Source organism: Psychrobacter sp. UBA2514 (genome assembly GCF_002341255.1).
GTDB classification, from domain to species: domain Bacteria; phylum Pseudomonadota; class Gammaproteobacteria; order Pseudomonadales; family Moraxellaceae; genus Psychrobacter; species Psychrobacter pacificensis.
Map to the genome: position 1 here is coordinate 55,774 of NZ_DDNS01000018.1, position 44,153 is coordinate 99,926.

Annotated in this window: 33 protein-coding genes and 1 pseudogene; 20 read left to right on the plus strand and 14 right to left on the minus strand. The window is 45.2% G+C overall.

Annotation, left to right across the window (positions count from 1 at the left end; genetic code table 11):
- The 5 genes from B3V51_RS06460 to B3V51_RS06480 all read left to right on the plus strand — a co-directional run.
- Positions 1-1,407, plus strand: a 1,407-nt coding sequence (locus B3V51_RS06460; protein WP_349676138.1) for a peroxidase family protein, incomplete at its 5' end; no start/stop codon positions are given.
- A 330-nt stretch (positions 1,408-1,737) separates the two neighbouring features.
- The gene (locus B3V51_RS06465) at positions 1,738-2,667 is read left to right on the plus strand and encodes a LysR substrate-binding domain-containing protein (protein WP_286708135.1); all 930 of its coding nucleotides are present in this window, start codon (positions 1,738-1,740) and stop codon (positions 2,665-2,667) included.
- A 202-nt stretch (positions 2,668-2,869) separates the two neighbouring features.
- Positions 2,870-5,428, plus strand: coding sequence for a membrane-bound PQQ-dependent dehydrogenase, glucose/quinate/shikimate family (locus tag B3V51_RS06470; protein WP_286708136.1), 2,559 nt, complete (start codon positions 2,870-2,872; stop codon positions 5,426-5,428).
- A gap of 287 nt (positions 5,429-5,715) precedes the next feature.
- Positions 5,716-6,735: an LLM class flavin-dependent oxidoreductase gene (locus B3V51_RS06475; RefSeq protein ID WP_186474657.1), complete on the plus strand. Its 1,020-nt coding sequence runs from the start codon at positions 5,716-5,718 to the stop codon at positions 6,733-6,735.
- 30 nt (positions 6,736-6,765) lie between these two features.
- The gene (locus tag B3V51_RS06480; protein WP_186474658.1) at positions 6,766-6,936 is read left to right on the plus strand and encodes a hypothetical protein; all 171 of its coding nucleotides are present in this window, start codon (positions 6,766-6,768) and stop codon (positions 6,934-6,936) included.
- 100 nt (positions 6,937-7,036) lie between these two features.
- On the opposite strand, the gene B3V51_RS06485 is transcribed toward B3V51_RS06480, so the two are convergent.
- From B3V51_RS06485 to ispF, 5 genes are all read right to left on the minus strand, one after another.
- Positions 7,037-7,996, minus strand: coding sequence for an AEC family transporter (locus B3V51_RS06485; protein ID WP_186474659.1), 960 nt, complete (start codon positions 7,994-7,996; stop codon positions 7,037-7,039).
- Positions 7,997-8,236: 240 nt separating this feature from the next.
- Positions 8,237-10,132, minus strand: coding sequence for a tRNA uridine-5-carboxymethylaminomethyl(34) synthesis enzyme MnmG (gene mnmG / locus B3V51_RS06490; RefSeq protein WP_186474660.1), 1,896 nt, complete (start codon positions 10,130-10,132; stop codon positions 8,237-8,239).
- Between the two features lie 260 nt (positions 10,133-10,392).
- Positions 10,393-10,932: a hypothetical protein gene (locus tag B3V51_RS06495; RefSeq protein WP_186474661.1), complete on the minus strand. Its 540-nt coding sequence runs from the start codon at positions 10,930-10,932 to the stop codon at positions 10,393-10,395.
- 266 nt (positions 10,933-11,198) lie between these two features.
- Complete coding sequence (gene grxD / locus B3V51_RS06500; RefSeq protein ID WP_057759647.1) at positions 11,199-11,549, minus strand: Grx4 family monothiol glutaredoxin; 351 nt, start codon at positions 11,547-11,549, stop codon at positions 11,199-11,201.
- 117 nt (positions 11,550-11,666) lie between these two features.
- On the minus strand, positions 11,667-12,170 hold the full coding sequence (gene ispF / locus B3V51_RS06505; protein ID WP_186474662.1) for a 2-C-methyl-D-erythritol 2,4-cyclodiphosphate synthase: 504 nt from the start codon (positions 12,168-12,170) through the stop codon (positions 11,667-11,669).
- Between the two features lie 374 nt (positions 12,171-12,544).
- Between ispF and mnmA the strand changes: the two genes are divergently transcribed.
- The 3 genes from mnmA to B3V51_RS06520 all read left to right on the plus strand — a co-directional run bounded on the left by mnmA (position 12,545) and on the right by B3V51_RS06520 (position 15,932).
- A complete protein-coding gene (gene mnmA / locus B3V51_RS06510) occupies positions 12,545-13,657 on the plus strand; it encodes a tRNA 2-thiouridine(34) synthase MnmA (protein ID WP_414706370.1) in 1,113 nt (370 codons plus the stop codon).
- 212 nt (positions 13,658-13,869) lie between these two features.
- A complete protein-coding gene (purB, locus tag B3V51_RS06515; RefSeq protein ID WP_286708137.1) occupies positions 13,870-15,261 on the plus strand; it encodes an adenylosuccinate lyase in 1,392 nt (463 codons plus the stop codon).
- Positions 15,262-15,314: 53 nt separating this feature from the next.
- The gene (locus tag B3V51_RS06520) at positions 15,315-15,932 is read left to right on the plus strand and encodes a DUF2238 domain-containing protein (protein ID WP_286708138.1); all 618 of its coding nucleotides are present in this window, start codon (positions 15,315-15,317) and stop codon (positions 15,930-15,932) included.
- A 4-nt stretch (positions 15,933-15,936) separates the two neighbouring features.
- Here the strand turns inward: B3V51_RS06520 and B3V51_RS06525 are convergent, their stop codons facing one another.
- Positions 15,937-16,122 carry an NF038104 family lipoprotein gene (locus B3V51_RS06525; RefSeq protein ID WP_284719307.1) on the minus strand — a complete coding sequence of 62 codons (186 nt, stop codon included), beginning with the start codon at positions 16,120-16,122 and terminating at the stop codon, positions 15,937-15,939.
- Between the two features lie 130 nt (positions 16,123-16,252).
- On the opposite strand from B3V51_RS06525, the gene B3V51_RS06530 reads away from it, so the two are divergent.
- Entirely contained in the window at positions 16,253-17,425 is a 1,173-nt protein-coding gene (locus B3V51_RS06530; RefSeq protein ID WP_286708139.1) for a cupin domain-containing protein, read from the plus strand.
- A gap of 189 nt (positions 17,426-17,614) precedes the next feature.
- Here the strand turns inward: B3V51_RS06530 and B3V51_RS06535 are convergent, their stop codons facing one another.
- From B3V51_RS06535 to B3V51_RS06545, 3 genes are all read right to left on the minus strand, one after another.
- Entirely contained in the window at positions 17,615-18,307 is a 693-nt protein-coding gene (locus B3V51_RS06535; protein WP_286708140.1) for a 1-pyrroline-5-carboxylate dehydrogenase, read from the minus strand.
- Positions 18,308-18,318: 11 nt separating this feature from the next.
- The gene (gene putA, locus B3V51_RS06540) at positions 18,319-21,564 is read right to left on the minus strand and encodes a bifunctional proline dehydrogenase/L-glutamate gamma-semialdehyde dehydrogenase PutA (RefSeq protein ID WP_286708141.1); all 3,246 of its coding nucleotides are present in this window, start codon (positions 21,562-21,564) and stop codon (positions 18,319-18,321) included.
- A 709-nt stretch (positions 21,565-22,273) separates the two neighbouring features.
- Entirely contained in the window at positions 22,274-23,569 is a 1,296-nt protein-coding gene (locus B3V51_RS06545; RefSeq protein WP_286708142.1) for an NCS2 family permease, read from the minus strand.
- A 548-nt stretch (positions 23,570-24,117) separates the two neighbouring features.
- On the opposite strand from B3V51_RS06545, the gene tolQ reads away from it, so the two are divergent.
- The 5 genes and pseudogenes from tolQ to B3V51_RS06570 all read left to right on the plus strand — a co-directional run bounded on the left by tolQ (position 24,118) and on the right by B3V51_RS06570 (position 29,839).
- A complete protein-coding gene (tolQ, locus tag B3V51_RS06550; RefSeq protein WP_058025342.1) occupies positions 24,118-24,840 on the plus strand; it encodes a protein TolQ in 723 nt (240 codons plus the stop codon).
- A complete protein-coding gene (gene tolR, locus B3V51_RS06555; RefSeq protein WP_058025343.1) occupies positions 24,837-25,298 on the plus strand; it encodes a protein TolR in 462 nt (153 codons plus the stop codon). Before tolQ ends, tolR begins: the two co-directional genes overlap by 4 nt.
- A 57-nt stretch (positions 25,299-25,355) precedes the next feature.
- The gene (locus tag B3V51_RS06560) at positions 25,356-26,381 is read left to right on the plus strand and encodes a cell envelope integrity protein TolA (protein WP_284719303.1); all 1,026 of its coding nucleotides are present in this window, start codon (positions 25,356-25,358) and stop codon (positions 26,379-26,381) included.
- A 278-nt stretch (positions 26,382-26,659) separates the two neighbouring features.
- Positions 26,660-27,952, plus strand: coding sequence for a PD40 domain-containing protein (locus B3V51_RS06565; protein ID WP_071001418.1), 1,293 nt, complete (start codon positions 26,660-26,662; stop codon positions 27,950-27,952).
- A 480-nt stretch (positions 27,953-28,432) separates the two neighbouring features.
- Positions 28,433-29,839 (plus strand): annotated as a pseudogene (locus tag B3V51_RS06570) (nucleobase:cation symporter-2 family protein).
- A gap of 106 nt (positions 29,840-29,945) precedes the next feature.
- Here the strand turns inward: B3V51_RS06570 and B3V51_RS06575 are convergent.
- On the minus strand, positions 29,946-30,611 hold the full coding sequence (locus tag B3V51_RS06575; protein ID WP_093069025.1) for a TetR/AcrR family transcriptional regulator: 666 nt from the start codon (positions 30,609-30,611) through the stop codon (positions 29,946-29,948).
- A gap of 468 nt (positions 30,612-31,079) precedes the next feature.
- On the opposite strand from B3V51_RS06575, the gene uraD reads away from it, so the two are divergent.
- The 6 genes from uraD to B3V51_RS06605 all read left to right on the plus strand — a co-directional run bounded on the left by uraD (position 31,080) and on the right by B3V51_RS06605 (position 36,306).
- Complete coding sequence (gene uraD, locus B3V51_RS06580; RefSeq protein WP_093069023.1) at positions 31,080-31,601, plus strand: 2-oxo-4-hydroxy-4-carboxy-5-ureidoimidazoline decarboxylase; 522 nt, start codon at positions 31,080-31,082, stop codon at positions 31,599-31,601.
- Positions 31,602-31,718: 117 nt separating this feature from the next.
- Entirely contained in the window at positions 31,719-32,087 is a 369-nt protein-coding gene (gene uraH / locus B3V51_RS06585; protein ID WP_093069021.1) for a hydroxyisourate hydrolase, read from the plus strand.
- A gap of 93 nt (positions 32,088-32,180) precedes the next feature.
- Positions 32,181-33,503 carry a urate hydroxylase PuuD gene (locus B3V51_RS06590; RefSeq protein WP_212563621.1) on the plus strand — a complete coding sequence of 441 codons (1,323 nt, stop codon included), beginning with the start codon at positions 32,181-32,183 and terminating at the stop codon, positions 33,501-33,503.
- An 82-nt stretch (positions 33,504-33,585) separates the two neighbouring features.
- Entirely contained in the window at positions 33,586-34,566 is a 981-nt protein-coding gene (gene puuE, locus B3V51_RS06595; protein WP_284719299.1) for an allantoinase PuuE, read from the plus strand.
- Between the two features lie 112 nt (positions 34,567-34,678).
- The gene (gene alc / locus B3V51_RS06600; protein WP_186474678.1) at positions 34,679-35,779 is read left to right on the plus strand and encodes an allantoicase; all 1,101 of its coding nucleotides are present in this window, start codon (positions 34,679-34,681) and stop codon (positions 35,777-35,779) included.
- Positions 35,779-36,306 carry an ureidoglycolate lyase gene (locus tag B3V51_RS06605; protein WP_186474679.1) on the plus strand — a complete coding sequence of 176 codons (528 nt, stop codon included), beginning with the start codon at positions 35,779-35,781 and terminating at the stop codon, positions 36,304-36,306. Before alc ends, B3V51_RS06605 begins: the two co-directional genes overlap by 1 nt.
- 143 nt (positions 36,307-36,449) lie before the next feature.
- Here B3V51_RS06605 and guaD read toward each other — a convergent pair whose 3' ends face one another.
- The 4 genes from guaD to B3V51_RS06625 all read right to left on the minus strand — a co-directional run bounded on the left by guaD (position 36,450) and on the right by B3V51_RS06625 (position 43,368).
- Positions 36,450-37,847 (minus strand): guanine deaminase, encoded by a 1,398-nt coding sequence (gene guaD / locus B3V51_RS06610; RefSeq protein WP_186474680.1) that lies wholly within the window; start codon positions 37,845-37,847, stop codon positions 36,450-36,452.
- An 86-nt stretch (positions 37,848-37,933) separates the two neighbouring features.
- The gene (locus B3V51_RS06615) at positions 37,934-38,998 is read right to left on the minus strand and encodes an XdhC family protein (protein ID WP_186474681.1); all 1,065 of its coding nucleotides are present in this window, start codon (positions 38,996-38,998) and stop codon (positions 37,934-37,936) included.
- Positions 38,991-41,564 (minus strand): xanthine dehydrogenase molybdopterin binding subunit, encoded by a 2,574-nt coding sequence (xdhB, locus tag B3V51_RS06620; protein ID WP_186474682.1) that lies wholly within the window; start codon positions 41,562-41,564, stop codon positions 38,991-38,993. Before xdhB ends, B3V51_RS06615 begins: the two co-directional genes overlap by 8 nt.
- 97 nt (positions 41,565-41,661) lie before the next feature.
- Positions 41,662-43,368 (minus strand): xanthine dehydrogenase small subunit, encoded by a 1,707-nt coding sequence (locus B3V51_RS06625; protein WP_286708143.1) that lies wholly within the window; start codon positions 43,366-43,368, stop codon positions 41,662-41,664.
- Positions 43,369-44,153: the final 785 nt, after the last annotated feature.

Genomic DNA, 44,153 nt, shown 5'->3' on the forward strand with positions numbered 1-44,153 from the left:
AAGTGTCACGGTAATGGCGATGCGACCACACTAGAAGACGAGCCAGAAGCGGCAGACGTCAAAGAGCAAGGTCTAGGCTGGCGCAATCCTAAAGGTAATGGCAATGCAGGTGATACTGTTTCAAGCGGTATTGAGGGCGCGTGGACAACCAATCCAACCCAGTGGGATCATGGCTATTTTGAATTATTATTGAACCACAATTGGGCATTAACCAAAAGTCCAGCAGGTGCATGGCAGTGGGAGCCGACTGACATAAAAGAAGAAGACCGTCCATTAGACGCTCATGATCCAAGTGTCCGCCGTAATCCGATCATGACTGATGCTGACATGGCACTGATTAAAGATCCTGTTTATCGTGAGATTTCAGAGAAATTCCATAACGACCCAGCGTATTTTGATGAGGTGTTTGCCAAAGCATGGTTCAAGCTAACTCACCGTGACCTAGGGCCTAAATCTCGTTACTTAGGGGCAGATGTACCGAGCGAAGACTTTATCTGGCAGGACCCTATTCCAGCAGGCAATGCAGACTTGAATGCTGATGATATTGCAGCGCTAAAATCACAAATATTGGACAGTGATTTGAGCCGCCGTGAATTAATCATTACCGCATGGGACAGCGCACGTACATTCCGCGCATCAGACTATCGCGGCGGCGCAAATGGCGCACGTATCCGCTTAGCCCCTCAAAAGGACTGGGCAGGAAATGAGCCAGAACAGCTGCAACGTGTGCTTGAGGCGTTAACCCGCATTCAGTCTGATTTTGATAAAGACGTGAGCTTGGCCGATTTGATTGTGCTTGCTGGTAATACTGCTATTGAGCAGGCAGCGAATGATGCAGGCATAGAGGTTACGGTACCATTTACCGCAGGTCGCGGTGATGCAGAAGCGGCAATGACCGATACCGAATCTTTTGCAGACTTGGAGCCTTTGCATGACGGCTATCGCAACTGGGTCAAAGAAGACTATGCAGTCTCTCCTGAAGAGATGCTGCTCGATCGCACGCAGCTAATGGGATTGACCGCGCCTGAGATGGTGGTATTGATTGGCGGTATGCGCGTCCTTGATACCAACCATGGTCAAAGCCAACAAGGCGTCTTCACTGACCGTGCTGGGGTCTTGACCAATGACTTCTTTGTCAACTTGACCGACATGAACTACACGTGGCATCCCGTGAAAACAGGTGACGAGTCAAGCAACACGGTCAATAGTTACGAAATACGTGAGCGTAGTACCGGTAATACCAAATGGCAAGCCAGCCGTGTGGATTTGGTATTTGGCTCAAACTCTATCTTGCGTGCTTATGCTGAGCTATATGCGCAGGATGATAACTTAGAGAAATTCGTTCGTGACTTTGTCAGTGCTTGGAGTAAAGTCATGAATGCGGATCGTTACGATATCGCCAAATAAGTCTGGTTCGCCAAACTGATTGGTCATAGATGAGTATATAGATGATGAACAGCTGTCTTTTAGAAGGCAGCTGTTTTTATGTTTGTGTCTAATACAATAGCTAGTACTATTTTGGTTGTTTTGCCTTGATAAAATAGAGACTTATAACTAATATTAAAAATCCTACTCATATATTCATAATTATTATAAATTGATAGCTATTTATTATATACAAGAATAAAACCTTTGTTTTACACTAGCCCTTTACGGCATACTTATACGTTTTTACTTTCATATACAGACCTTTTTAATACAGATAAGGTTGGTATCGTCATACAATAGGATTCAGTAATGGCAATTGATGTAGTGGTCAACCAGCGACATTTACAAATTCAGCTCAAGCAGCTGGAAACAGTATGGCATACCGTCATCAATGGCTATAATTTAAGCCAAGCGGCAACTGTACTGCATACCAGTCAATCGAGCTTATCCAAGCACATTGCTGCGCTTGAGAGTCAACTAAAAACAGATGTGTTTATCCGTCAAGGCAAGCGCTTAACCGGCCTTACCGACATGGGCACTGCACTACTGCCACATATCGAAGCTATCTTTGCTGAAATACGTACGATTGAGAACTTAAGCCTCGATTATAATAATCCTAATACAGGTACGCTCACCATTGCCACCACGCATACGCAGGCGCGTTATGTCTTGCCACATGTGGTAAAAGACTTTAAAGAGCGCTTCCCTAAGGTGAATTTGATTCTGCAGCAAGCTGATCCTGAAACTATCGCGCAGATGGTCATTCGCGGACAGGCGGACATCGGTATCGCTACCGAATCGCTACTTCATAATAACTATCTACGCTGCCACCGCTACTATGATTGGAACCATCGCATTATCGTCCCTAAAGATCATGAGCTTGCCGGTCTAGAAACTATCGATCTGCCCACGCTTGCCAGCTATCCTATTATCACTTATCACGGCGGCTATACGGGTCGCAGCGCTATTGATAAAACTTTTAGCGATGCAGGGCTAGAGCCTGATATTGTTTTAGCGGCTCTCGACGCTGACGTGATCAGTACGTATGTCGGGTTAGGTTTAGGGATTGGGATCATCGCGGAGATGGCATTTGAGCCTAGTCATTATCATAACCTTACTGCTATACCGGTCGATCACTTTGGCCGCTTTACCAGTTGGATGGCGGTGCGTGATGATGCTGAGGTTCGCCAGTATGGCCGCGCCTTTATGGATCTGTGTCAGAAACAATTTGACAACTAAACAAAGCGGCTAGAGCGTCTGTCCTACCTTACGCCACCTTTACCGAGCTTATGCATAAGTGATAAAATACAGTCTCAAACGTTATTCAACGTTTGATTTCTTTTTTATTTCTGCATGTATTGCTGGACGCCTAGACATTGATTTGTACTGGGTGTCGACCACTGCATGTTCATTTGCTTCTATGTAACAGGTGATACCGCTCATGGAAAAACTCGTAGCGATCATTATGGCAGTTTTTGCCGCCCCTTTGCTTATTGGCGGCGCTTATCTGCTCTCTTTAGGCGGTAGTCCTTACTATCTTTTTGCTGGCGCAGCGATGCTTGCGACCGCTTTTTTGTTGTTCAAAAAACATTGGAGTGCTTACGGCCTCTACGCTCTTTTCATCGTCATAACGATGGTTTGGGCACTGTGGGAATCTGGATTTTACTGGTGGGCGCTGGCAACTCGCTTGGGTTTCCCACTAATATTTGGTTTATTAATGCTTTTACCGTGGGTCTCTAAGAAGATGCACGGGAAACACGCTCAAGTAACAACCACAAACAACACTAAGAAAAGTCCTCTTTATTATTGGGGACTAATGGCCAGTGTGGTTGTGGGCGCACTGCTCTCTTTTGGTAGTATGGCCAATAATGCCACCGACAAATTGGGCGAGCTCGATTTAACTACCAAAGATGACGGCGATCAAAATGCCACTTCTACCAACCTTGGCGACCCATTATCCACTGGTGAGCAAACACCAGATGGCGAATGGAGCGCGTATGGCCGTACTGATTATGGACAACGCTACTCTCCTCTGGCTCAGATCAACACTGATAATGTCAAAGATTTAGAACTCGCTTGGCAAATCCAAACCGGTGATGTCAAAGGTCCTAATGACGTTGGTGAAACCACTTATCAAGCAACCCCACTAAAGATCGGCAACGCTCTTTATATGTGTACGCCGCACAACTGGGTGCTAGCATTAGATGCCGACTCTGGTGAGACTCTATGGAAGTTCGATCCTAAGGTTGGCGAAAACCTCCAACGTCAGCATCAAACTTGCCGCGGTGTCTCTTATTACGCTGGTCAAGCTGGTACAAACAGCACTACGCCAGCAGCTAATGCTAATACCGAGACAGCTAGCAATAGCGCCGTCAGTGATACCACTGATAATAACGTAGTAGCGGCTAATAAACCGGCTGCGACTGGCGATACATTGGTGCAAAAAATTGCTGGGAATACCTTTGAAAATCCTTCCAAGCAATGCGATGCCAAGATCTTTATCCCAACTTCTGATGCCAAGCTATATGCCCTCGATCCAAAAACAGGACAACGCTGTCAAGACTTTGGTGAAGATGGTGCATTAGATTTGATGCACAATATGCCGTTCCAGCAAGCAGGCTACTACTACTCAACGTCTGCCCCAGTGGTTGCAGGCGGCGTTATTATTGTCGCTGGTGCTGTTAACGACAACTACGATGTAAACTCACCCTCTGGTGTGATCCGTGCTTATGACGTGAATACTGGCGAGCTTATGTGGAACTGGGATTCAGGCGATCCTGACAACACAGCCCCTTTTGATGTCAATGATCCAACTCAAGTCTATCGCACCAGCTCGCCAAACTCATGGTCGACTGCCAGTGCTGATGAAGAGCTTGGCTTGGCCTACTTCCCAATGGGCAATCGCACGCCCGATCAGCTCGGTAGCTATCGTAATGCTGCTGAAGAAAAGTATGCAACCTCTGTGGTCGCACTAGATCTGAAAACTGGTGAAGCGCGCTGGGTACAGCAGTTTGTCCATCATGACCTTTGGGATATGGACACGCCTGCGCAGCCAACACTGCTTGACTTAGATACCGCTGATGGTGTCCAGCCTGCATTGGTGGTACCGACCAAACAAGGCGATGTTTATGTCTTGAACCGTGCCACAGGCGAGCCTATTGTACCTATCAAAGAACGTGATGCACCGCAAGGCTATCTCATTGCTGGTGAACATGCATCGCCTACACAGCCTTACTCTGGTCTGAGCTTTGCGCCTGAGAAACTGACTGAAAAAGATATGTGGGGCGCAAGTCTCATCGATCAGATGATGTGCCGTATTGAGTTCAACAAACTCAACTACGACGGTCGCTACACGCCACCATCAACCAACGGTACGTTAGTCTATCCTGGTAACTTTGGTACCTTTAACTGGGGCGGAATCGCTGTTGATCCTGAAAATGGCGTGATGTTCGGTATGCCAACTTACCTTGCCTTTACCTCAAAACTCATCCCTAAAGACACACTTGGCGATGTTGAGACCAATAAAGGTGAACAAGGTGTGAATGCCAACGAAGGCGCAGACTATGCGGTAGAAATGGGACCATTCTTATCACCACTTGGTGTACCTTGCCAGCAGCCACCATGGGGCACTATCGCAGGTGCTGATCTGGCCACAGGCGAGATTGCTTATCAGCGCAAAAACGGTACCGTACAGGACTTATCTCCTATTCCAATCAAGTTTGAATTGGGGGTACCTGGTATTGGTGGACCTATCATCACTAAAGGTGGCGTCGCATTCTTGTCAGCAGCAACAGAAAACAACTTCCGTGCTTATGATCTAAAGAATGGCGATGTCCTATGGAATGTACGTATTCCAGCAGGTGGTCAGGCTACACCTATGACCTACTTGAACTCTAAAGGTGAGCAAATGGTCGTGTTGGTTGCTGGTGGACATGGTTCAGTAGGTACGAAGATCGGTGATTATGTGGTCGCTTATAAGCTTGGCAATCAAGCCAAATAAGTGATTTGAATAACTTACCATTTACATAATGTCATTTTAAAAAAGCAGGTAACTTAGGTTGCCTGCTTTTTTTATGTGCGTGTGCGACTGGTTTTGTTATACAAATACTTTTGATATAGATATGTTTGATAGCAAGCTTATCAGCAGCCTTATCTTTTGCTAGCTATACCTACTACCCACTAATGGCGCTTTGTTGTGAATTGTTACTGCTTGGTCACACGGCTTGAAATCGGTAATGGTGACAAGCATATCAAGAGAAAATAATTAGTCACTCTACTGGATAATTTATGAATAACAAAATCCCTTTATCTTTTTTAGATCTCGCACCTGTACCTGAAGGCCATACCATCGCTGAAGGCATCGCCCAAACGGTTGAAACCGCACAGCAAGCAGAAAGATCTGGTCTAAACCGTTATTGGATGGCTGAGCATCACAATATGCCGGGTATCGCCAGTGCAGCAACCTCAGTATTGCTGTCGCACATCGGTAGCCAAACCGAGCGTATCCGTATTGGGGCAGGCGGTGTGATGCTACCTAATCACGCCCCGCTGGTCATCGCTGAACAGTTTGGCACCTTACAAGCGCTTTATGGCGACCGTGTTGACTTGGGTTTAGGACGCGCACCTGGCACTGATGGGGCGACGTTTCAGGCACTGCGCCGCCAAATGCAAGACGCCGAGCGTTTTCCACAAGACGTCCAAGAACTGATGTACTTCTTGGGCAATGATACAGATGGCAGCCCTGTACAAGCGTTCCCTGGCGCCAGATCAGGCGTCCCTATTTGGATATTGGGCTCGTCCCTATTTGGTGCGACCTTAGCCGCGCATTTAGGACTGCCCTATGTGTTTGCCTCACATTTTGCACCGCAAATGCTAGGACAAGCAATTAAAGCCTATCGTGAGCAGTTCAAACCGTCTGCCTATTTAGATAAGCCTTATGTCATGCTGGCTGCAAACTTGTTACTGGCTGACGACGATGAGACTGCTCAGTATCACTTTACCTCAGCACAGCAGAGCTTTGTACGTTTGCGCCGTGGTGAGACAGGTCAAATGCCAAAACCTACGCACGATATGGACAGCATCTGGAGCCAAGCAGAAAAAATGATGGTAGATAATGCGCTGTCAGTTTCATTCATTGGTTCTGTCGAGACAGTCAAACCAAAATTGGCTGCGTTTTTGGCAACCCATCAACCAGATGAATTGATTGTAACCGCTAATGTACATAATCAAGCAGCGCGTATTCGTTCACTTGAACTTACACCGGAGCTAAACTTATTTACTTTACAATCAAATGAGACACTTGCATAATTATTGCCAAACCTTAACTGGATTTTTGACATGGAAGCAACTGCGGTTATCGGTGCATCACTTATGATTGGCTCGTCGATATTTATGTATATCTTGGCATTTCTTGCAGTCATGGCTATCGGTGGATATCTGACCTATCGTACCAGTCCTAAGCGTAAGCAACGTCGAGAAGAAAAACGTAACCGAGACAATATAAATTGACATTCAACCCCCCCCCTTTTTTTCAAAATAGAAAAAAGGGGGGTTTTAGTATTACAACGACCAGTTGACGCTATGTCCAACAAAGCACTGACTATATAAGCTACATCAAACCAAGCGCACGTAAGGCGGCCGCACCAAACGCCATGCCAAACATACCAACCACCGTCGTAAACGCCAAAATATTGGCCGCCAATATGTCATTACCCCCCATCGCTTTTGCCATGACATAACTGGCCGCTGCGGCTGGTGATGCCACCATCAAGAATAACACGCCCATATGGACGCCTGATAAACCAAATGCCAAACCAATCGCAATGGCGACGGTGGGTGCAATCACAATCCGACCAATACTTGCCTGCATAGATAACCCTGAGGCACTCAGCATCGATTTCAAATCAATACTAGCACCAGCGCAAATTAGTGCCAGCGGCAATGCAACCGCTGCTAATAGATCACCCGTTGTATGAATAACGCCTGTAAGCGGTGGCAATGGCAATGCCTTATAAGCGAATGCTGATAGCAATGCCAAAATAAGTGGGTTGGTAAATACCTTTTTGATGATCATAATACTGCGACTGATCAAAGTATCATCCACACTTTTAGAGACACGACTTAACGTAATGACCGCTAAAATATTAAACAATATGGTGACTACGCCCATGTAAACGGCACCAATACTTAAACCACGCTCACCATAAGCATTGGCAACGGTTGCAAGGCCAATAATCGCCATGTTGCTACGGAAAATACCTTGTACGAACACGCCTTGGTCGGCAGGACGTTTGACGAAGCGTTTAGCATACAGCTCCGCCCCAAAGAACAGGACAAATGTCACCAAAATACCAACAAAAATTAGCTTAACTTGCTGACCATAATCAACATCGCTATCGACCACGCTAAAGAATAGCAAGCAAGGCAGGCAGTAGTTAAAAACAAAGCTGGATGCCTGATCAATGAAACTTTGGCTCGCCTCGCCACGTCTTTGCATAAAAAAACCCAACCACATCAAAGCAAGGTTGGGGAATACAATAGTAATAGCAAAAACAATAGCATCAATCATAAATAGGCTCAATTCGGTGACAAGCCCATCATGATATGAGCATCAACAAGAAAATTTAATAAGTAATAATCAGATTTTACGACCTAGTATAGAGACAAAGCAGCAAGTAAGACAAGTTTGAATGAGACTTTATTTCGATAATAGAGTGGTTTTTCAATAAACAAAAGCCCGCAATAAAATATTATTACGGGCTTTTTATATCATGGATGCTTTGTTATAAAAGGCTTTAGCATACTACTGTTACGAGTCAAGCGCAGCCTTTGCTTTTTTATGTTTTTTGACCGTCATCGCCAATAACTGTATGGCCGCAGGTGTGACACCGCTGACACGTCCAGCTTGAGCTAGCGTCGCAGGACGAACTTGCGTGAGTTTTTGTACAATCTCGTTTGATAGCCCTGATACCACACTATAATCAAAATCTAGCGGTAGCGCCGTGTTTTCTAAGCGCTTCATTTGATCAATATCTTCTTGCTGACGATCGATATAGCCGGCATATTTGACAGAAATCTCAATCTGCTCTCCTACTTGCGCATCAACGGTTGAGTCAGTAATAGCCGCGATATCAGCAAAACGTATCTGCGGACGCTTGAGCAAATCAAAGGCAGTCGATTCTTTAGAGAGTACCTCACCTGTCTGCTCAGATAGTTTCTGACCCAAGGTATTTGTCGGCGTGGCCCACATGTCTTTTAGGCGTGACGTCTCTGTCGAGATCGCCTCCATTTTTTCTTGATATGCTTGCCAGCGCACATCATCTACCAGCCCTAGCTTGCGACCCGTCTCTGTCAAGCGCTGATCGGCATTGTCTTCACGTAGCAGCAAACGATACTCTGCACGGCTCGTAAACATACGATAAGGCTCGGTCGTACCATGGGTGATCAAATCATCCACAAGTACGCCAAGATACGCTTCATCACGGCGCGGGGTCCACGTGTCAAACTCGCTATTGTTGGTCGTCACCAATGCGGCATTGGTCCCTGCTAGCAAACCCTGCACGCCCGCTTCTTCGTAGCCAGTCGTACCATTGATCTGACCCGCAAAGTACAGACGATCAATCGATTTGGTCTCAAGCGTGGGCTTGAGGTTTTGTGGATCGAAATAATCATATTCAATTGCATAGCCTGGACGCGTGATATGGGCGTTCTCAAGCCCTTTCATGCTATGAATAAAATCTAACTGCACATCAAACGGCAAACTGGTTGAGATACCATTCGGATACAGCTCATGCGTGGTCAAGCCTTCTGGCTCAATAAAGATCTGATGGCTATCTTTGTCCGCAAAACGATGAATTTTATCTTCGATAGATGGACAATAACGCGGGCCTACGCCTTCGATTTTGCCAGAGAACATCGGCGAGCGATCAAGATTTTCACGGATGATATCGTGAGTACGCGCATTGGTATGCGTGATATAGCAGTTGACTTGCTCAGGATGCATAGAAACATCACCCATATAGCTCATGACAGGCAGCGGCGTATCACCAGGTTGTACCGTCATCACGCTAAAATCAACGCTACGTGCATCGATACGTGCTGGCGTGCCTGTTTTTAGGCGACCTACTGGCAATTTCAGCTCACGCAAGCGATCGGCGAGCTTGATAGAAGGCTGATCGCCTGCACGCCCGCCATTTGAGTTTTCTAGACCAATATGAATGACGCCGCCCAAGAAAGTCCCTGAGGTTAATACGACTGTTTCGGTCTTAAAAATAATACCTGTAGAGGTCACAACAGCTGTCGCACGGCCATTCTCTACTAAGATATCATCAGCGGCTTGCTGAAATATATCTAGGTTTGGTTGATTCTCTAACGTATGACGAATAGCCGCTTTATACAAGATACGGTCTGCTTGCGCACGTGTGGCACGCACAGCAGCGCCTTTACGGCTGTTTAGTACACGAAACTGGATACCTGCTTTGTCCGTTGCTAGCGCCATTGCGCCGCCTAATGCGTCAATCTCACGCACTAAATGCGATTTACCGATACCGCCAATCGCGGGATTACAGCTCATCTGACCAAGCGTCTCGATATTATGGGTCAACAATAAGGTCTGAGCGCCCATACGTGCAGCCGCCAAAGCAGCTTCTGTACCAGCATGACCACCGCCGATTACTATCACGTCGTAATGTTTTGGGTATTGCATGTGTGCCTCACTTGACTCATAACGCTGCTGATTGACGTATCTTGTGTTCAAATAAGAAAACCATCAGCAAATAAACGTCAGTCGTATTTATAAAAAAGATAACGACTCAGATAAATCGTTCATAATTGGTTGAATAACCCATCATTATAACAATTTTTTCACGCTTAAAAAACGCTAGGATAAAAACTATTATAATTAAGCGCAAAGATACTTACGCCAGCATCACTTTGGTTGTTAGCTTTTGAGTTCGTAATGATCTCTTAGTTATTACTGTTTCCACGGCTCAAGGGTACGATCTGATCCGATTGACCGCTAGACAGCATATGATGGCTACCATACCCTTCTGGGTTTATCTGTAGATAGGCATTCATTTGACCAATCGCCTCACCATCCTCACTCGCTAAAATCTGCGCTTTGATAAGCTCAACTGGCGGTAATGGTAAGTTTTTGAGCAAGGCCAAGCGCTGATGGTTATCACCCTTGTTGACTACTAATTCGATAAGTTGACGAGCATCGATTGGCAAATCTGGCGTGTTTTGAGCCAACAATGCCAAGTGATAAGCACCTGCTGGATCTTGGTCCACAACAATGCGCTGTTCAATAGCGATATAGGTCGCTTCAGTTGCACCGCCCGCCACACTAAGCTGATGAATACACTTCAGTGCTGAGTATGACTCATTGTTAGCAATCTCAATGATCCGCGTAGATTCGTTTTTTAAACGCTCACGACGCTTTTCAATCGCCGCCTGCTCAGCCGCTTCTCTCTGCTCATTTAACTGTTCACTGGTTTGGTTATTCATAAAGCTCTCTTAATTATCTGATAATTATTATTTATATCGCTGGTATCTTCGACAATATATGGGGGTAAATCCCCTAAAAACAACGAAGCCTAATGACATAGGCGCGTGGAAATACTAGTAAGGACAAGAATAGATAGAGTATTAGTGACACTAATAGCAATAATAAAAAAACCCAAATAGCCATTAATGACTACTTGGGTTTGCTGTGCTCGTATCTTACAAAGAATAATTGGACATTAAATACATCCAATTCACACTTTTAAGTATTAAGCAGCAGGGCTGTTTGCTTCAACCAATGGCTTTAGCTCGCCTGATTGATACATTTGCAAGATGATGTCTGATCCGCCCATCAACTCACCATCAATCCATAATTGTGGGAAAGTTGGCCAGTTCGCAATTTTTGGCAACGTTGCACGAATTTCTGGGTTTTCTAAAATGTTTACAAACGCAAATGGACGACCAATCTGAGTCAACACTTCGATAGAGCGCGCTGAAAAACCACACTGCGGAAATTGCGGTGTGCCTTTCATGTAGATAATGACTTTATTGTCACGGATTTGATCACGGATCAATTGTTCAACGTCGTTTGCAGCAGTGTTTGGGGTTTGCTCACTCATAAAAGCTCCTATTGATAAAGCGGTTCATTAAAATGATTATTTATATAAAAATAATTGTGTAAAGACGTGGTTGATACATGGGGCGACTGCCGCTGTATTACAAGCACGAATTTCGATCTATGTAGGTTCAACAGTATTAGGGACTAATAATACCACGGCATTGGCCATGATGCCTTCTTGACGACCCGTAAATCCCAATTTTTCAGTCGTGGTGGCTTTTACACTGATATTGCTAATATCCGTTTGTAAGTCGCTCGCGATATTAGCGCGCATCGCTTTGTTGTGCGGTGCCAGCTTTGGACGTTCACACATCACCGTGATATCAGCATTGCCTATACTATAACCAGCCTCTTGCACTTTACTATAAACATAACGCAGCAAAATCCTTGAATCCAATCCAGCATGTGCCGCATCGGTATCAGGAAAATGCTGCCCAATATCGCCAAGTGCAAGTGCGCCCAGTAGCGCATCAGCCAATGCATGCAAGACCACATCCCCATCAGAGTGTGCGAGCAAACTATGAGAATGCTCAATCGGCACGCCCGCTAGAATGACATATTGTTGCTGCTGACCATTATTATGAAAAGCATGAACGTCGATACCTTGACCAATTTTTATCATTATTATTCCAAGATGAGTTAAAGGTGATTAAAATAATTCAAAACCACTATCTGAATTTTCAAAGTGGTTTTACGAGTAGCCAGACACCATCGGTCGCCACCAGTTTCAATTAACTGGTATAATATGACGTTTATTTTATCATAATACCAGATCCAGAAGACAAGCTGACGTTGTTGTGCTGACACTACGTATTGTAGTGATTGCATAACGCTTGGCGTCGGCATGTATTTTGGATAACGTATAAATAGTTGAGCCGTTTTATGTCAGCCATACAATACACTTCAAGCACAACCGTTTCTGAGTCTTTTAATGCTCATCGCCCTTTAACACTTGCTGATGTCGAAAATCCTAGCACCAAGCATGTGATCGTCGGTATGTCAGGTGGGGTCGATTCTTCTGTATCAGCCGTATTACTTCAGCAGGCAGGCTTCAAGGTTGAAGGGCTGTTTATGAAGAACTGGGAAGAAGATGACGGCACCGAATACTGTACAGCAATGGATGACCTCGCGGACGCGCAAGCGGTCTGTGACAAAATTGGCATCAAACTGCACACCGCAAACTTTGCAATGGAATATTGGGATCGCGTATTCGAGCACTTTTTGGCAGAATATAAAGCAGGACGCACCCCAAACCCTGATATTTTGTGCAACAAAGAAATTAAGTTTAAGGCGTTTTTAGACTATGCGTTGACGCTTGGTGCAGATTATATCGCGACCGGTCACTATACGCGCCGCAGTGTCAACTATAGTAACGCTGATGGCACAGAAGTTGCCCAGCTACTGCGCGGCCTTGATAACAATAAAGACCAAAGCTACTTTTTGCATGCGGTCGGCGGTGACAAAATCGCGCAGACCTTGTTCCCTGTGGGTGAGCTAGAAAAACCTGAAGTACGCCGCATCGCAGAAGAGCATGATTTAGTGACCGCGAAGAAAAAAGACTCAACCGGTATTTGCTTCATTGGTGAGCGCCGTTTTAAAGATTTCCTACAACAGTACTTGCCTGCCCAAAAAGGCGAGATACTTACTGATGACAATAAAGTCATCGATACTCATGATGGCCTCATGTATTACACATTGGGTCAGCGCGGCGGCATCGGCATTGGCGGTGTCAAAGACCGTCCCGAGGAGCCGTGGTTTGTATTGGCAAAAGACTTAGAGAAAAATCGTTTAATCGTCGGTCAAGGGCATGAACATCCCATGCTAATGAGCAACGAGCTAAAAGCCTATAAGCTCGATTGGATTGATGGTTTACCACCTGCGGATGTGTTTAGCGACGAAGGCTTAGCCTGTATGGAGAAGTCTCGCTATCGCCAGCCTGATCAAGCGTGCCGCGTGTTTGCGACCAATGCTGATGGCAGTGAGGTTCGAGTGGTATTTGATGAGCCGCAGCGCGCTGTCACTCCTGGACAGTCAGCGGTATTTTATATCGATGAAGTATGTTTAGGCGGCGGCGTGATTGAATCTATCGATGCACCATGTGGATTTTAATTGCTTCCTAACACCCAACTTAAAGCACAGATGTTGATGCAGTAAATAGATTTATTTTGACGAGGGTCAACATCGCTTTATTTGCATAGACCGCTTTTTTAATATCATATTTCTGCTATATTACGCGCAACGATTTCGACGCCGTTTTTTATATGGTAATTTTTTATCTAGACTCTTGCAGTTTTTTATTTCATAACTACTGAGGCACAACCATGACCCCACTTACCGCTCTCTCTCCAATTGATGGTCGTTACGCATCAAAGGCTGACAGCTTACGTCCTTATTTATCTGAATTTGGTCTAATCAAAGCCCGCGTTACGGTAGAGATTCGCTGGTTGCAGTCTTTAGCTGACAACAGCGCAATTGGTGAATTAGCAGCATTTGATGACCAGACCAACGCTTTTTTGAATGCAATCGTTGATGATTTTAGTGAAGCCGATGCCCAAGCGATCAAAGACATCGAAGCGACGACCAATCATGATGTAAAAGCGGTTGAGTACTTTATCAAGGACAAGTTCCGAGGTCAGGATGCCTTGATTGATTCTCTTGAGTTTATTCACTTTGCCTGTACCAGTGAAGATATCAATAACCTATCGTATGCATTGATGCTCAAAGACAGCCGCAAGCTTGTCGTTGCCAAAATGCAGCAAGTGACTGATAGCATCGTTGACTTAGCGATTGCTCATGCTGATCAACCAATGCTATCACGTACACATGGTCAGACAGCCAGTCCAACGACATTGGGTAAAGAGATGGCAAACGTGGCCTACCGCCTTGCTCGTCAAATCAAGCAAATCAATCAAGTAGAGTTATTGGGTAAAATCAACGGCGCCGTTGGCAATTACAATGCGCATTTTTCAGCGTATCCTGACGTCGACTGGCAGAGTCATGCTGAAGCATTTATCACTCAGCGTCTAGAGTTAACCTTTAACCCTTATACGACTCAAATTGAACCACATGACTATATCGCTGAGTTGTTTGATGCTGTTAAGCGTTTCAATACCATCTTGATCGATTTTAACCGTGATATTTGGCAATATATCAGCTTAGGCTATTTTAAACAGCGCCTAAGAGACGGTGAAGTTGGCTCTTCTACCATGCCGCATAAAGTTAATCCAATTGACTTTGAAAACTCTGAAGGCAACTTGGGCGTTGCCAATGCGATGCTGGCCCATTTGGGTGAGAAGTTACCGATTTCACGTATGCAGCGTGATTTGTCAGACTCTACCGTATTACGTAATATCGGTGTTGGCCTAGCACAGAGCATGATTGCTTTTGATGCGTGCCTAAAAGGTGTAGGTAAACTTGAGCTAAATGCACAGCGTTTAAATGACGACTTGAATCAAGCGCAAGAAGTGTTGGCAGAACCGATTCAAACGGTCATGCGTCGCTACCGTGTTGAAAACCCGTATGAAAAACTAAAAGCCTTGACTCGCGGTAATGCCATGACTCGTGAAGCCATGCTAACCTTTGTTGAAAGCGATGAGCTATCGGCTGTTAGCGATGTGGATAAAGAACGCCTACGTGCATTGACGCCTGCTACTTATATCGGTAATGCCGCTGAGCAAGCACGTGCTATTAAAGATTGGATTGCCAAACTATAACTGTCAGGCTTTAATGGCGATCTGCGTCCAATATGCGTCAGGATAATAAGTCTGTGCTTGCTAGTACAATTGCGGTATTCATCGTTATGGTACTGGCAAGCATTGAGCCTCTAGAGTGGTCGAGCTACCTGTTACATCAGCTAGGTACGCTGCTTTTTTTGGCATTAATGCTAGGTGCTTATCGCTATCGCTATGTTAGCTCACGCTCCTATGTGCTCGCGGCGTTATTTTTAATTATTCACATCGTAGGCGCACGCTATTTATACTCATACGTGCCCTACGATGATTGGATAGATCAGCTGTTTGGTTTACGTTTGGATGAATTATTTGACTGGCAGCGTAATATGTACGATCGTCTTGTGCATTTTAGCTACGGGGTTTTACTGTTCAATGCGATGGTAGATATCTCAAAGACTATCTTTAACGTTCAATCTGTCAAACTACTCATCGCACTTGCTCTCATGATTAATATGTCATCAAGTCTGCTCTACGAATTACTCGAATGGAGCATTGCAATGACGTTATCTCCAGAAGCTGCCGAAGCTTATAATGGTCAGCAGGGTGATATATGGGACGCCCACAAAGATATGGCTTTAGCATTACTCGGTGGGCTAATTGCGGCAGTTATTATGCTATTTGAAACTCGTCAAAACCAAGTGGTATCTAATTAAGTGACTAATCGTCCTTTTTATCATCATCACTGTCACCTGGTATGATGGCTTTACCGACCGCGACAGTGCCTTTGACCACACCTTTAGTGGTTTTGTAGGCGATTTTGGCAGGTACGGTGACGATTTTATGGACACAAGCTTGCAAGAAAAACACACTGGCAATAATGACAACAAAATGTAATTTTTTCATAACTTTCCTACGATTCGATGGCTGCTCTGATGATAGCCATCAGATAGGTGATCATCATAAACGATTAATCCCTTCTTATAAAGCATCCCTTACTATCAATCTTGTACGTATTTAAAATATGGATTTGCCCATGACCTCTATTCCTCTTTGTCTACCCGACTCTATTACGCCTGAGCAGTTTTTGGCTGAATACTGGCAGAAAAAACCACTGCTTATCAAGCAAGGCTTACCGCAGCTGATCGATATGTTTGAGCCCGATGATATGATGGGTCTTGCCCTTGAAGAAGATGCTAGCGCACGCTTGCTAACCCAAGCAGCCAGTAAAAAAGAAGGTCAAGCGCAGTGGCAACTCAAAAAAAGCCCACTGAGCGAGACTGATTTTGACAACCTGCCAGCGCAGTGGACAGTCCTTGTGCAAAACCTAGAGCAATGGTCACCAGAGCTCGGTCAGTTGTGGCAAGCATTTGACTTTATTCCGCAGTGGCAACGTGATGATATCATGGTCTCTTATGCCCCTAAAGGAGGATCGGTTGGTAAGCATTATGACGACTACGATGTATTTTTGGCACAAGGCTATGGTTCACGGCGCTGGCAGTTGGGCAAATTCTGTGATGAGCAGACAGAGTTTGTTGCTGATGAGCCTATTCGCTTGTTTGACGATATGGGTGAGCTTATCTTTGATGAGATACTAGAAGCGGGTGATGTGCTTTATGTACCGCCTAAATTATCGCACTTTGGGGTGGCACAAGATGACTGTCTGACTTTCTCGTTTGGCTGTCGTCGTCCAAACTTGATGCAAATCATCGACAGTGTGGCAGATATTGCAACCAATGACAGCCAGTTATTTATCCCTATGCTACTGCCGCAAGCGCTACAAGCATCAGGCGAATTACAAGCAGACAGTGTTGCTGCTATCAAAGCGCAATTGCTAGAGATGCTACAATCTGAGCGCGGTGATGATATGATTCGTCAAGCAGTCTCTGAGGTGGTGAGTAAGCGCCAATACGATGCGCTGATGCCAGAGGAAACACTGGGCACCGATGAGCTTGTACAAGCATTGTCTGAAGGTGCGCTATTGCAAGCGGACTATAGCAATCGTCTGCTCTATAATCAAACCCGTGATGGCATCACGCTATATGCCAATGGGCAGCGTCTCGATGGACTTGATAATGCAGCAATAGCAGTATTAATGCGCTTGGCTGATGGTGAATCATTGAGATATGATGATGTGGCAGACGTTGCAGCTGACGACTTAAGCGAATGGTTAGAAAACGGTTGGATATGGGTCAATATGACTGAATAAAACATAATCATCGAATTTTAGCTGAATAATGCACAATAAAAAAACCGCTATCTGATAATTACTCAGATAGCGGTTTTTTCTTATGCATATTACACAATTACTCGTTCAATACTCATAATGATGTATCAAACGCCGCTTAGTATTTATTAAAACCACTATAAAGACTAAACGTGTTGGTCGTTAATACTATTACTCTGTACCAAGCTCAAGCAAGCTCGCGTTACCACCGATTGCTGTGGTGTTAATCGTCTTAACACGCTCAGTGACAAAACGATGCAGATAATCAGGTGTTAGCATCTCAGACAGTCCTTCCATATCAGTGACACTGATGACTTGCGTCAAAATACCATCTGTCTTTGCAAGCTCTTGACTGATGGCTTGTACTTCGCTGTGGTTACCAGAAACGGCCACCTGAGCAAGACGATCAATGTATAAAAGCGTGATGGTTTGCGAGTCATTAGCCACGCTCAATACATCTTCGCTAATACCCGTATCGTACAGGATTTTAGCGGCTTCATTGCACATCTCATTTTGGCTTGGGCAATGCAGTATGACTTCATTACCAGTCAATAATGCAGCCACAAGCTGACCTAGTACGGCCATTGCTCTGGCTGATTCGCCACCAACGACCATTGTCTTACCACGACCAGTGACGTACAAGTCGTTTGACTCACCTGTCGCACCAGTCATACGATGCGTCTCATCTAAGCTTGGCGCCGCGCTCAATAGGTGATTGAATAAACGCTTTGCTTTGTTGGCATCACCAGTCAATAGAGACAACTTTGGAATTGCCGCCTCTAGGTACGTTGCGCGGTTAACTGCGCCAAGTAGTCGCCAAGATTCACAAACTTGGGCATGATTTTTTTTGAATTCAGTCGCCATGTTGCTACTCCTTATGCGAGTTCTGTTTGAGTGGTTGTTTGGGTAGTGCTGTTTGTTTGGCTGCTTGTTGATGCTGATTCAAGCTGCATCAGACGCGCAACATAGTGCGGACCACCAGCTTTAGGACCGGTACCAGACAGACCACAACCACCGAATGGCTGGACGTTTACGACCGCACCGATTTGGTTACGGTTGATATAAGTGTTACCTACAAAAGCACGGCGCTCGATATGCTCAACAGTTTTTTCGATACGGCTATGAATACCCATCGTCAAACCAAAGCCTGTGTTATTGATAGAATCGATGAGCTTATTCAGATCACGTGCTTGATAGCGCAATACGTGCAGGATTGGACCAAAGTGCTCACCACCAATCACATCAATACTGCTTACCTCGATTGCGGTTGGCAATACAAAGGTAGAGTTTTCTTGGCTGACAACCGAGCTTGAGCTCATTGGGGTTTGAGCCAAGATAGTAGCGGTTGGCTCAGCATCCATACGCGCGATATGCGCCTCTAAACCATTTTGGGCATCAGCATCAATCACAGGACCCACATCTGTAGCTGCGTATAGCGGGTTGCCAACAGAAAGCTCAGCCATATTGCCTTGCAATAGCTCGATCAAATCATCAGCCATCTCTTCCTGTACACATAGTATACGGCAAGCTGAGCAACGCTGACCTGCTGAACCAAATGCAGATAGAACAGCGTCTTTAACGACTTGCTCTGGCAGTGCTGTTGAATCAACAATCATCGCGTTCTGACCGCCCGTCTCAGCGATAAAGACAGGCAGCTCGCCACTCGCTTGAGCATGATCATTCAAGCTTTGATTGATACGCTGAGCAGTTTGGGTTGAGCCAGTAAATATCACACCTGCTATGTTATCAGCAGCCGTTAGCGCTCCGCCCACATCACCGGCACCTGTCACCAATTGCAACGCTTCTGCTGGTACACCCGCTTGATACATGAGTTGCGCAGCAAAATGAGCAATCAAGCTGGTTTGTTCAGCAGGCTTAGCGACTACCGTATTACCTGCTGCCAGTGCCGCCACGATTTGACCCGTATAGATAGCCAATGGGAAGTTCCATGGGCTAATACACACAAAAGTGCCACGTGGTTTATAAACTTGACGAGATGGCTTACCAGACAAATCTGTAAACTCATGCACGACATCGTCTAGGCGCTCTGCTTCATCAGCGTAAAAACGACAGAAATCAACGGCTTCTTTGATTTCATCGATGCTGTCTTGCATGGTCTTGCCAGCTTCGACTTGGCATAGTGCCATTAGCTCAGCGTAGTTTTCTTCAAATAGCTCAGCGATTTTACGCAGTATTGCTGCACGTTTGGCCACCGTCACGTTCTGCCACGTACTTTGACCAGCGACAGCGACATCAATCGCTTGACGAGCCAATTCTGCATTGGCATATTTGACTTCACCAGCGCTTACGTCATGATTCCAAGGCGCAAGTACAGGCTGCGCATCAAGCTGATGGGTGACGCCATCTACTTCATATTCATTAATTGCTTGGCCGTTGATGATAGGTGTCGCTGACCATTTTTTATTGAGATGGCTATCAATAGCTGCTTTAAACGGCAACCACTGTGACTCTACAAATATATTAGGGCCAAAACTTGCACGGCGCGAACCATAAATCTCTAGTGGTAGCGGGATATCTGGGTTGTGCAAGGTTGGGTTGGCAAGTAGCTTGTCATATGGATGCACAGTTAGTTTTTCAATCGGATACGACTTGTCTAATAACTGATGGACAAAAGAGCTGTTGGCACCGTTCTCTAACAAACGACGTACCAAATATGGTAGCAAGTCTTTGTGTGCGCCAACTGGTGCATAGATACGTACAGGAATCTCATAAGCTTGCAAAATATGGTCATAAAGTGCATCACCCATACCGTGCAAACGCTGGAATTCAAACTCTTTATGGGTGCTCATGGTCATGATTGAAGACAGTGTGTGCGCATTATGCGTCGCAAACTGTGGCCAAATAAGACCGCGCAGATGGTCTGATAATAAGAAACGCGCACTGGCAAGATATGCGGTATCTGTACCTTCTTTGCGTGTCCAAACTGGATAGCCTGATAGACCTTTTTGCTGAGCAAGTTTGATCTCAGTATCCCAATAAGCGCCTTTTACCAGACGTACTGGAATGCGATCGCCTACTTCAGAAGACAAACGAGCAAGCCAAGCCAATACAGCGATAGCACGTTTTGAGTAGCCTTGTACAACGATACCTAGGCCATCCCAACCAGCTGTTGAGTTATCACGGTATAGAGACTCAAACAGTTTTAAAGAAATCTCAAGACGATCCGCTTCTTCGGCATCAATACTAAGATCAACATTGACCTCGCGTGCCGCTTCAATAAGGAGCAAGCAGCGTTGACGCAATAGACCCATGACCTGAGCTTCTTGTGTCGCTTCATAGCGAGGATGCAGCGCAGACAATTTGATAGATACTGATGGCTTAGGCATACCTTCTTTGACTTTGACGTTGGCCGTCGCTTTGATCGCATGCAAGTAGTCATTAAAGTATTTTTCAGCATCTCTATGCGTGATAGCCGCTTCACCTAGCATATCGAATGAATAGGTATAACCTTTATTACGATATGGCTGGCTGTTTTTATTGGCGTCTTCGATGGTTTCACCCAATACAAACTGATGGCCCATGATACGCATGGCTTTTTGCATGGCACTCCGAATGACAGGCTCACCCATCTTTTTGGTCATGCGATCCAAGAAACCTGAGGCAGTAGTGCTGCTATCAATACTGACGACACGGCCTGTCATCATCATGCCCCAAGTAGAGGCATTGACCATGAAACCATTGTCATTTTTGATGTGCTTTTTCCAATCTGCCACACTCATTTTGTCATGAATCAATGCATCAGCAGTATAATTATCCGGCACTCGAATCAACGCTTCTGCCAAGCTCATCAGCAAGATACCTTCTTGGGTATCAAGGCTATACTCAAGCAATAATGAGTCAACCATCTTGACGGCTTTGCCATCGTTACGCACATGCTCAACCAGCCTGCGTGTCTGCTCAGCGGCAGCATCACGCTCCTCTGCGCTAGGCTTGGCAAGTGGCAATAAATCAGCCAACCAACGCTGTTCATCAACGCTATATAGTGGCGAAATACGCTTATATAACTCTTCTATTGGCTGGGCAAGATACTCTGGCGACAGCATATCAACAGGATTGAACAAAATCGGCTCTTGCGGGGTAAACTGGTCTACTGGGTTCATAACAACTCCATAACTATCGTTTAAAAACCATAATAAATGGTGCTTTAGGAAGTCTGATCGTCCTGCATAACTGCTCGTAACCGCTATCAAAATAGAGGTTATGGAGGGATATTCACAGCAATAATCAAAAGACCAAACGGCGCCATCACAAAACTAGAAAATCCAGCATATGCTGGAGATGGTTAAGTAGGTCGTTCCACTGTTAAACGGGCTACGTTAACAATACAAAGGCAACAACGAAAAATTAAGCGGCATTAGTGCCTTCTTCTTGTTAGTAGTGAAAGGAGTGTGATGGACAAATATCGCTTGAATGAAGTGATAAAAAATCACTTAAACAAGCCCAAACATACCATCTTAAATGTGCAAATTCACTGTAAGAAAAACCTCTACGGCGTTGATTGAGGTGATGCGCTTAACTCGGCTATAATATCATGAAAAAAAAATTCAAACTAACGCTTTTTTTTATTTTTAAAAATAAATTTGTCTTTAAAAAACAAATATTTACAAGCAATTTTTCAGTCATGACGCTTTGGTTATATTTTTTAGTTTACTATTACCGATTAATTATTACCAAAATTTTGAGTTTTAATCGTACCAATTTTGGGCTCACTAGTAAGCTAAGTACCATCTCCAAATAATAAAAACCCTCTTTACCATCAAGTGATAAAGAGGGTTGTATGGTTAGGTCTCATACCTAGCGCGATACGCCTTATAAGAAGATAATTTTAACCAATAGCACAAGAGTCAAAAGCCATACAGCAATGCTGATATCAGCAAACTTACCAGAGATCGCTTTGACCGCGGTAAAGGTGATAAAACCAAGTGCGATGCCATCAGCGATAGAGTATGTCAGCGGCGTGAACAGCAATACAACTACAACAGGCGCTGCTTCTGTTAAGTCGCTCCAGTCGATGTCTTTTAGGGTGCCCATCATCAGTACGGCAACATAAAATATGGCACCGGCCGTCGCGTAGGCTGGGATCATACCGGCTAATGGAGAAAAGAAAATGCTTAGTAAAAATAACACACCAACAGTGACTGCCATCAATCCTGTACGGCCACCTGAGGCAATACCAGAGATACTTTCGATATAACTGGTTGTCGATGACGTACCAAGTAAAGAGCCTGCAACTGTCGCTGTTGAGTCTGCTAATAGCGCCTTGCCCATATTAGGAATATTGCCATCTTTGTCAGTCAACTTGGCTTGGCTAGTGGTTGCAATTAGCGTACCTGCAGTATCAAATAAGTCCACAAATAAGAAAGCGAAGATCACACTGATCATACCCACATCAAATGCGCCAGCGATATCGAGCTGCATCAGTGTCGGCGCGATAGAAGGCGGTGCAGATATGATACCGGTAAACTGTGTATAGCCCATTAGCAAACTAATCAGAGCAACCAGCAAAATACCAATGGTTACCGCACCTGGGACTCTTTTATAAGACAGACCAATAATGACGACAAAACCTAGAGATGCCAATACAGGACCAAATGAAGTCATATCACCAAGAGCAACCAAGGTCGCATCATGATTGACGATGATACCTGCACTCTGCAAAGCAATAAAAGCCAAGAATGCACCAATACCAGCGACTACGCCGTTTTTGAGAGAGTTTGGAATCGCATTGATGATTGCCTCACGAATCTTAAAGAGGCTTAATAGAACAAAGATACAACCTGACAAAAACACTGCACCCAGCGCGGTTTGCCATGCATACCCCATACCTAAGACCACGCCATAGGTGAAGAAAGCATTAAGTCCCATGCCTGGCGCTAATGCCACTGGTAGTCGGGCATAGATACCCATGATGAAACAACCGACTGCTGCAGCCACACAGGTTGCGACAAATACGGCCCCTTTGTCCATACCTGCATCGGCTAAGACATTAGGGTTAACAAAGACAATATAAGCCATCGTCAAAAACGTGGTTATACCAGCGACGATTTCTGTTTTGATCGTGGTATTGTCACCATTAATCCCAAAATAGCGTTCAATTGCATTCATAAGTGTTCGCCCCCAACTGGCTAATAAAAAATCACCACTACCTAAAACTAAACATGACCTCAGCAAAATGGCGATGCCGCAGTAAGAATAATGTAGTAACAAAGCGTAACATATTAGACGAGTTGTCTTACAAACTCAATCGCTGATAATGTCTAACTCGTATAAAAAGCAATTAAAAACACCACTTTTATAACGATAAAAAGTCTATACAAATTTGAATTTTCTTATAGTCTCTAGCTCAAATCATTTATGTATACTAGTAGGGCGTGTTGCCACTATATTGTTAAAATATTTGATGTATCGTACTTTTTGTCTGGTTAACACATTAATAATGACGTTTCTTTTATTTAGAAGTAAACTAACAGGTTATTATGTTGATGTCTCAGTGGTTGAGCGTGGTCTCAAATAGTCTCTTACTAAACCCGATTGCCGAGATCTTTACTGCGCTTAAGATTCAACGATAAAGTATGCTTATTATTTTTAGGGTTCGTTTGGTTTGGATGTCTTTATTTAAACCAGCTGTTGTCAATTATCCGTGAGTCCATTACATGCCTGAATCATTAAATATTATTGATCTTATTACCCAAGCCAGTCTATTGGTACAGATTGTGATGGCGTTATTGCTATTAGCCTCTTTGTTCAGTTGGGTCATTATTTTCCGTATGAGTGCGCGGCTCGGTACAGCCAAAAACTTTGATCAACAATTTGAGACTTGGTTTTGGTCAGGCGAAGATTTAGCAAAGCTGTATCAAGGCGTACAAGGCTCACCTGATCGCCAAGGACTTGAGCAGATTTTTTATGTGGGATTTTCAGAGTACCTGAGAATGCATAAAAAGCGTCAACCTAAAGATGACATCATCGACGGTGTTGAACGTAAACTGCGCGTCGGCTTGGGCCGTCAGCAGCAATTACTCGAGTCAGGGCTGACGACGCTAGCGAGTATCGGCTCGGTGGCTCCTTACATTGGACTGTTTGGAACCGTTTGGGGCATCATGAACGCGTTTTTGGGACTGTCGCAAACCGAGCAAGCCACCCTAGCCTCTGTCGCGCCTGGTATTGCTGAGGCGCTGATTGCGACAGCCATGGGCTTGTTTGCCGCTATTCCTGCTGTATTGGCATACAATCATTTTACGGCAAAATCTAGCCGTCTTTATGATTCACGAGCACTATTCTGTGACGAGATGACAGGCATGCTACAGCGCGAGACCAGTGTGCAAATCCCCGTTGCTAGAGAGACGCAAGTGAGTGCCACTCAGGTGAATGGGCTATGAAACCAAACCCCTATCGCCGTGAGAAAAAAGCGCTGAATGCAGAGATGAATGTCGTTCCCTACATCGACGTTATGCTGGTGCTATTGGTGATATTTATGGTGACCGCACCCATGCTCATTACAGGTGTCGATGTTGATTTGCCAAAAGAGCAAACCAATACCATGAGTCAGAGCCAGTTGCCCGTCATTGTCTCATTGACTGACAAGGGCGAGATTTTTATCAGTTATGAAAATAATATCGACTTGCCTATTAGTGAGCCTGAGCTAATTAACACTTTATCCAACTTACAGTCTCAGAGCGGTAATACCAACACTGAGCCATTGCAAGTGATGATTAATGCTGATCAAAATAACCAATATGGCGCTATCATGACGCTCATGGCAACTTTGCAGCAGGCAGGTATTGAAAAAGTAGGGTTATTGACTGGTGCGCCTTTACCGACGCCATCACTCCAATAGCTATACCTTCTATATAGGTATGTCACATCATAGCAGCCAATCCGATAAACCACGTTCATGAGTATCCATATCATGCATAATGCGCCTGCCGTCTATGTCCCCACCGAACCTGAAGGCAATGGGCTAACACTGCCTACGTTACTCAGTTTGCTAGCACATGGTCTTATAATCGGCATACTGATTTATAACTATCAGTCCACTGAGGTTGAGACTGCTGGTAGCATCGAGACGGTCATGGTAACTCCTGAGCAGCTCGCTGAAATGCAAGGACAGATATTGGCCAATCGTGCAGCAGCCAGCGCCATGCAAATGGACAGCAGCACCAGCGACTCAGCCAGTAGCGCTCAACAAGAAACCTCAAGTAGTAGTAGCTCAAGCGCTCAAAATCCAAGCCAGCCGAACTCCCAGCGTGTCCCTGTGTTTACGCGATCTGACGAGCCTGCCAGTCAGCCTATGCTTATGAGTGAAGAGCAACATCAACGCCTGCGCGAGCAAAACCAAGAATATGAGCGCAGAATGGCTGAGTGGGCAGCGCAGCTAGACGAATCCGCGATAGAGGAGCTTGATCAAGTAGAGCAAGACAAAAGAGAGCAGATGATCGAAGATCAAAAAAGGCTTGGAGATTTTCGTCAAAAGCAAAACAACCCACCCAAGATCAGACGCCCCACGGCTAACGATCGTAATATACAGATTGATACCGATGGCTCTGGCAATGCAGGCCGAACCTTTAGTCTCTCAGATGGTCAATCAACCATCTCCGGCGACACCTTAACCTCTAGTACTTCTAAAGGTAGTAGTCGCTCTGCCTCAAGTGGTAGTCGCGGTGCCAGCAATAGTGAAATCATCAATCTAATCAAGCGCAACTATACGCCGCCTACCGCAGCGAAAGGCTCTACCCAGCGTGCCACCTTAACCATCACCGTTAATGCCAATGGTGACGTGGTCAATGTCACCGCATCTGGTCCTGATAGCGTCGTCAATGAAGCTGCCAGACAAGCAGTGCTCAACACAGGTAGCCTACCAATCGATGCTGATGACCCAAAATATCCTACCTTTACTATACAGTTTAAAGGTAGCAATTAATCAGTTGCTAGCGTCTTGTATTATTGATAACGTGATGTTAAGCGGCTTTTATCGCTTCGTTTTTTCATCTAAATATAGTAAAGCCCAAATAAAACTGATATAGCATCACAAACACACTCGATTAAATACTATTTTCCTTGCTTGCTGTGACTTCGTCTCCAGAGGCTGCGAAAAATAGCCTTTAATCTCGTTGTGTCATTTTTAAATTGACTTATCTATACTTGCCTCATCGACTATAAAAATGACTATCATATTAATTTTAGGAGCGCCATTGACCCATGTATACTCATAAAAAACTACTAGCCTCTTTACTTGCGGGTAGTTCAGCATTACTTATCTCGCAAAACGTGCTCGCAGCCCCTGTCGTATTAGAATTGGACTATGAGATTCCTGTCCAACAAAACCAAGTCGCGTTTGTACCATTCGCAGGCGATTCTGTTTTGTCCCCTATTATTTTAAATGATTTGAATAATACAGAACTAAAAGTCACCAGCCAAAACCTACCGCAGCAGCCACGCAGCAGTAGCGAGCTGGCAGGCACACTGCCAGTATGGCAAAGTATGGGAATACCTTATTTGGTCGTCGGCAGCACTCGTACCAATCGCGGCAAAATCGTCACCGATTATGAGGTCATCGATGTCAAATCTGGTCGCGTGATAGAAGGCAAGCAAAGCCTAACCGCTGACAATAACAGAGAAAGCATGCGCTACGCCGGTCACGTCATCGCAGATAAAGTCTATGAGCTGATTACGGGCATTCCAGGGGATTTCTCAGGGCGTATTGCTTATATAGAAGAAACAGGCACTGGCAAACAAAAAGTCTCTCGTCTAAAAGTGATGGATGCTGATGGTGAAAACGCCAAAACCATCACTGAGGTAGCTGGGTCTATCTTCTCACCAGCATGGTCACCTGACGGCAATCGCATTGCCTACTCGGTACAACGTGAAAAATCATATCCCGTCATCTACATTCAAAACGTCAGCGGCGGCGGCGCCAGTGTGCTAACGCCTTTTTCTGGTAGTAACTTGAGTCCGTCATTCTCCCCTGATGGCAGCAAAATCCTATTTTCTAGTAGTTTTGAGGGTAGCGCCGATATCTATGAGATAAGCGCAAGCGGCGGTACGCCTAGACGCCTCACTAATTTGCCAAGCAGTGAGGTGCAGCCAAGCTACGCTCCTGATGGCAAGTCATTTGTATTTGTCAGTGACAAAGCTGGATTCAATAAACCACAAGTCTATCGTTATGAGTTTGGCTCGGGACGCACCACCAAAGTATCTAATGGTGGCTATGCAACCAGTCCGCAGTTTAGCAGCGACGGAACACAAATCGCCTTTTTAAGTGGACGCTCAGCCGCGATTATGAATAGCAATGGTGCGGTGACGACCAACCTTGGTAATACGGGTATCGATGAAGCCCCAAGCTTCTCACCCAATGGCAAGCGCGTGGTCTATGCGTCAACCCAAGGCGGCAAAGGTGTACTAACGATTAAATCATTGAATGGTGGCGAAGCGTTCGGCAAATCAGGACAAGGCATCATCCGCTCACCCGTATGGTCATCAAGTCCAAAGTAATTTAGGCAACTGAATCACAACGTTAGAATTTACTCATACAAAAAGCCTTAATCATAATGAATATGATTAAGGCTTTTTTGTGTCATAAGCTGCTAGAAGAAAAGTGATAAAACCTACTTAGTAAAACCTGCCCGCCGTCTTATGCACTCTTCTTAGGTACCCTTCATTCGAACTCATTTTTCTTCCTTATTGTTAGTAATAAACCCGTAAACCGGTTAGTACCAAAAAAAACATTGCATTAACTTTCATTTTACCTATATCCTAAATAGGTCTGACTAATTGGTCAGGTTATTTAGATATTGGCCAACAAATATAAACTATTACTGTTGTCTATTTTAAGGTCGGGAACTTACCCCTATTATTTGAATCGATAAAAAACAGGTCAAGGATTGGGTTTTAATTTTTATCTAATGATTTGTTACGTTGTCTGATATATACAGCTAATTGGGTGCTAAGCAGTTATTCTAGGAGGAAACCACCATGAGTGAAAACGTTCCAGCAAATACTGATTTATTATATAGACTGCACGACCGCCCCAACCCTATCAAAGCATTCTTAGGTGCCATACAGCACGTACTTGCTGCTTTCGTTGGTATTATTACCCCTTCACTAATCATCGGTGGCACTTTAGGTTTAGGGGAACATATCCCCTATCTGCTAAGCATGTCCTTAATCGTATCTGGAGTCGCGACTTTTATTCAAACGCGAAAAGTAGGGCCCATCGGCTCTGGCCTTATGGCATTACAAGGCACCAGTTTTGGTTTTTTGGCGGCAGTATTGACCGCAGGATTTGTAGTAAAAAACCGCGGTGGTAGTCCTGAAGAGATTTTATCCGTTATCTTTGGTGTGTCGTTTCTCGGTGCATTTGTTGAGATATTTTTGAGTCAATTTATCACCAAACTCAAATCATTTATGAGCCCTATTGTTACTGGCTGTGTGATTGTCACGATTGGTTTGTCCCTAACAAAGGTAGGTCTCACTGATTTGGCAGGTGGGTTTGGTGCTGAGGATTTCGGTAGTATTCCAAACCTACTCTTAGGTGGTGGCGTACTCGTCAGTGTGGTGCTCATTAGCATTATTAACAATAAGGTTATTCGCTCAAGTGCTATCTTTATCGGTCTGATGTTAGGCTTGCTCGCTGCCGTATTTATGGGGCGCATTGATTTTTCATTGGTGTCTAAAGCGGATTTTTTCACCGTTCCCATTCCCTTCAAATATGGTTTTGGTTTTGATTGGCAGGCATTTATTCCCATTGCCTTTATGTACATCATTACCAGTATTGAGACCTCAGGCGACTTGACCGCTACCTCGATGATTTCAGGCGAACCGATCAAAGGCCCGCTCTATGAGAAGCGCATCAAAGGTGGTGTGTTGGGTGATGGTGTCAACTCTCTGATTGCGGCTGTATTCAACACTTTTCCTGTGACAACCTTTAGCCAAAATAACGGCGTGATTCAAATGACAGGTATTGCCAGTCGCTATGTTGGTTTTTATGTTGGCGGTATCTTGTGACTGATGGGTCTATTTCCTATCCTCGGTGCGATTTTCACGCAGCTGCCCAAGCCTGTCGTAGGCGGGGTCACGCTACTGATGTTTGCCACTGTCGCAACTGCGGGTATTCGTATACTATCCACCGTGGATTTTACCCATCGTAATGTCTTGATTATCGCCACGTCACTAGGATTAGCAACGGGTATTGCATTCGTTCCTGACGTACTCTCACAGACGCCGCAATTTTTCCAAAACATCTTTGGCTCAGCGGTGACGATGTCCGGTATTGTGGCAATCACGCTTGATATGATCCTACCAAAAAACTACGGTGTAGAATTTGATACGGCTGAACAACATGCCGAAGATGGCTTAAAAACAGCGCAAAAAGTGGCATAAATTTGAATGTTTAGCCCTGTCTAAAAGTAAAACGAGGTGCCATAAAATTTGTTTGTGCACCTCGTCCGCTATGATCGCTTAATCACAATGACTTAACTGTATATAATCATTCAAGTCCACAGCCTCGTAAAATAAAAGGCACTAGAAAATCTGCTGCGCGCGCTTCATCTTCTGCGTCATAAGCTGTTTTGTCCATCAGGCCGACAATTTCAATCTCAAATTCAGCGTAACGCTGGGTCGTCGCCCATATCAAAATTAGTAGTTGCAAGGGATCTGTAATCCCAATCTTGCCTTGCTTATGCCACTCTTTCATGACTTGCGCTTTATCATTTACCCAATCTTTCATCGTTGTTGACATAAATTCGTGCAAGTGAGGCGCACCGCCGATGACTTCAATGGCAAACAACTTATGACGACTCGGATTGACAAAAGCTTGATGCAGCTTGGTACGGACAAACTTTTCAATGACGGTTTTTGGATCGCTGTCCACTGTCATCGTCACCAAGCCGTCATTCCATTCTTCAATAATCGAGCGTAGCACCGCCATATATAGGTTTTTTTTGTTTTTAAAATAATAGTGGACGTTGGCTTTAGGCAGTCCTGCTCGATCAGCGATGCCTTGCATTGTAGCGCCGCGATAGCTTTGGAGCACGAACTCCTCTTCAGCGGCTGCCAGTATCAACGCTTGATTGTGCGCGCGCGTAACTTGTTGACTACGATGCGATGGCGCATCAGTAGTCAGGATATCCTCTTTCTGATTATTTTGAGTCATAACAATGGTATCTCACTCCAAGTGGCTGGTTCGACAAAATAGTCGCTATATTTTTGAATGTTTTTATATATCAATGCACAGATTTTCGCAGCATGAGCCACCAAATAAAAAAATTCTCATAAAACAGTTGACCAATTAGTCAGGTTTTAGCAGAATGGTAATTATAAATCACACGTATTACGACCAAAACTATACTGCCATGTCATTTTGCGGCTCAACTATTAGTATTTCCTCAAAAAATACGTTCTGTATCGTCAATTTATCATGATTAGAAAGCTAGCAACTTAAATACGCACTGTGGGTTTGCTTAAATAACAATGCAAACGTCGAAAAACTAAAAAATGAACCATAAAAACATCGATTGCTATCGCTAAGTCTAAGCAAAAAACCACCATGTATAAACCTTTATTAAACAATAGTTATCCAGTCCACATAATGGGCTGTCATATCAACAAAAAGGATATCACCATGAGCTTAACCTTAGCGCAATTTAATAATTTGTCTCAGGAAGTAGCTATTGCTCAGCTTTTAATCTGCTGTACCAGTAGCGTTTGGGCAAATAAAATTGCCAATGCGCGTCCTTTTGCAGATTTCGATGCGCTCTTAGCGAATAGCGACGCTATCTGGGATGAGGTACAAACCAATGAGGCCAACTTGCTAGAAGCATTTGATGGACATCCACAAATCGGTAATGTGGCTTCTTTAAAAGAGAAATATCGCAATACACAAGATAGCGCCGCACATGAGCAGTCTGGCGCTAACGATGCGGCAGACGATGTACTCGAAGCGCTCGCTAAAGGCAATCAAGATTATCTTGATAAATTTGGTTTCATTTTTATTGTCTTTGCAACCGGCAAAAGCGCACAGCAAATGCTCGATTTGCTCTTGGCGCGCCTGCCAAACGACCGTGCCACAGAGCTGGCCAATGCCGCCGCAGAGCAAAATAAAATCACACGTTTACGTCTAAGCAAACTATTAGGTAATGCTTAGATGATCAACAGCTATCAAACCACATTATTACTATCGATGTTTGTCCGACGTTCTACTTATCAAATACGCTAGCATCATTACTCTATTTACGTCTTTACTAAATACAAAGGAAGCCTTATGTCTGCCACCTTATCGTCACATATCTTAGACACTCATTTGGGCACGCCTGCTGCTGATATCGCCGTCCGCCTACACCGCGTACCAGACAGCGGAGACACGATACTGCTTGCGCATGGGACGACCAATCACGATGGCCGCGTGACACCAGATGCTTGGCAGTTTGAGTCAAGCATTGATGACACTGAGCGTCAGCTAGATACGGGGCGCTATACCGTGACGTTTGATACTCAGGCATATTTTGATGCCCAGCAGCTGACGGCATTCTATCCGCAGGTAGTCATCGACTTTGTGATAAAAGACGCAAGCCACTATCACGTGCCATTACTTCTGAGTGCGCATGGTTATAGTACCTACCGCGGATCATAACTGACCCTTATTATCAAAAAACTGTGAGCGAAAATCGTTATCCGCTCATAGCCATTTTATTTAGACATTGTCATATTAAAGGACACTTACCGCATGGGCGCCTATCTTCTCGAATGGTTGAGTTTATTTTTTCGCTGGTTTCATGTTATCGCAGGGGTGGCATGGATTGGTGCATCGTTTTATTTTGTGTGGCTGGATCTGAGCCTACGCAAGCCGCCACAGTGGAAAGCAGACAAAGGCATCTCAGGTGATCTGTGGGCCGTCCATGGCGGCGGGTTTTATGAGATTGCCAAATACAAGCTCGAACCAGAGGAGATGCCAAAAACGCTACATTGGTTTAAGTGGGAAGCTTACACGACTTGGCTGACGGGCGCGGCGATGATGTCTATCGTCTATTATGCCAATGCAACTGCCTATCTGATCGATCCAAGCAAAGTGCCTTTTACCAGTATCGGTGCCATTGCGACAAGCTTGCTGTTTTTATTTGGTAGTTACTTTATTTACGAAGTCATTGTGCGCAGTCATTTGGGCAAAAACGCCTTTATCTTTAGTACCCTGATTTTTATCTTGTTGGTTATCGCGAGTTGGGGTTCTTATCAGCTGTTTAGTGATCGCGCCTCGTTCATCCATATCGGGGCGATTTTGGGCACGGTGATGGTCGGTAACGTATTCTTCGGTATTATGCCAGCGCAGCGCGCACTCGTAGACTGTGTGCGGCGCGGCGAAAAACCGGGCAAAGAAGTCGCTGAATTGGCACTGCAAGCCAAAAACCGCTCACTGATGAATAACTACTTTACCCTGCCACTCATCTTTACCATGATTAGCAACCACTATCCGATGATGTATGCTCATGAAAAAGGTTGGTTGGTATTGGTCTTCGTCGGCGTTATCACTGCAACGGCACGTCATTATTTTAACCAAAAACATTTGGGGCATAAAAAACCACGCTACTTGGTTATCCCAGCCATACTGACGGTATTATTGATTATTTGGATGCGACCTGAACCAATTGATCCAGCGCCTGCAATGCCCGCTACTGCCGCAGTAACACCTACGACAACTAATAGCACCCCAACAGCTACAAGCGCGACTACTAATACTGATAACGTTAATAATAGCAGTGTTAGCAATAATGCCGCCACTGCTGCTGAAGCCGTACCAGTGAGCGCATCAGTAGATGACGCTATGATGGATGTTGTACATACACGCTGTAGCACTTGTCATGCAGTGCAGCCCACACAGCAAGGCTTTGCCGCACCGCCAGCAGGTATCATTTTGCAAACACCAGAAGATCTAAAAACACACAAAGCAAAAATCGTCACTGCGGTACAAACTGGCTATATGCCACTTGGTAATATCACTCAGTTAACAGATACAGAACGTCAGCAGCTTGTCGCATACGCATCATCCCTTTAGTTTGTTATCAATAGAAAACTTTCCTTGGCGAGCAATATTCAATTAAATATTTAAGGCTCTACGAGATATAGGAACATAAACAATGAGCAAAAAAATCATCAGTGATTTTGATCAAAATACATACCCACGCGACCTAAAAGGCTACGGTGGCAAGCCACCAAAAGCCAATTGGCCAGGCGGTGCAAAAATCGCCGTACAGTTTGTCTTGAATATCGAAGAAGGGGCAGAAAATAGCGTCATCCATGGCGATGGACAGTCCGAGCGCTTTTTGTCGGATATTTTGGGTACGCCCGAGTTTAACAACCGTCACCAGTCTATTGAGTCTGCATTTGAATACGGCAGCCGTGTTGGTGTGTGGCGGGTGTTGGATGTGTTTAAAGAGTACGGCGCTCCTATCACCACTTTTACTTGTGCTGCCGCTGCCGAAAAAACCCCGCATATTATCGAGCGCGTATTAGAAGACGGTCATGAGATTGCCAGTCACGGTCTACGCTGGATCACTTATCAATATATGTACCGCGAGACGGAACGTGAGCACATTCGCCGTGCAACCAACATATTTGAGCGCATGCTCGGCAAACAGCCACTCGGCTGGTATACGGGACGCGATAGCCCAAACACACGTGAGCTGGTGGTCGAACAAGGTGGCTATCACTATGACTCTGACTCCTATGGCGATGAGCTGCCTTACTGGCTCAATGTCAAAGCCCAAGATGGCGATCTAATCACACGCAAGCCGCATTTGGTCATCCCTTATAGCTTAGAGACCAATGACATGCGCTTTTCTTCGAGTCCAGGGTTTACTCACGCCGAGCCATTTTATCAATACCTCAAAGACAGCTTTGACACCCTTTATGAAGAAGGCGCAGAAACCCCAAAAATGCTGACCATCGGTTTGCATTGCCGTATTATCGGACGGGCAGGACGTATCAAGGCATTAAAGCAATTTTTGCAATACATCACCAATAAGCCTGACGTGTGGATATGCCGCCGTGATGAGATAGCGAAGCACTGGTACGACAACCATCCAGCAACACCAGACAACACAGCCAACTGGATGTAGCTTTTGCCACGACAGCCACTACCACGGCTGTCAAGTAAGCCGCAGTGTGTCGAATAAATAAAACAAGCGGCACTCGATCAATTAAACCTAATATTAAGCAAAAGGAATCATAATGAGTCAAAACACCTCAGAAGTGGGACAAATCATCTCAGCAAATAATCTGCCTGAGAGCCTGCCAGCCTTTACTAAAAAATCTAACGTGGCTGACAGTCGCTTGGGTGCCAAAGCGCTATTTGCGACCGATGATTTTTTTGCGGATAAAAGCCGTATTCTAAACCCTGATGCGCCTATCTTTATTGTAGGTAAATTCGACGATAACGGTAAATGGATGGACGGCTGGGAGACGCGCCGTAAGCGTCATTTGGGCTATGATTATTTAGTCATTCAGCTGGCGCGTCCGACCAAAATCGCAGGTCTCGATATCGATACCAGTCATTTTACGGGTAACTTCCCCTCTTCTGCCAGTGTCGATAGCTTATACGCGCCAGAGCTACTACAGCAAGATGAAACTGAGCTTACTAGTCTCAGTAAAAAAGACTGGGACAGTAAAAACTGGCAGCCCCTTGTTGGCATGACCCCACTACAGGGCAATCACCATGAGTTTATCGAAACTGATAACGAGCAAACGGTCACACATATCCGTTTGAATATTTACCCAGATGGCGGCGTGGCTCGACTGCGTGTCTATGGTGATATCCAACTTGATGCCAGCCTAAACAATCAAGGTGAAATGCTCGACTTGGCAGGCGCGTTAAATGGCGGTCGTGCAATCGCCAGTAACGACGCACATTTCGGTGAAGCTAGCAACTTACTGTTACCGACCAAAGCGCCCAATATGGGGGATGGCTGGGAGACGCGTCGCCGCCGTGAGCCAGGCAATGACTGGTGCATTATTGCCTTAGGGCAAGCAGGTATCGTGGATTCTATCGAAATCGATACCGCTCATTTTAAAGGCAACTACCCTAATAAAGTATCCATTCAAGCCGTCTACTCGCCAAATACCCCAGAGCAAACCTTGGTCACTCAAAGTATGTTTTGGGATACGTTGCTTGAGCCTCAGAAAACCAATGCGGATGATGTCCATACCTTTGGTAACGACAAGCTCCTGATAGACCAGCCTATCACGCACATTCGCGTCAATATCTTCCCCGATGGTGGTATCAGCCGCGTGCGCGTGTTTGGCAAGGTGGCAGATCAGGCGGGTACTAAATAATGAGCGTCATCCTAACGGCTCAGCCTCTGACCAAAGCCGACTTTGCCCCTTACGGCTCGGTTATCGAGCGCTATAGTGAGGAGGAGCAAACCGCTGACAACACTTACGAGATCAATAATGGCTATGCGGTTCGCCATCATGCGCTTGCTGCAAGTCAGCTTGAGGGTGGCACTGTCGGTATGAGTATCTTTCGAGCCAAAAAACGTGAGAATCCGATTGCGCTGTCCGTCATGGAGTATCATCCGTTTGGCACGCAAGCATTTGTCTCGATGGAAGGTCAGGACTATGTCGTCGTCGTTGCCAAAGCAGGCACGCCGCCGCAGTCGCCTGATGATCTGGCCGTGTTTTATGCCAAGTCGCATCAAGGCGTACAGTATGCTGCCAACGTCTGGCATCATCCCTTATTGGCGCTTGGACGCGACAGTGACTTTTTGGTGATTGATCGTATCAATGGCGAAGGTAACAACTGCCATGAGATAGACATTACGGACTGGGATGTGCTTATTGAGTTAGAAGACGTCAGTTAGAAAATGCCAGTTAGGAAAAAAGCCGCCAAGCTATCTCATAAGCACAGACAAAAAAGCACAGAACAAAAGATACAGAGCAATCAAAGCCCCGTTTATGATATATAAATGGGGCTTTTTTGTGACTCATGTTTTTCGCCAGTTCATCAGGCCGTAGATTTTCGATAGCGGCTCTGACCGGCAATTATCGTCTGCTCAATCACTCTATCATCACCCAGCATCATCAGCACAAATAACTGCTCTTCAAGGGTTTTGGTCTGCGCCATACGTCGCTCTAACAGTGCTGTGGCCTTCATATCAATCACGACAAAGTCCGCTTCTTTATTGGGCATAAAGTTACCAATCTTATCATCTAATAGTAGCGACTGTGCATTGCCCAAAGTGATCTGATACAACCCTTGGTGTGCTGATAATTGATTACTTTGTAGTTGCTGGACTTTGTACGCCTCTGATAACGTCGTGAGCATCGACAAGCTCGTGCCTGCTCCAACATCAGTGGCGATACTAACACCGGTATAACTTAACGTCTTGGGTAAATCGAACAGCCCACTACCCAAAAACAGATTGGACGTTGGACAATGTGATATTTGCGTACCAGTCGCGCGTAGACGCTCGTATTCTAGTGTCTCAAGATAGATACCATGTGCCAAGGTGGTACGGCGGCCCAGTAATCCCATATCATCATAGACGTCGAGGTAGCCTTTATGATTGGGATACAGCTCCTGCACAAAAGCCACCTCATCACGGTTTTCTGCCAGATGCGTTTGCAAATACACACTGTCATGGCTGGCATACAATTCACCTGCCAGACGTAATTGTGTAGGGCTCGACGTAATCGCAAAGCGCGGGGTAATGGCCACATGCTGACGCCCGCGCTCATGCCAATTATCAATGATGTTTTGAGTGTCACGGATACTTTGCTCAGCAGGCACACATAGCGGCTCAGGCGCATTTTGGTCCATCAAGACATTACCCGTGATCATACGCGTATTGAGCCTATGGCTTTCGGCAAAAAACGCCTCGGCAGATAACGGATGACTGGTCGCAAAAACCATCGCACTGGTCGTGCCATTGGCAAGTAGTTGGTTCAAAAAAAACTGCGCGGTATCATGCGCTATTTTTGGATCACCAAAGTTGGCTTCCGTCACAAAGGTATAATTATTGAGCCAGTCGAGCAGTTGCTCACCATAAGCGGCAATCATATCTACCTGCGGATAGTGCACATGCGTATCGATAAAACCCGGCATGATGAGTTTGTCGCGATAGTCGTGCACTTTAATTGCTGGCTTGCCCTCTGCATTGGCGTACTTTGGCAGTATGGTCTCACTATGACCGTATTCGACCACGCATCTTGTCACATCATCAACCACTAATGCACCGTCAGCAATATATTCAGGATAAATGCGCACGCCTGCAATTACTGGTAATAACGTTGCATTCTGATCAATATCTAACGCTTGTGAAAGATCAGAAGTTGCACGCTCAGTACGATCGTTTTCAGTCAGATAATGTAGCAGTCGAGCTTGATAAATATGTAGGGTCATTTGGTAGTCTCACAATGGCGTAGTAGTACTGAGCGTTTTAATTATTTAATGAAAAATGACACGGTTTCATGAAGTAATTAGTCCCTTCAAAGAGCAACCTGATGATAACGTTGTAAGAGCTGCGCTACGATAGACACGGCCACCGCCATCGGCTCTTTACCACCAATTGGTAATCCGATTGGCATGGTGAGCTGATTGACTAGTTGCTCACTATAGCCACGCTGAATCAAACGGTCTCTAAAACGCTTGGCTTTGGTGGATGAGGCAATACAGCCAATATAAGGTAATGAGATATCTGAGCGCTTACTATCAGCTGAGCAGATATCAGAAACAGTATCTAATGCTGCTCGCACCAGCTCAAAATCCACACTATGGTCATGCGTCATAACCAAAATAAAACGCTGACCACCCTGCTCGATAAATGGACGCACAAAATCGACAGGATCGTCATCGATATGCGGACGGATATGCACTGGTAGCTTATAAGAGGTTGGTTGGGTTAATGCTGTTTTGTTTGATTCTAATGGTCGTGCTTCAGCATTGTTATGTGATATTGAAGTGTGGCGGTTACAGTCTGTCTGATGTGCTTTATCAGTATTTGGCTTATTACTTAAGTAACGCTCAAACATCTCTGGGCGACTGTCTACCCAATCTACCTGACATGGCAATTCAGCAAGGATGGTCATAAGTGCTGAGGCTACATGACCTGCTCCAAATACCAGTACTGACATCGGCGGCGTCACATTAAAGCATTCGAACATAACAGTGACGCTACCACCGCAGCATTGGGCCAATTTCGCACCCAACGGGTAATGCTTAGTATAAACCGCGTCTCGGCGTACTGCTTTAGAAGTAGCTGACGCGCTTGTCTCATTAGCTTCAGAAACTTTTGGTTTGACTTGTTTGGATACCGTGGTGGATATCTCGCCACTTAATAGCTGACGAGCAGTAGTAATCACATCGTGCTCTAGACCACCGCCGCCCAGCGTATCTACGATACCATCCTGCGTGATAATCATCTTTGCCTGTAGTGCACGCGGGGCCGAGCCATTCACAGCCACGACCGTTGCCAACACATGAGCCATGCCGCGCTGCTGATATCGCGCTAGACCTTCATACCAGATAACTGGTGGAACCAATGACTCACTCACTGTGCGCAGGACCTCTTGCCCCTGCAACATTTGGGTGCTCTATCGCCTCTGGCTGCTCATCGGTCTGTTTGCCGGCTACCTCTTTTGGATCGATATCTTTGGCATGACGCACATCTTGCGGCATGACTTTGTCGTTATAGAGATCGCCCTTTTCTTCTATACCTTTAATAAGGCTATCCATCGTATCCTTGTCCGCCTTGATCTCTAGATCCCAAGACGAACCTTCCATACGCATAACTGCTTTTAATACGGCTTCTGGGGTCGCAGGCATGGTCAATTCTGGATTTTTTTGATAATTACCAAGGCTAGCCACCGCGTTATTGAGAGCGCACCAGACACTAGCTGCCAACATAAACGGCGGCTCACCAACGGCTTTAGAATTATAGATAGTTTGTTCTTCGTTTTTGCGATCGTATAGTTTCACATTCCACTGCTTAGGCAAGTCATGCGCCGTTGGAATTTTATAATTGGCAGGACTATCGGATGCAAGCTTTCCTTTATCATTCCAGATCAGCTCTTCTGCTGTGAGCCAGCCCATACCTTGCACAAAACCGCCCTCAATCTGACCGATGTCAATGGCAGGATTGATCGATTGCCCTGCATCGTGCAATACATCACAGCGCAGTACCTTATATTCCCCTGTCAGTGTATCAATCTCAACCTCAGCACAAGCTGCACCTAGCGCAAAGTAGAAAAACGGACGTCCCCATGCTTTGGAGCGATCATAAAATATCTTCGGCGTTTTATAGTAGCCAGTAGACGATAGGCTGATGCGGTTTTGATACGACAGCTGAATCATTTCAGCAAAGGTTAGTGTCTCTTTATCGCCGATATAGACATGGTTTTGTTCAAAGCGTATCTCTTCTTGTGCCACCTCAAAATGCTCAGCTGCAAATTCAACAATGCGCGCTTTGATGCTTAGACAGGCATTTTGCGCCGCTTTACCGTTAATATCAGTACCTGATGACGCGGCAGTTGGTGAGGTATTAGGTACTTTATCCGTACGTGTCGCTGATACTTTTACTGTATCTAGATCCACATCGAACTCATTGGCGACAATTTGGGCGATTTTAATATATAAACCCTGCCCCATCTCCGTACCACCGTGGTTGAGATGGATGCTGCCATCGGTATAAACGTGTACCAGCGCGCCCGCCTGATTGAGCGTCTGCACCGTAAATGAAATACCAAATTTTACGGGTGTTAACGCAAGACCCAAACGCTTGTCACTACCTTCAGCGGCGGCTTTTTGATTGAATTCTATAATTTGCTGACGGCGCTTGTCGTAATCGCAATCCGCTGCCAGTTTGGTCATGATGTTTGCTAAATCGAAATGCTCAATGGTCTGACCGTAATGGGTGCTTTGACCATCTTGATATAAGTTTGCTAAGCGCACTTGCAGCGGATCTTGCCCCAAGGTATAGGCAATATGGTCCATCATATATTCAGCGGTCATTAGCCCTTGTGGACCACCAAATCCTCGATAGGCCGTATTGGATACGGTATGCGTCTTACAGCGATGACCCGCCACACGAGCCGCTGGATAGTAATAGGCATTATCACAGTGGAACATCGCTCTATCGACGATGGCATCAGATAGGTCTGGCGCATAACCGCACAGACCAGCCAATTGCATATCGACGCCCAATATACGCCCAGACTTATCTAAGCCAACCTCATAACGATTGGCAAACTCATGACGTTTACCCGTCACGACCATATCATCCTGACGATCTAGACGCATACTGACAGGAGCGTTATGGCGCTTGGCAACGATACCGCACAGACACGCCCATGCCGCGGCTTGCGTTTCTTTACCACCAAAACCACCACCCATACGGCGTACGACTGTGTTTACCGCATGGAAGGGCAAATCCGTCACTTCGGCGACGAGCTGCTGCACTTCACTTGGATGCTGCGACGACGTGTACACTTCTAGTCCGCCATCATCACAAGGCACCACATACGACACTTGCCCTTCGAGATAAAAGTGCTCTTGCCCGCGCATATGAATATGACCTTCAATACGAATCGGTGCACTCTCAAGCGCCGTTGCCGCATCACCACGCTTCATAAAATGACTCGGACGCACAAATAACTCTTGCTCTAGCGCTTTATCAATACTAAGTACCGCTGGCAATGGCTCATATTCTACTACTGCCTTGGTGGCGGCTTTTTTGGCAGCGCGATGGCTGGTCGCCACCACCACAAATAGCGTCTGACCGACATACTCTGTAATGTCATTCACCATCAGTGGCTCACCATCAAACACGGCACCGATATCTGTCTGCGCCGGTAAATCTTTAAAACTTAAAACATCAACGACCTCATCAGCCTCTCTGACAGCACTCAAATCCATACTCAATATACGTGCATGAGCATGGCTGCTTTTACCCACTGCCAGATGTAGCGTGCCTTGTGGTTTGGTAATATCATCCACATAAGTTGCCGTACCCATCACATGGGTAATCGCACTGTCGTGTTTGGCTGACGTGCCAATCTTGTTTTTTGGCGGACGCACGCGGCGGATACTATAACTGTCAAATAAAGACGAATGATGGCTCATAGCAAATCTCTTCTATTAGTACGCATTTACTGATGCGCTTTTTTATTTCTGACAAATACACTCATGACGCAGTATTGATACTCAATTACGCTGACAGTCAAGCGCTCTCAGCCTGCATCTCTGCTACTAATTGTTTACCGCACTTCACCAGTAGACGCTGCACCACATGCATGCGATATTCGCGGCTGGCTCTGACATCCGTCATTGGTGTGACATCTGCAGATAACACCTGTGCTGCTTGCTCAAAACTTGCAACATCAGTAGCTTGACCAATAAGCGCTTGCTGACAGTGCACCGCAAGCAGTGGTATCGCTGCCATGCCACCGAGCCCAAGCTTTGCATTGTCGATAATTGCACCATCTGCTGACACATCAAGCCGCGCCGCAAGCAAGCACGCTGAGATATCATCTTCGTAGCGTTTGCTAATCTTATGGATAAATAAATGCTGATGATCTTGCATCAAAGGAATATGAATAGCGACAATATAACTGCCTGCTTGCAACTTGGTCTTTTTATAATCTAAGAAAAATGCTGATAACGGTATGATTTCATCCGTATAAACCGAATCACTACTATCTAAATCTTTACCTGACTCTTCACGATTAGGCGCGCAATGACGCAAATGAATTGACGCATCTAGTGCCAATAAAATCGGTGGCAAATCACCAATCGGGGATGCGTTGGCGATATTACCGCCGATGGTGCCCATATTACGAATTTGCGGAGAGGCAATGCGCTCAAACACTTGCGCAAAGCGTGGAAAATACTGCTCAAGCACAGGGAGCATTTGCTGATAGCTCATGCCAGCACCTAGCACTAGCGACTGACTTTGAGTTTGTTCGTCAGTCGATGTGTTGCTATTTGCATCTGATAGCGCCCAAGACTTTAGCGCCTCAATACCTGAGAGCTGAATAATGATCTCGTGATCAACCAAATGCTGGGTTACACTCAATCCCAAATCCGTACCACCTGCCCAGATCGTCGCCTGCGGATTAGCTGCTAATATTTGATTAAACTCGTCTAGTGACTTGGGTATATATAACCGTCGCCCAGCATCATTGAGTGCAGGGGCAATAGCTGTTGACTCTACATTGTCCGACTCGGCTTCAGCTGGCGCATTTGCAGATACTGCTGATTCCTTTGTACTACCCATCGCGTCTGTTGCGAGACTGATAGTCAAGTCTTTCATCACCGACTGCTCTGCCTCTCTTTTCTGACCGATTTCACTCATCAGTAGGCCTGCCTCGATAATCGGACGATAGCCTGTACAGCGACATAAATTGCCCGATATTGACGCAACCACTTCATCATAGCTCAACTGCTTAGCATCACTCTGACTTGCTGATTCTGAACTTGTCTGCATACGATTGTTTTCGTAAACGCAAGCCAGTGACATGACAAACCCAGGGGTACAAAAACCACACTGCGATCCGTGACACTCAACCATCGCCTGCTGTGCTGGATGCAGCAAAGCACGTTCTGGATGATGCTCAGGATTGTCCGCCAAGTAGGACGCTGTCATCAGGTGATGACCGTCCATCAGCGACAATAGCGTGATACAGGAGTTGATCGTATAGAATGGAGGCGTAGCATTTTTTTCGTTGCCATTTTCATCATTAAGCGTTTGCTGGATAGTGCTAGGCAGGCGTTGAGCCATTACCGTACAAGCACCGCAGTCACCACTGCCGCAGCCTTCCTTCGTATCCGTTTGGCCTTCATGCAATCGTAGATACTCAAGCACTGTCGTATTGGGGTTAAGCTGGGTTAGCTCATGGTATTTTCCATTGAGATAAAAACTAATCATAGCAAGGCTCGGCTAAAATAATGAAAGTGAGTATAAGACTGAGAAGCATTAGTGGTTTGAGTACGAAAGGTAAACGCTTAATCTATATTTTGCTGCAACCGCTCAAGTAAGTTTATCGGCAAGTACGTTTTTAGTTTTTAATATACTTACTATTTATTCTATGTCGCATTTGCAGGATGTCGATGAGTAGGATATCGCACACTCTTTTATAGCAAATAAATCGACCATAAATAGCAGTAATTATCAGGAGCTTTTGCCAAAAATTAGTACTGCTATATACCTGACTATTTGGTCAGCTTTCAACATATTATCACTATTCTTATTTATAACACAACCCATTCAAACATCTGTCGATACTGCTAAATGATTGACCCTCAAGCCGCTATCAATCCTAACAGCAGAGATAGTTTCTAAGACTCGTCATGTTAGTCATTGATATAGCTAATACAAACGCATAGTAGACAAGTTACGTCATGACTGAATAAATAATTTCTTTAAAAACAAAGCCAAGTCTTTGTACCTTTTTAAGGTTATATAACCGACCTGTTTTTATATATAATACCTAAAAGTAAACCTTACTTTTAACTGTCATCGCTTCTAACGATAGATAGACATACAAGATATATTATTGGGTAATATATCGTCTCTGAGATACCATTATGAAGTCACTTACCTCTATTTGTCTGCTGATAGCGTCGCTAATGCTGACTGGTTGTCAACATTTCCAATTTGTTGATAGCCCTATTCCTGTTAAGCCTGTACCGACTAATCTGGTTGCTCCATAA

Coding starts and splice junctions, on each gene's coding strand:
- B3V51_RS06465 (WP_286708135.1), top strand. CDS start 1,738: ATGGCAATTGATGTAGTGGTCAACCAGCGACATTTACAAATTCAGCTC.
- B3V51_RS06470 (WP_286708136.1), top strand. CDS start 2,870: ATGGAAAAACTCGTAGCGATCATTATGGCAGTTTTTGCCGCCCCTTTG.
- B3V51_RS06475 (WP_186474657.1), top strand. CDS start 5,716: ATGAATAACAAAATCCCTTTATCTTTTTTAGATCTCGCACCTGTACCT.
- B3V51_RS06480 (WP_186474658.1), top strand. CDS start 6,766: ATGGAAGCAACTGCGGTTATCGGTGCATCACTTATGATTGGCTCGTCG.
- B3V51_RS06485 (WP_186474659.1), bottom strand. CDS start 7,996: ATGATTGATGCTATTGTTTTTGCTATTACTATTGTATTCCCCAACCTT.
- mnmG (WP_186474660.1), bottom strand. CDS start 10,132: ATGCAATACCCAAAACATTACGACGTGATAGTAATCGGCGGTGGTCAT.
- B3V51_RS06495 (WP_186474661.1), bottom strand. CDS start 10,932: ATGAATAACCAAACCAGTGAACAGTTAAATGAGCAGAGAGAAGCGGCT.
- grxD (WP_057759647.1), bottom strand. CDS start 11,549: ATGAGTGAGCAAACCCCAAACACTGCTGCAAACGACGTTGAACAATTG.
- ispF (WP_186474662.1), bottom strand. CDS start 12,170: ATGATAAAAATTGGTCAAGGTATCGACGTTCATGCTTTTCATAATAAT.
- mnmA (WP_414706370.1), top strand. CDS start 12,545: ATGTCAGGTGGGGTCGATTCTTCTGTATCAGCCGTATTACTTCAGCAG.
- purB (WP_286708137.1), top strand. CDS start 13,870: ATGACCCCACTTACCGCTCTCTCTCCAATTGATGGTCGTTACGCATCA.
- B3V51_RS06525 (WP_284719307.1), bottom strand. CDS start 16,122: ATGAAAAAATTACATTTTGTTGTCATTATTGCCAGTGTGTTTTTCTTG.
- B3V51_RS06530 (WP_286708139.1), top strand. CDS start 16,253: ATGACCTCTATTCCTCTTTGTCTACCCGACTCTATTACGCCTGAGCAG.
- B3V51_RS06535 (WP_286708140.1), bottom strand. CDS start 18,307: ATGGCGACTGAATTCAAAAAAAATCATGCCCAAGTTTGTGAATCTTGG.
- putA (WP_286708141.1), bottom strand. CDS start 21,564: ATGAACCCAGTAGACCAGTTTACCCCGCAAGAGCCGATTTTGTTCAAT.
- B3V51_RS06545 (WP_286708142.1), bottom strand. CDS start 23,569: ATGAATGCAATTGAACGCTATTTTGGGATTAATGGTGACAATACCACG.
- tolQ (WP_058025342.1), top strand. CDS start 24,118: ATGCCTGAATCATTAAATATTATTGATCTTATTACCCAAGCCAGTCTA.
- tolR (WP_058025343.1), top strand. CDS start 24,837: ATGAAACCAAACCCCTATCGCCGTGAGAAAAAAGCGCTGAATGCAGAG.
- B3V51_RS06560 (WP_284719303.1), top strand. CDS start 25,356: ATGAGTATCCATATCATGCATAATGCGCCTGCCGTCTATGTCCCCACC.
- B3V51_RS06565 (WP_071001418.1), top strand. CDS start 26,660: ATGTATACTCATAAAAAACTACTAGCCTCTTTACTTGCGGGTAGTTCA.
- B3V51_RS06575 (WP_093069025.1), bottom strand. CDS start 30,611: ATGACTCAAAATAATCAGAAAGAGGATATCCTGACTACTGATGCGCCA.
- uraD (WP_093069023.1), top strand. CDS start 31,080: ATGAGCTTAACCTTAGCGCAATTTAATAATTTGTCTCAGGAAGTAGCT.
- uraH (WP_093069021.1), top strand. CDS start 31,719: ATGTCTGCCACCTTATCGTCACATATCTTAGACACTCATTTGGGCACG.
- B3V51_RS06590 (WP_212563621.1), top strand. CDS start 32,181: ATGGGCGCCTATCTTCTCGAATGGTTGAGTTTATTTTTTCGCTGGTTT.
- puuE (WP_284719299.1), top strand. CDS start 33,586: ATGAGCAAAAAAATCATCAGTGATTTTGATCAAAATACATACCCACGC.
- alc (WP_186474678.1), top strand. CDS start 34,679: ATGAGTCAAAACACCTCAGAAGTGGGACAAATCATCTCAGCAAATAAT.
- B3V51_RS06605 (WP_186474679.1), top strand. CDS start 35,779: ATGAGCGTCATCCTAACGGCTCAGCCTCTGACCAAAGCCGACTTTGCC.
- guaD (WP_186474680.1), bottom strand. CDS start 37,847: ATGACCCTACATATTTATCAAGCTCGACTGCTACATTATCTGACTGAA.
- xdhB (WP_186474682.1), bottom strand. CDS start 41,564: ATGAGCCATCATTCGTCTTTATTTGACAGTTATAGTATCCGCCGCGTG.
- B3V51_RS06625 (WP_286708143.1), bottom strand. CDS start 43,368: ATGATTAGTTTTTATCTCAATGGAAAATACCATGAGCTAACCCAGCTT.